The sequence below is a fragment of the Candidatus Thermoplasmatota archaeon genome, assembly GCA_018814355.1.
Classification (GTDB): domain Archaea; phylum Thermoplasmatota; class Thermoplasmata; order UBA10834; family UBA10834; genus COMBO-56-21.
This window is the reverse complement of sequence record JAHIZT010000124.1, coordinates 1-56,350: the sequence shown is the minus strand read 5'-3', so window position 1 is coordinate 56,350 and position 56,350 is coordinate 1. Positions and strand designations below refer to the sequence as shown.

58 protein-coding genes and 1 tRNA gene (1 of these 59 cut by a window edge) are annotated in these 56,350 nt (G+C 56.0%); 25 read left to right on the top strand and 34 right to left on the bottom strand.

From position 1 onward, the window contains the following. Positions 1-441 carry the 3' portion of a heliorhodopsin HeR gene (heR, locus tag KJ653_09500; protein ID MBU0686062.1) on the top strand. The gene continues 351 nt to the left of window position 1, outside the view, so 441 of the gene's 792 nt are visible here — the last part of the coding sequence; its start codon lies beyond the left edge, outside the window; it ends in the stop codon at positions 439-441. Between the two features lie 163 nt (positions 442-604). Further along, the gene (locus KJ653_09495; protein ID MBU0686061.1) at positions 605-1,558 is read left to right on the top strand and encodes a threonine/serine dehydratase; all 954 of its coding nucleotides are present in this window, start codon (positions 605-607) and stop codon (positions 1,556-1,558) included. Between the two features lie 15 nt (positions 1,559-1,573). Here KJ653_09495 and KJ653_09490 read toward each other — a convergent pair whose 3' ends face one another. Further along, complete coding sequence (locus KJ653_09490; GenBank protein MBU0686060.1) at positions 1,574-2,956, bottom strand: monomethylamine:corrinoid methyltransferase; 1,383 nt, start codon at positions 2,954-2,956, stop codon at positions 1,574-1,576. Positions 2,957-3,145: 189 nt separating this feature from the next. Between KJ653_09490 and KJ653_09485 the strand changes: the two genes are divergently transcribed. After that, positions 3,146-3,265 (top strand): zinc-ribbon domain-containing protein, encoded by a 120-nt coding sequence (locus KJ653_09485; protein MBU0686059.1) that lies wholly within the window; start codon positions 3,146-3,148, stop codon positions 3,263-3,265. 63 nt (positions 3,266-3,328) lie between these two features. Here KJ653_09485 and KJ653_09480 read toward each other — a convergent pair whose 3' ends face one another. Further along, the gene (locus KJ653_09480; GenBank protein MBU0686058.1) at positions 3,329-4,087 is read right to left on the bottom strand and encodes an amidinotransferase; all 759 of its coding nucleotides are present in this window, start codon (positions 4,085-4,087) and stop codon (positions 3,329-3,331) included. Between the two features lie 331 nt (positions 4,088-4,418). Between KJ653_09480 and msrA the strand changes: the two genes are divergently transcribed. The 4 genes from msrA to KJ653_09460 all read left to right on the top strand — a co-directional run bounded on the left by msrA (position 4,419) and on the right by KJ653_09460 (position 8,117). Next, on the top strand, positions 4,419-4,898 hold the full coding sequence (msrA, locus tag KJ653_09475; GenBank protein ID MBU0686057.1) for a peptide-methionine (S)-S-oxide reductase MsrA: 480 nt from the start codon (positions 4,419-4,421) through the stop codon (positions 4,896-4,898). A 14-nt stretch (positions 4,899-4,912) separates the two neighbouring features. Continuing rightward, positions 4,913-5,440, top strand: a complete 528-nt coding sequence (locus tag KJ653_09470) for a nitroreductase family protein (GenBank protein MBU0686056.1) — start codon at positions 4,913-4,915, stop codon at positions 5,438-5,440. A gap of 143 nt (positions 5,441-5,583) precedes the next feature. Beyond that, entirely contained in the window at positions 5,584-5,985 is a 402-nt protein-coding gene (msrB, locus tag KJ653_09465; GenBank protein MBU0686055.1) for a peptide-methionine (R)-S-oxide reductase MsrB, read from the top strand. 95 nt (positions 5,986-6,080) lie between these two features. Further along, positions 6,081-8,117, top strand: coding sequence for a DUF4910 domain-containing protein (locus KJ653_09460; GenBank protein ID MBU0686054.1), 2,037 nt, complete (start codon positions 6,081-6,083; stop codon positions 8,115-8,117). 35 nt (positions 8,118-8,152) lie between these two features. Here KJ653_09460 and KJ653_09455 read toward each other — a convergent pair whose 3' ends face one another. Then, complete coding sequence (locus KJ653_09455) at positions 8,153-9,502, bottom strand: MFS transporter (protein MBU0686053.1); 1,350 nt, start codon at positions 9,500-9,502, stop codon at positions 8,153-8,155. Positions 9,503-9,607: 105 nt separating this feature from the next. On the opposite strand from KJ653_09455, the gene KJ653_09450 reads away from it, so the two are divergent. Further along, positions 9,608-9,844 (top strand): hypothetical protein, encoded by a 237-nt coding sequence (locus KJ653_09450; protein ID MBU0686052.1) that lies wholly within the window; start codon positions 9,608-9,610, stop codon positions 9,842-9,844. After that, a complete protein-coding gene (locus tag KJ653_09445; GenBank protein ID MBU0686051.1) occupies positions 9,831-11,909 on the top strand; it encodes a S9 family peptidase in 2,079 nt (692 codons plus the stop codon). The genes KJ653_09450 and KJ653_09445 overlap by 14 nt, the downstream gene beginning before the upstream one ends. 10 nt (positions 11,910-11,919) lie before the next feature. On the opposite strand, the gene KJ653_09440 is transcribed toward KJ653_09445, so the two are convergent. Further along, entirely contained in the window at positions 11,920-12,729 is an 810-nt protein-coding gene (locus tag KJ653_09440; GenBank protein MBU0686050.1) for a sulfite exporter TauE/SafE family protein, read from the bottom strand. A 172-nt stretch (positions 12,730-12,901) separates the two neighbouring features. Here KJ653_09440 and KJ653_09435 point away from each other — a divergent pair, with 172 nt between their 5' ends. Then, positions 12,902-14,692 carry an aldehyde ferredoxin oxidoreductase family protein gene (locus KJ653_09435; GenBank protein MBU0686049.1) on the top strand — a complete coding sequence of 597 codons (1,791 nt, stop codon included), beginning with the start codon at positions 12,902-12,904 and terminating at the stop codon, positions 14,690-14,692. A gap of 263 nt (positions 14,693-14,955) precedes the next feature. On the opposite strand, the gene KJ653_09430 is transcribed toward KJ653_09435, so the two are convergent. Beyond that, a complete protein-coding gene (locus KJ653_09430) occupies positions 14,956-15,744 on the bottom strand; it encodes an AAA family ATPase (protein MBU0686048.1) in 789 nt (262 codons plus the stop codon). Between the two features lie 342 nt (positions 15,745-16,086). Between KJ653_09430 and KJ653_09425 the strand changes: the two genes are divergently transcribed. The 3 genes from KJ653_09425 to KJ653_09415 all read left to right on the top strand — a co-directional run bounded on the left by KJ653_09425 (position 16,087) and on the right by KJ653_09415 (position 19,469). Further along, positions 16,087-16,557, top strand: coding sequence for a GyrI-like domain-containing protein (locus KJ653_09425; GenBank protein ID MBU0686047.1), 471 nt, complete (start codon positions 16,087-16,089; stop codon positions 16,555-16,557). Between the two features lie 114 nt (positions 16,558-16,671). Beyond that, positions 16,672-17,586: an ABC transporter ATP-binding protein gene (locus KJ653_09420; GenBank protein ID MBU0686046.1), complete on the top strand. Its 915-nt coding sequence runs from the start codon at positions 16,672-16,674 to the stop codon at positions 17,584-17,586. Next, on the top strand, positions 17,583-19,469 hold the full coding sequence (locus tag KJ653_09415) for a PKD domain-containing protein (protein ID MBU0686045.1): 1,887 nt from the start codon (positions 17,583-17,585) through the stop codon (positions 19,467-19,469). Before KJ653_09420 ends, KJ653_09415 begins: the two co-directional genes overlap by 4 nt. A gap of 103 nt (positions 19,470-19,572) precedes the next feature. Here the strand turns inward: KJ653_09415 and KJ653_09410 are convergent, their stop codons facing one another. From KJ653_09410 to KJ653_09400, 3 genes are all read right to left on the bottom strand, one after another. Further along, positions 19,573-20,031, bottom strand: coding sequence for a hypothetical protein (locus tag KJ653_09410; protein MBU0686044.1), 459 nt, complete (start codon positions 20,029-20,031; stop codon positions 19,573-19,575). Continuing rightward, positions 20,022-21,503, bottom strand: coding sequence for a CoA-acylating methylmalonate-semialdehyde dehydrogenase (locus KJ653_09405; protein MBU0686043.1), 1,482 nt, complete (start codon positions 21,501-21,503; stop codon positions 20,022-20,024). Before KJ653_09405 ends, KJ653_09410 begins: the two co-directional genes overlap by 10 nt. A 459-nt stretch (positions 21,504-21,962) precedes the next feature. Continuing rightward, positions 21,963-22,508: a hemerythrin domain-containing protein gene (locus tag KJ653_09400; protein ID MBU0686042.1), complete on the bottom strand. Its 546-nt coding sequence runs from the start codon at positions 22,506-22,508 to the stop codon at positions 21,963-21,965. A gap of 199 nt (positions 22,509-22,707) precedes the next feature. Between KJ653_09400 and KJ653_09395 the strand changes: the two genes are divergently transcribed. Continuing rightward, positions 22,708-23,364, top strand: a complete 657-nt coding sequence (locus tag KJ653_09395; protein ID MBU0686041.1) for a hypothetical protein — start codon at positions 22,708-22,710, stop codon at positions 23,362-23,364. Between the two features lie 106 nt (positions 23,365-23,470). Here KJ653_09395 and KJ653_09390 read toward each other — a convergent pair whose 3' ends face one another. From KJ653_09390 to KJ653_09380, 3 genes are all read right to left on the bottom strand, one after another. Continuing rightward, entirely contained in the window at positions 23,471-24,676 is a 1,206-nt protein-coding gene (locus tag KJ653_09390) for an aspartate aminotransferase family protein (protein MBU0686040.1), read from the bottom strand. Between the two features lie 9 nt (positions 24,677-24,685). Further along, complete coding sequence (locus tag KJ653_09385) at positions 24,686-24,829, bottom strand: hypothetical protein (protein MBU0686039.1); 144 nt, start codon at positions 24,827-24,829, stop codon at positions 24,686-24,688. Between the two features lie 73 nt (positions 24,830-24,902). Further along, positions 24,903-26,261 (bottom strand): acetyl ornithine aminotransferase family protein, encoded by a 1,359-nt coding sequence (locus KJ653_09380; protein ID MBU0686038.1) that lies wholly within the window; start codon positions 26,259-26,261, stop codon positions 24,903-24,905. Positions 26,262-26,364: 103 nt separating this feature from the next. Between KJ653_09380 and KJ653_09375 the strand changes: the two genes are divergently transcribed. Further along, positions 26,365-27,234 (top strand): hypothetical protein, encoded by an 870-nt coding sequence (locus KJ653_09375; GenBank protein MBU0686037.1) that lies wholly within the window; start codon positions 26,365-26,367, stop codon positions 27,232-27,234. Here KJ653_09375 and KJ653_09370 read toward each other — a convergent pair. The 3 genes from KJ653_09370 to KJ653_09360 all read right to left on the bottom strand — a co-directional run bounded on the left by KJ653_09370 (position 27,231) and on the right by KJ653_09360 (position 31,665). Then, complete coding sequence (locus KJ653_09370) at positions 27,231-27,812, bottom strand: 50S ribosomal protein L15e (GenBank protein ID MBU0686036.1); 582 nt, start codon at positions 27,810-27,812, stop codon at positions 27,231-27,233. The genes KJ653_09375 and KJ653_09370 overlap by 4 nt on opposite strands. A 248-nt stretch (positions 27,813-28,060) precedes the next feature. Further along, on the bottom strand, positions 28,061-30,472 hold the full coding sequence (locus tag KJ653_09365; GenBank protein ID MBU0686035.1) for a DNA polymerase II: 2,412 nt from the start codon (positions 30,470-30,472) through the stop codon (positions 28,061-28,063). Between the two features lie 5 nt (positions 30,473-30,477). Then, positions 30,478-31,665: a redox-regulated ATPase YchF gene (locus KJ653_09360; GenBank protein MBU0686034.1), complete on the bottom strand. Its 1,188-nt coding sequence runs from the start codon at positions 31,663-31,665 to the stop codon at positions 30,478-30,480. Between the two features lie 123 nt (positions 31,666-31,788). On the opposite strand from KJ653_09360, the gene KJ653_09355 reads away from it, so the two are divergent. Then, positions 31,789-32,865 (top strand): DUF1611 domain-containing protein, encoded by a 1,077-nt coding sequence (locus tag KJ653_09355; protein MBU0686033.1) that lies wholly within the window; start codon positions 31,789-31,791, stop codon positions 32,863-32,865. Here KJ653_09355 and rsmA read toward each other — a convergent pair. The 6 genes from rsmA to KJ653_09325 form a co-directional block, all read right to left on the bottom strand. Then, entirely contained in the window at positions 32,831-33,670 is an 840-nt protein-coding gene (gene rsmA, locus KJ653_09350; GenBank protein ID MBU0686032.1) for a ribosomal RNA small subunit methyltransferase A, read from the bottom strand. The two genes, KJ653_09355 and rsmA, sit on opposite strands and share 35 nt — an antisense overlap. Before the next feature lie 6 nt (positions 33,671-33,676). Then, entirely contained in the window at positions 33,677-34,225 is a 549-nt protein-coding gene (locus tag KJ653_09345; protein MBU0686031.1) for a DUF655 domain-containing protein, read from the bottom strand. A gap of 18 nt (positions 34,226-34,243) precedes the next feature. Then, the gene (locus tag KJ653_09340) at positions 34,244-34,564 is read right to left on the bottom strand and encodes an RNA polymerase Rpb4 family protein (GenBank protein ID MBU0686030.1); all 321 of its coding nucleotides are present in this window, start codon (positions 34,562-34,564) and stop codon (positions 34,244-34,246) included. A 16-nt stretch (positions 34,565-34,580) separates the two neighbouring features. Beyond that, positions 34,581-34,874 carry a 50S ribosomal protein L21e gene (locus tag KJ653_09335; protein ID MBU0686029.1) on the bottom strand — a complete coding sequence of 98 codons (294 nt, stop codon included), beginning with the start codon at positions 34,872-34,874 and terminating at the stop codon, positions 34,581-34,583. Between the two features lie 4 nt (positions 34,875-34,878). After that, on the bottom strand, positions 34,879-36,099 hold the full coding sequence (locus KJ653_09330) for a tRNA pseudouridine(54/55) synthase Pus10 (protein ID MBU0686028.1): 1,221 nt from the start codon (positions 36,097-36,099) through the stop codon (positions 34,879-34,881). Between the two features lie 133 nt (positions 36,100-36,232). Continuing rightward, the gene (locus KJ653_09325; protein ID MBU0686027.1) at positions 36,233-36,778 is read right to left on the bottom strand and encodes a hypothetical protein; all 546 of its coding nucleotides are present in this window, start codon (positions 36,776-36,778) and stop codon (positions 36,233-36,235) included. 169 nt (positions 36,779-36,947) lie between these two features. On the opposite strand from KJ653_09325, the gene KJ653_09320 reads away from it, so the two are divergent. Next, the gene (locus KJ653_09320; GenBank protein ID MBU0686026.1) at positions 36,948-37,271 is read left to right on the top strand and encodes a hypothetical protein; all 324 of its coding nucleotides are present in this window, start codon (positions 36,948-36,950) and stop codon (positions 37,269-37,271) included. 235 nt (positions 37,272-37,506) lie between these two features. After that, entirely contained in the window at positions 37,507-38,154 is a 648-nt protein-coding gene (locus tag KJ653_09315) for a transposase (protein ID MBU0686025.1), read from the top strand. Between the two features lie 61 nt (positions 38,155-38,215). Here the strand turns inward: KJ653_09315 and KJ653_09310 are convergent, their stop codons facing one another. From KJ653_09310 to eif1A, 3 genes are all read right to left on the bottom strand, one after another. Then, complete coding sequence (locus KJ653_09310; protein MBU0686024.1) at positions 38,216-38,755, bottom strand: KH domain-containing protein; 540 nt, start codon at positions 38,753-38,755, stop codon at positions 38,216-38,218. Further along, a complete protein-coding gene (locus KJ653_09305) occupies positions 38,755-39,468 on the bottom strand; it encodes a serine protein kinase RIO (GenBank protein ID MBU0686023.1) in 714 nt (237 codons plus the stop codon). The genes KJ653_09310 and KJ653_09305 overlap by 1 nt, the downstream gene beginning before the upstream one ends. A gap of 74 nt (positions 39,469-39,542) precedes the next feature. After that, complete coding sequence (eif1A, locus tag KJ653_09300; GenBank protein MBU0686022.1) at positions 39,543-39,857, bottom strand: translation initiation factor eIF-1A; 315 nt, start codon at positions 39,855-39,857, stop codon at positions 39,543-39,545. A gap of 253 nt (positions 39,858-40,110) precedes the next feature. Between eif1A and KJ653_09295 the strand changes: the two genes are divergently transcribed. Together KJ653_09295 and argH are read left to right on the top strand one after the other, a co-directional pair. Continuing rightward, a complete protein-coding gene (locus tag KJ653_09295; protein MBU0686021.1) occupies positions 40,111-41,391 on the top strand; it encodes an argininosuccinate synthase in 1,281 nt (426 codons plus the stop codon). Next, positions 41,336-42,784 (top strand): argininosuccinate lyase, encoded by a 1,449-nt coding sequence (gene argH, locus KJ653_09290; GenBank protein MBU0686020.1) that lies wholly within the window; start codon positions 41,336-41,338, stop codon positions 42,782-42,784. The genes KJ653_09295 and argH overlap by 56 nt, the downstream gene beginning before the upstream one ends. Before the next feature lie 3 nt (positions 42,785-42,787). Here the strand turns inward: argH and KJ653_09285 are convergent, their stop codons facing one another. Further along, positions 42,788-43,471 (bottom strand): ACT domain-containing protein, encoded by a 684-nt coding sequence (locus KJ653_09285; protein ID MBU0686019.1) that lies wholly within the window; start codon positions 43,469-43,471, stop codon positions 42,788-42,790. 137 nt (positions 43,472-43,608) lie between these two features. Between KJ653_09285 and KJ653_09280 the strand changes: the two genes are divergently transcribed. Then, a tRNA-Glu gene (locus tag KJ653_09280) sits at positions 43,609-43,683 on the top strand. A gap of 53 nt (positions 43,684-43,736) precedes the next feature. After that, positions 43,737-44,051, top strand: a complete 315-nt coding sequence (locus KJ653_09275; GenBank protein MBU0686018.1) for a DUF3795 domain-containing protein — start codon at positions 43,737-43,739, stop codon at positions 44,049-44,051. Positions 44,052-44,157: 106 nt separating this feature from the next. On the opposite strand, the gene KJ653_09270 is transcribed toward KJ653_09275, so the two are convergent. Beyond that, entirely contained in the window at positions 44,158-44,886 is a 729-nt protein-coding gene (locus tag KJ653_09270) for a DUF835 domain-containing protein (GenBank protein ID MBU0686017.1), read from the bottom strand. Positions 44,887-45,013: 127 nt separating this feature from the next. On the opposite strand from KJ653_09270, the gene KJ653_09265 reads away from it, so the two are divergent. Beyond that, the gene (locus tag KJ653_09265; GenBank protein ID MBU0686016.1) at positions 45,014-46,576 is read left to right on the top strand and encodes a hypothetical protein; all 1,563 of its coding nucleotides are present in this window, start codon (positions 45,014-45,016) and stop codon (positions 46,574-46,576) included. On the opposite strand, the gene KJ653_09260 is transcribed toward KJ653_09265, so the two are convergent. Next, entirely contained in the window at positions 46,563-47,591 is a 1,029-nt protein-coding gene (locus tag KJ653_09260; GenBank protein MBU0686015.1) for a class I SAM-dependent methyltransferase family protein, read from the bottom strand. The genes KJ653_09265 and KJ653_09260 overlap by 14 nt on opposite strands. Before the next feature lie 97 nt (positions 47,592-47,688). Here KJ653_09260 and KJ653_09255 point away from each other — a divergent pair, with 97 nt between their 5' ends. Continuing rightward, positions 47,689-48,498, top strand: coding sequence for a hypothetical protein (locus KJ653_09255; GenBank protein MBU0686014.1), 810 nt, complete (start codon positions 47,689-47,691; stop codon positions 48,496-48,498). Here the strand turns inward: KJ653_09255 and KJ653_09250 are convergent. Continuing rightward, positions 48,430-49,587 carry a geranylgeranyl reductase family protein gene (locus KJ653_09250; GenBank protein ID MBU0686013.1) on the bottom strand — a complete coding sequence of 386 codons (1,158 nt, stop codon included), beginning with the start codon at positions 49,585-49,587 and terminating at the stop codon, positions 48,430-48,432. The two genes, KJ653_09255 and KJ653_09250, sit on opposite strands and share 69 nt — an antisense overlap. A 111-nt stretch (positions 49,588-49,698) precedes the next feature. Here KJ653_09250 and KJ653_09245 point away from each other — a divergent pair, with 111 nt between their 5' ends. Then, on the top strand, positions 49,699-50,211 hold the full coding sequence (locus KJ653_09245) for a hypothetical protein (GenBank protein ID MBU0686012.1): 513 nt from the start codon (positions 49,699-49,701) through the stop codon (positions 50,209-50,211). Between the two features lie 19 nt (positions 50,212-50,230). On the opposite strand, the gene fsa is transcribed toward KJ653_09245, so the two are convergent. The 7 genes from fsa to KJ653_09210 all read right to left on the bottom strand — a co-directional run bounded on the left by fsa (position 50,231) and on the right by KJ653_09210 (position 55,918). Beyond that, a complete protein-coding gene (gene fsa / locus KJ653_09240) occupies positions 50,231-50,881 on the bottom strand; it encodes a fructose-6-phosphate aldolase (GenBank protein MBU0686011.1) in 651 nt (216 codons plus the stop codon). Positions 50,882-50,894: 13 nt separating this feature from the next. Further along, complete coding sequence (locus KJ653_09235; protein MBU0686010.1) at positions 50,895-51,839, bottom strand: transketolase family protein; 945 nt, start codon at positions 51,837-51,839, stop codon at positions 50,895-50,897. Next, positions 51,836-52,675, bottom strand: coding sequence for a transketolase (locus KJ653_09230; GenBank protein ID MBU0686009.1), 840 nt, complete (start codon positions 52,673-52,675; stop codon positions 51,836-51,838). Before KJ653_09230 ends, KJ653_09235 begins: the two co-directional genes overlap by 4 nt. 90 nt (positions 52,676-52,765) lie before the next feature. Beyond that, entirely contained in the window at positions 52,766-53,392 is a 627-nt protein-coding gene (locus KJ653_09225) for a phosphoribosylglycinamide formyltransferase (GenBank protein ID MBU0686008.1), read from the bottom strand. Between the two features lie 86 nt (positions 53,393-53,478). Then, positions 53,479-54,219, bottom strand: a complete 741-nt coding sequence (gene pcn / locus KJ653_09220) for a proliferating cell nuclear antigen (pcna) (protein ID MBU0686007.1) — start codon at positions 54,217-54,219, stop codon at positions 53,479-53,481. 67 nt (positions 54,220-54,286) lie between these two features. Next, complete coding sequence (locus tag KJ653_09215; protein ID MBU0686006.1) at positions 54,287-54,586, bottom strand: transcription factor S; 300 nt, start codon at positions 54,584-54,586, stop codon at positions 54,287-54,289. Between the two features lie 78 nt (positions 54,587-54,664). After that, positions 54,665-55,918, bottom strand: a complete 1,254-nt coding sequence (locus tag KJ653_09210; protein MBU0686005.1) for a hypothetical protein — start codon at positions 55,916-55,918, stop codon at positions 54,665-54,667. Between the last annotated feature and the right edge of the window lie 432 nt (positions 55,919-56,350).

Below are 56,350 nucleotides of genomic sequence, written 5' to 3'. Positions count from 1 at the left end.
ATCAGCTCATCCATCATGATAGTGGTCATCGCGGCCCTGTGCGGCATCTACGAGCTTTCGAGCCTCATACTGATCTTCGCGCTCAACGCCACCATGAACCTGTTCGGACTCATGATGGAACTACACAACCAGACAACGAAAAAGACCAACTGGACGGCTTTTATCTTCGGTTCGTTCGCGGGACTCATATGCTGGATCGTTCTGGGCCTGTACTTCTTTGGGGCGCTTCTGACCGCGTCAGATGCGGTTCCGACATTCGTGTACTTCATCTTCGTGTCCCTCGCGATATTCTTCAACATCTTCGCCATCAACATGATCCTGCAGTACAGAGGAAAGGGCAGATGGAAGGACTACCTGTTCGGCGAGAGAGTGTACATCATCCTAAGCCTCACGGCAAAGAGCGCCCTCGCGTGGCAGGTGTTCGGCGGAACTTTGAGATGAGCGCACGACCGGGATACGCTCCCGGCCAGCAAACCATTTTCGCAAACCTCTTTTGTCCTGTTTCTAGTCACAGGTATTCTTTGGCTTCCATCTCAAAGGTTAATACAACGTGTATCGTTTCAGGCTGCGCTGGATACGAATCGAAGCCGTCCGGAGTTGAGCAATGGTGAGCACAACAGCGGTCGACGTCTTGAAGGCGAGGAGGGTTTTGACTGGCCTAGTCAACAGGACCCCGCTGACTCACTCGAAGGCGCTGAGCGATATCAGCGGAGCCGAGATATATCTGAAGTGGGAGAACCTGCAGATGACAGGATCGTACAAACCCCGCGGAGCGCTCTTTAGGATGAGTCTGCTTACACCCGAGGAGAGGAATGGAGGCGTTGTCACCGCCTCCGCAGGCAACTGGGCGCTAGGAGTCGCACTAGGGGCGAGGAACCTTGGCATCAAGGCAACGATATGCGTTCCTGCAAACACTCCAAGAGTCAAGGTCGAGAGATGCAGGGCGCTCGGAGCCGAGATCGTTCTACACGGCAGATACTTCGATGAGGCGTATACGTATTGTCAGGAGCTGGCCAAGAAGAGCAGCAGGCCGTACTTGTCCGGGACAGATGACTACAACGTGTTCGCCGGCCATGGGACTGTCGGTCACGAGATACTCGAAGACCTGCCTGATGTCGAGACCATCCTGTGTCCCGTAGGGGGAGGGGGTCTCCTTACAGGCACCGCAGTCTGGGCAAAGACCGTCAATCCGAAAATCAGGATCGTGGGGGCGCAGTCGACCGCTGCCCATACTTTGCACGAATGCTTCAGAGCAGGAAAGCTCGTCGAGGTCCCTGTACCTCCGACGATCTGTGAGGGACTGGTAGGCGGCATAACGCAGCTCAATCTAGATCTAGCCCTTAAGTGGTTCGACGACATCGTTCTCGCTGATGAGGAGAAGCTGAAAAGCGCGATTCTGTGGCTGCTGAAGAACGAGCGTCAGGTGGTCGAAGGTTCCGCTGTGGTCGGGCCGGCGGCGATAATGCAAGGGAAGATCAAGCTAGAAAAAGGAGAGAAGGTGGCCGTTGTAATCTCGGGCGGTAACATCGACATGGAGACGCTTGGCCTACCGTCATGAGTCTGACCTATGGACCTATTCCTCAGGCCTCAGCTCCACTCCTAGGTCCAGCATCTCCTTCTTGAACTTCCTCACGACCGCGCTATGCTCCTTGGTGGGCCTCCGCTTCTCAGAATCCCAGCACTCCCAGAGCGTCTTTCCCAGAGGTGGATTCGGGAGCTTCTTCTCGTACTTCTTCAATAGGCTTTTGACAATCTCATTTGCCTCTTGCAGCTTGATCCCCGCAACTGCGTGCGCCACCTCGCCAGAGATTCTTGGCTCGACAGGCGACATCCTGTCCTCGTATTTGTTCTGCGCCGCGCCTACTGACTCGACTGAGAGCCCAGATGCTACTGCCGAAATCGCAGAAGCCGAGGTCTCCTGAAGGACCATGGGCGTGGCCGGACCCGCAGCTGTGTAGTTCAGGCTCAGGCTGAGCAGGTGGGTGTTCCTGCTGATCGCCTGGCCCATCGCGCTTATGATCCAAAGCATGTCCCTGCTGCTGTTCGAGACGTACTTCAGATGTAGCGGGAACGGTATCAGATAGCTCGTCTGAAGGGTCAGTAGGCCCATCATATGGCTCGCGACGGTCGTGACGGCAGTCCCCTCGGGTCCGCCTGAATATCCACCCATGAGAGGGGCGAAATCCATGCCGATTGGAGCACCCATCGACAAGGCCACCGTGACCTTGTTCAGCCTGTCGAAATCTATCTTCATCGGGTCCATGCTCGCAATCATGAAGCCGTCCGATGGCCTCAGGCCGTACTTGGGATGCATCGCAGCCGCAAGAGCGATGGCGGATTCCGCTGTGGAGAGAGTGTTCATGAACGGAATGCCCTGTCTGCCTGCTCTGTTGCACGCTTCCCGGCCCAGCGCTGCGCTCCTCATTGCGCCCAGAACCTCAAGGGGAGACCTCGGCCTGATCCTCATTCCGCCCACGCGCGTCAAGGCTGGCGTCGTGATGGCATCGACCTCGGGTATCTCAGCGTAACCTTCCATTAGAGTCGCGAACGCCTCATCACCGGAGACCGCTCCTCCGGCGGCGCCCAATAGGCACCATGGCTTCGTCCTGTCCCCGATCTTCCTTGGCATGAAGGTCTTCCTATCCTTACCCTCGCCCATCTCGAGTCTGTCAGGAGCGTTCCTGAGAGCGGTCCTTACCTCCGATTCGGTGAACGAGATCACTCTACCGCTGTCTATGCAATAAGCGCCCACATCAACCAACAGCTCCAAACCGGCCTCGAAGAGATCGTCCGCGAGGGAGTTGTCGCTCGGGACCGGGTTCTCTGGGTCGTACCTGATCTTGAATTCCCTGACTTTCTCCTGGACCTTCGGGGCGAACCTCCTGAGCTGGTAGTCGTTTTCGCTCAGAGGCAGACCTGTCAAGGCCTTCTCCATGACATCGAGTATCTGTACCATCGCGCTCACCTCCCACGCCAAAAGCGTTCATCGGGTCCTGTCTACATTCGACAGACTGCTAACTGACTCGATTCCCCACCTCTGGCCGATTGGTGCATAGACCTCGCTCCATATATCCTTTGATGGTTCACTAACTGATAATCGTGCCGAAAACCATATATGACCTCCACAGAGAATCTCATCTCGGAAGTGGTTGCTACGAGATGCCCTCATTGTGGAGCTCACAACGAACACAAGGACAGTTATTGCGCACGTTGCGGTATGGAACTCTACCATCACGAAGAGGCCAACGGCTGGGTGAAGCACTAGCGCAAGCGTGGTCTGATTCTACAGAGAATCGTGGTGCAGCAACCTCTCTATGAATCGCATCTTCTACAGAAGAAGCGACAAGCATGTCAAAGCTCCACCGCATTTCTCGAATTCGCTCATGTCCATTGAGACGACTTTGAACCCAGCTTTGCAGACTAGCTCCAGCGCACGCGGGCGGCCCGCGGGCATGATCACCGTATCTCCGACTGTGAGCGTGTCGGCTGCGTACTCCTCGTCCTCGGGGACTATGATTGCAGACAGATCCCTAAGTGCGACGTGCTTGGCGTATCTCTGTGTCGATATCACCGTGTCCCTGCCCAATGACGTAACGTAGTTCTTCAGGTGCATGATCCCGGGGTCCACAATCGTATCAACTCTGACCTCGAGCCATTTTCTCATCTGTGAAACGCCTTCCTGGTTCGTTCGCTCGCTGACACCGCTAAGCAGCCGATCGTTGAAGTGCACAACATCCCCGCCTTCGACAGTCGCGGGAGTCGTCGCCCGTTTCGTTCTGACATACTGCTTCAGGACCTCCTCGATAGCGCTCTCCTCTCCGCGCCTGCTCTCTGCCCCCATACGGCAGATCAACGACTTCTTGCCGTGGACTACAGCATTGTCCTCCACAAAGCACGCATCCGCGTGCCCGTCGTCCGGCGGGACGGATATGATTTCCAGGCCCAGGTCAGTGAGTGTCTTTCTGTAACGGGCGTGCTGCTCTCTGACAAGAACCATATCTATGGTGTCTCTCAAGCGATGACAGGAAATGCACTGTGTGTAGTTCTTCCCTGGTTCACGGACAATCGCGCGTTTCGGTTCTATCATATGGTCCCCCACCCTGCTAGTCCGACGAAGTGGCCCGGATCATTCCTGGCACGTCAAGGGAGCATGAAACAGATATCATTTGTGTTCCTGCGTGATCTGCCAGCCCATTACCGACAGCGCTACCAACAGATAGCCGATTGCGAACACGAGTAGGAATATCATCGGAAGCATCAGCATAACGAAATCCGCCAGGTCCCCGAGATTTGGGTGTTCGTGTCTTCATCGTGTCAGTCAACATGATAAAGCGGAGATTGGTCGTCTAGGTCAATGTCCTCAGTCACGCGAGTATTGGGGGAAAAGGTAATCCCACAGCCTCTCATAATCCTGAAACATGACTGAGCGAGCCACGTTCGCAGCGGGCTGTTTCTGGAGAGTCGAAGAGGCTTTTCGAAAGGTCAACGGGGTCAGGTCGACGACCGTTGGATACACAGGAGGGACCACAAGGAATCCAACCTACGAGGAAGTGTGCACGGACAAGACGAGCCATGCAGAGGTCGTGCAGGTGGAATACGACCCATCAGTGGTGTCATATGAGGACCTGCTCAAGGTCTTCTGGGAGTCGCACGACCCCACAACACCGAACCGGCAGGGCCCCGACTTCGGCTCGCAGTACAGGTCAGCCATATTCTACCATGACGAAAAGCAGAAGACAGCCGCCATAGCCTCCCGGGACAAACTCCAGAGCTCGGACCGGTTCAATAAGAAGCGCATCGTTACGGAAATCGTGACCGCAAAGGAGTTTTACCGGGCGGAGGATTATCATCAGCAATATCTGCAGAAGCGCGGCCTTGCTCATTGCCGCCTCTGCTGAGGAGTGTGTTAGATTTGGAAGTCTTCGAGGCGATTGAGAGGAGAAGGTCAGTGAGAGCGTATGATTCCCGGCCGGTGCCGGACGATGTCCTGATGAAGGTACTTGAGACGGGAAGGATCGCTCCGTCTGCCTCCAACATACAGCCGTGGCATTTCATCGTGGTCAAAGACCCTGAGAGGCGGAAGGCGCTATCGGACGGGAAATGGGCGAAGTTCCTCACAGAATCACCTGTCGTCATAGTCGGGTGCGGGAACAAGAAGAAATCTCCTGGATGGAATGTGATCGATGTGACGATCGCGATGCAGCAGATGGTCATCGCTGCGACTGCGGAAGGTCTGGGCACATGCTGGATAGGCAGCTTCTACGAGAATAGGGTAAGGAAGGCTCTCAAGGTTCCTGAGGAGCTCAGAATCGTCGCCATGCTCGCGGTCGGATACACTAGAGAGAAGCTGGACCTCACCGCGAAAGTCGCGAGATCGCGCAACAGGAAGAAGATGGACGAGATCCTGAGCTACGAGGAATTCGGGATGAACAAGAACTGAGGGCCGAGCGGCCGACTCAGTCATCATGGCTGGGACCGTACGAATCGGATCGAGCTCGATCTGGCCATCAGGACTACAGTTGTTCCGAGGGCGCAGCCTATCGGGGAAATGATTAAACTACATAGCTCGCTGGCTTGGCAACGATGATCAAGATCAAGAAGACCGACGAGGAATGGAAGAAGACATTGACTCCAGACCAATTCAGAGTCCTAAGGCAGAAGGCGACCGAGAGACCCTTCACTGGTGAGTATGTGGACAACAAGAAGGAAGGGGTCTACAAGTGCGCCGCCTGCGGAAACGAGCTTTTCATATCCGAAACGAAGTTCGATGCAGGCTGCGGCTGGCCTAGCTTCTACGCACCCAAAGACGAAGAGAAGATGGAGTTCAAGCTCGACTTGAGTCTATTCATGAGAAGAACCGAAGTACTGTGCAGCAAATGCGGAAGTCACCTCGGACACCTGTTCGACGACGGGCCAGCTCCGACAGGACAGAGATACTGCATCAACTCTGCAGCGCTCAAGTTCGAAGAGGAAAAGGACAAGTGATCAAGCCCATGTGCGGCCGGTTCACGCTGACCCATATCCACGGATATTGGCAACCTTCTTATGCATAGGAGCCTTTGAGAATCTCAGGTTTGTCGATGGATTTCAGCAAGGCAGTCAAGGAGGAGCTCTCCGGGAGCATCGCGAGATCGTATGTCACCCAGATCTCAAGGTTCCACAGGATCCAGGGGTCGACGATGTATCACGACGCTGCAGAATACGTTCGTAGCGAAGCGAGAGGGCTAGGGCTCAAGGATGCGCGAATTGAACGGTTCGTTGCTGATGGCAAGTGCCGATACTGGACGTATCTTTCTCCGGTCGGATGGACAGTCAGACGCGCAGAGCTAAGGATCCTGGAGCCTGAGAACAGGCTTCTTGCAAGGTACGAGGACATCCCTCAGAGCCTTCACACTTTCAGCAACGGTACTCCGAAGGACGGGATCACAGCCGGGCTCGTCGATGTTGGATCCGGCATGAGATCTGAGGACTACAAAGACAAGAGCGTGAAAGGGAAGATCGTCCTCGCGACCGGCAGAGCAGATAGAGTACATGAGGAAGCGGTTTTCAAACGTGGGGCAGCGGGCGTGATCACCGACTCAATCGCGATCGAACTACCACATGTCAGGGAGACTCTTGACCTCCCGGACGCGCACTCCTACAACGGCATCTGGCCCAAGGGAAAGGAGATCAAGAAGACCAGGTTCGGATTCTCGATATCCAGACGCCAAGGAACCCAGATTCGCAAGTTCCTCTCAAGCGGCAAGAAGGTCAAGCTTCTTGCCAGTGTCGACGCGAAGCTGTTCTCTGGCTGGGAGGAGGTTGTGACCGCGACCATACCCGGAACCGCCAAATCGAAGGATGAGGTGTTCGTCATCGCCCACCTTTGCCATCCAAAACCCAGCGCAAACGACAATGCGTCTGGAAGCGGAACGCTCCTAGAGATTGCGAGGACGATCATGCGTCTTATCGAGTCTGGGAAGATCAACAGGCCCTTGAGAACAATCAGATTCCTCTGGGTCCCGGAAACACTCGGCACCGTAGCCTACCTGGAACGGCATACTGACGCGCATGACAGGTTCGTTGCGGGCGTTAACCTCGACATGGTCGGTCAGGACCAGGAGCTCTGCGGATCGACCCTGAATCTGACCCGTACGCCTGACTCGTTGCCATCGTACCTGAACGATTTCGTTCTCTCGCTGATAGAGCAATCGATCACGGTGTACGACAAGGGGACAGCACACGGCTCAGCTAGCACTTTCCGATACGCTAGCACAACGTTCAGCGCCGGCAGCGACCACGCGGAGTTCGACGATACGACCGTAGCGGTCCCGTGCGTAAGCATGACCCAGTGGCCCGACCTGTTCTACCACACGAGCGAGGACACGATCGACAAGGTGAGCGAAGACAGCCTGAAGAGAGTCGGATGGATAACCACTATGGCTGCGCTCATGCTGGCAAATGCAGACAGGACAACGGCGTACAGGTTCGCGAGCAAGACGGTGGCAAAGGGCCTGAGCAGGATCTCTGAGGAAGGCCACGCTGCTGCAGAGGAGCTTTTCAAGAAGAGCCAAGAACACACGATCAAGAACAAGCCCTCAGAGCTGGCGAGATCCGCAGAGTACCACAGCAACAGGCTGCAGCATGTGATCTGGCGCGAACAGCAGGCTGTCAGATCAGTGAACAGGCTGACCGATGACCCGGAGCTCGATGCTGTTGTGGAACGACATTGCAGGGACATCATGAATCACGGCCGGAAGGAGCTTACGAAACTGGCAGAGGCGGCTGAATTCGTCGCCAGGACCGCGGCAATGAAGATTCCATCGAGACTGAAGAAGACAAAAGCTGACAAAGAGGCGAAGAGACTGGTCCCGAAAAGGATGTTCAAGGGGACTCTGAATCTCGAAATACTCATGGAAACGCTGAGCGAGAAGGAGTATGACTGGTACCGCCATCTTGACGAGGGCGACTACAACTCCGGCAACAAGATGTACGAGCTGCTCAATTTCATGGACGGGAAGAAATCGCTTCATGAGATCGTCAAGGCGGTCTCGTCAGAGTATACACCGATGGACATGGAGATGGCGCTTAGGTTCGTAAGGGACCTGAAGAGCAGCAAGCTCGTGAAGTTCGTCTGAGCGAAGACCCTACATTCCTTATGCCAAGATCTCAGTCAGAGGCCGTTGGGAGAATCCCTTCGCACCTTTCCCCTAGCCAGTGAGGCGAACACTCCGACAAAGCACATGGCAGCGAAGATCGTGAATGAAAGCCGGAAGCTCTTGAGGAACTCTGGCGCCAACTCGTGCGTCAGGTCCGTGCTCCCGATATATAGGGAGATGAAGAGCGTGGCTATTCCCAGGCTGAGTACCTGGCCAACCAACCTCATGGTTCCCACGGTCGACGAAGCCACTCCATAGGATTTCTTCTCGACAGAGCTCATGATCGCGTTCATGTTCGGGGACGAGAAGAGAGCAAAACCGAACCCGAGGACAGCGAGCGAAGCGATGATGACCCAGAGGGAGGTTTCCTCTGCCGTGAAGGAAAGCAGCACTAGGCCGACTGCGCTGATAGCCATGCCGATGGATGAGATGATCTGCGGCTCGACGATGTCGGAGAGCCTTCCCGCCAGCGGTGAGAAAGCAGCCATAACGACCGGCTGGGCAACGAGTATGAGGCCTGCCTCCTCCGGCGTGAGTTCCTTCACATATTGCAGGTACAGGCTCATCAGGAATGTGACCGCAAAGGTCGCGCTATAGTTTATCAGGGCTGCCATGTTGGAGAAAGCGAAAGCCTTGTTGCGCCTGAAGAGGGCCATGTCCAGGACCGGGTTCTGGAACCGAGACTCCCAGTACACAAACACACCCATGCCAGCGACCCCTGCCAAGGAAATGGTCACGCCAAGAAGGTCCGGAAGAAAGGAGAATCCGAGTATCACTCCCGTGAGTGATAACGCGTAAATGACGGACCCTCCAAAATCAAAGGCCTCACCCTTTGCGTCCGCCCACTCCCCTTTCAGTCGCCTGGAGGCCACGATTATCACAGTCGCCGCGAACGGGAGTATGAACACGAATATGCTCCTCCATCCGAGAATGCCAGTCAGGAACCCTCCGAAAGACGGGCCAACAGACAGTCCCACATATGTCACCGCGACGGTGAGCCCCAATACCTTTCCTCTCTCTTGAGGAGGGTAGACCGATGTGAGGAGGGCGATTGAGGTCCCGAAAACCATGGCGCTTCCGAGGCCCTGAAAGATGCGAGCTCCGATGAGAATCCATGAGGACGGCGCGATGGCACATAGGACGCTGGCGATTCCGACAACCCACATCCCGAGAATAAACACCCTCTTTCGACCGTGGATGTCGGCCAGCTTTCCGAAGGGAACCATGAAAACAGCGGCCGAGAGAAGGTACGATGTAGCCACCCAGGTCAGCAGAACGGCGTCCATCTCGAATTCGTCCGCGATCGAAGGCAACGCCACATTGATTGAAGACGCCATGAAGGGTGCGAAGAACGAGCTCAACATGGCCACGACAAGGGCCGATCTCTTCTCGGTCTGACCATCCACCTAGCTCACCGGCTCACATGGACTGATTCTAGACCATGCTCAATTCCGGATATCAATGTTTACATGTATTTCGGAGACCACTGGGTTGGCTTCGACAAGACGGATGCTCATAGGTGGTCCGCGCTTTTCCAGAGGCTTCGTTCGGATGAGGATTTCCCAGGAACGGGAATAGATGATGGCACGGCCATGGGAGCGGAGCTGAAAGCGAACAAGGACCTCAGGAAGTCGCCAAAGAAGGAGACTATCAACGCTTTCTTTATTAGTCGTGCGACAATGTCGATGAGCGATGAGCAGAGATGAGACACTTCGGCCGCCCGTGGCCAGAAAAGTCCCCAAGAAGCTTGAGGCGCACAGCGATGTACGGACAGACGACTACCACTGGATCCGGGACAGGGGCAATCCAGGAGTGATCGAGTACATCGAGGCTGAGAACCGCTACGCACTCGACTTCATGAAGCACACAGAGGCTTTGCAGAAGAAGCTCTTCGAGGAGATGAAGAGCAGGACCAAGGAGACAGACTGTTCGGTTCCTGAGAGGATCGATGATTACTACTATTACACGCGAACGGAAGCCGGCAAGCAGTATCCAATTCACTGCAGGAAGAAAGGATCTCTCGATGCAGACGAGGAGATTATCCTCGACGAGAATCTGGTCGCCAACGGGAACGTTTTCTTCAGAGTCAACCTCGTGAAAATGAGTCCTGATCACAACCTGATGATGTTTCTTGCCGACACGAACGGCTCTGAGAAGAACACGCTCTACGTCAAGGACCTCAGAACGGGACGACTCCTCAAGGATCAGATCGTCGAGACCTCGAGCGCGGAATGGGCCAGCGACGACAGAACCATCTTCTATTCGGTGATGGACAATGAGTACAGGCCGTACAAGGTTTTCAGGCATGTCCTAGGCATGGACCCAAAGCACGATGTGGAGGTCTATCACGAGAAGGATGCAGGATTCTACTACATGGATATCGCGAAGACCAGATCGAGAACCTACATCCTGATCACGGTCGAGAGCGCGACCACCTCCGAGGTACATTATGTCCGTTCTGACAGGCCAACAGACCCGTTCACGCTCATGCGTCCGAGGAAGCACGGGATGGAATACTTCGCCGTGCACCACGACGACCGGTTCTTTATTGTGACCAATGAGAACGCCATCAACTTCAAGATCATGGAAGCACCGACATCGGATCCGACCGCCAAGAACTGGAAGGAGCTGGTACCTCACAGGAAAACGGTCGCTATCGATGTCAGCGACCCGCACCCGTGGGTCGAGGCTTTCAAGGACCACCTTGTCGTGTTCGAGAGGGAGAACGCCCAGGGAAGGATACGAGTCTACGACCTCAAGGACAAGGACTCGCACCTGATCAACTTTCCAGAGTCAGTCTACTTCGTGATGCCGATGGAGAACGCAGACCCGAAATCGAACAGATTCCGGTTCAAATACTGGTCGTTGGTCACTCCCACGAGTGTATATGAATATGATCTCAAGACCAGAACACTCGAGCTGATGAAACAAGATGAAATCAATGGATACGACCCGACTGACTATGTACAGGAAATGGTTTTCGCGACAGCGAAGGACGGCATCAGGATACCGATCTCGCTCGTCCGCCACAAGGAGCTCAAGAAGAACGGGAAGAACCCGGCCTACCTCTATGGATACGGGGCATACGGCACTTTCGAATGGGCCGGTCCAAGGTTCAACACGATGCTGGTGAGCCTGCTCTCACGCGGATTCGTCTGTGCCAACGCGCACATACGCGGGGGCGGGGATATGGGCAGGGGTTGGCACGCTGACGGCCGGATGCTCATGAAGATCAACTCCTTCACGGACTTCATCGCGTGCGCGGAACACCTGATCGTGGACGGGTACACTTCAAGCGACCGACTGGTGGTAAGAGGGAGGAGCGCGGGAGGGCTGCTCATGGGTGCGATCACCAACATGCGCCCGGACCTGTTCAAAGTCGTCGTGGCGGAGGTACCGTTCGTCGATGGCGTGACCACCATGCTCGATCCGACAATACCGATGACTGTCGGCGAATTCGAGGAGTGGGGGAACCCTGCGATCAAGGAACACTACCACAACATTAAGGAATACTCGCCCTACGACAATGTGGCGGCGAAGGCATATCCCAACATGCTGATCACTTCCAGCCTGAACGACACTCGGGTGCCCTACTGGGAGCCTGCTAAATGGGCGGCGAAGCTGAGGGCGCTAAAGACCGACGACAATATCCTGCTGCTCAAGACAGGGATCGTGGAAGGACATGCAGGCGCATCTGGAAGGTACGACTACCTGAAATGGTTCGCGTTCATGTACGCGTTCATACTCGACCGGTTCGGGATGAGAGAGTAGGACCGACCGCTCATTGAAACAATAGGCTGTAAATCATCCACGTAGCCGCGAGGTAAGCGCCGCATGTGAAGATCGTCTTCACCACAGGTGTCTCTAGCTTCTGCAGTCCCCATGTCGACCCTATGATCGCCATTATGAAGACGATGGGAGCAAGAACCAAGGCCAACTGGTATTGGATGACTACCCCCTCCTCGGCACTGATAACATATGCGATGAATGCGGCTGGAGTGAGGATAGCGCCCAGAAGTGCTGATGTCCCAATCGCCTTCCTCGGCTCGAACTTGAAGACATAGATGATGAGCGGGACGCTGACCACTCCGCCTCCGATCCCGAAGCTCCCAATCAAGAATCCTGTGAGGATGCTCACACCTATCCCTGCCAGCTTGCGCCTAAAGGTGAAGCTCGTTGGGCTGATCATGTTATCCTTCTTCGCCATGTATATATCGTAGATCATCTTCGTTGCGACGACGACGAGCAGTGTCGCGAACCCTGCCTTGACGACCCACTCGTCGACTCCCAAGGTGAAGAAGACACCTGCGACCACCCCAATGAGACCAGCAGCCGCAAGCAGCAGTCCCAACCTGAAGTCCACCAGGTGCTTCTTGCTGTGGGCGTATGTCGAACTGAGCATCGTGACGAAAGCGAATGTCAGGGAGAGCGGGACGATCTCCTTCATGGAAAGGCTGACGAAGAACACGAGCATGATCGGCACGTAGAGCTGGCCGCCTCCAAGGCCCAGGTTGGAGTAGAAGAACGCCACGGTGGCGATGAGTATTGCCACGATGATGATGGACTCGACGCTCAGACCGTCAAAGACCATACGCGTGTGAACAAATCCTGCGTATTAAATGAGTGTGTTTGTACAGACGTTCGAACAATCATCACTTTTGATGAATTCGGTGCGAACAATCACCAAACAAAATTGAAATGCCCCAAATCCTTTTATATTCTATAGCAATTCGTTCGACGGCCAAAGATGGGGGCTTTGTATCATGAAGCTACTGAGGGTCGATCTCACAAGTGGGAAGTTCGCGGACCAAGAGGTTTCGGAAGAGGACGCACACAAGTACCTGGGCGGCAGGGGACTGGCCGCAAAGATCCTGTACGAAGAGAACAAACCCAGGATCGACGCGTTCGACCCAGAGAACCGGCTCATATTCATGGCTGGACCTTACACGGGCACATACGGGTCCTTCACGGCATTCTACAATGTCACGACGAAATCTCCGCTGACCGGGGCGATCCTTTCCGCTCACTCGGGTGGTCACTGGGGGCCGATGTTCAGGAAAACTGGCTACGACGGCATCGTGTTCAGGGGGAAGTCGCCCATACCAGTCTATCTCCTTATCACAGACAAGGGAGGTGAGCTCAAGGACGCATCTGACATCTGGGGCAAGGACGTCTTCGAGACCATCGACGACCTGCAGAAAAGGCACGATAAGGCCAGGGCGGCCGTCATCGGTCCCGCGGGAGAGAAGTTCATCAGGTACGCCGCAATAATGAACGACCATCACAGGGCTGCGGGGAGAGGCGGTGTCGGAGCGGTGATGGGCTCCAAGAACCTGAAAGCCGTCGTCGTCCACGGGACGAAAGAGGTCCCTCAGGCGGACGCGGAGAAGCTCAAGGAGACTTTCAAAACCGCGACTGCGACCGTGAAGGAGAAGTCACAGGCGTTCGCGAAGTACGGCACATCCATGGTCGTGGGAATCACTGGCAAGGCCGGAACGATCCCGACTCGCAACTTCCAGACAGGCAACTTCCCCGAGTACGAGAAGATCGGCGGGGATACCCTGGTGAACAACTACAAGACCAAGGATACGGCCTGCGCCAGATGCCCGCTCCACTGTGGGAACATGACCAAGGCCGACAAGGAGTACAAGGTGGAGACGGAAGGTCCTGAGTATGAGACTCTTGCCATGTTCGGCTCCAACCTCGGCAACTCGAACATTGAATCGATCATGATGGCGAACAGCCTCTGCAACAAATATGGCATGGACACCATATCGTGCGCGGACACAATAGCGTGCGCGTACGAACTGTTCGAGATGGGAATCATCACCGAGAAGGACACGGGCGGGCTCAAGCTCAAGTGGGGCGACCACGCGGCCATGGTGAAGCTCGTCGAGATGACCGGCAAGAGGGAGGGCTTTGGCAAGCTCATAGGCGAGGGTTCGAGGCGGCTTGCTGCGAAATACGGTCCTGAGGCCGGGAAGTACGCTATGAATGTGAAGGGAATGGAGTTCCCTGGCTATGACCCGAGAGGGATCCAGGGCATGGCCCTGGCGTTCGCAACATCTACAAGGGGCGCGTGCCACCTTAGAGCGACCATGTACGTCCCCGAGCTGTTCCAGGGGAAGCTCGACAGGTTCACGGTGAAGGGCAAATCACCCGTTCTGAAGGACCTGCAGGAACTGTTCACCTTGTACGACTGCATGATTCTGTGTAAGTTCGGAGCACGGAATGCGTTCGCCAACTCTTGGGACGAGATGGTCACGCTCGTTAACGCAGCCACGGGCTTCGGATACAACGTGGACGAGCTCAGGAAGGTCGGTGCGAGATCGTGGACCATGGAACGTCTTTTCAACCTCAGGGAGGGATTGGGCAAGAAGGACGACACTCTGCCTGAGAGACTGTTCACGCTCCCGATAGACGACGGGCCCTCCAAAGGAGCAGTGGTGAACAAGGCCGACTTCGACAAGGAGCTTGAAGAGTACTACAAGCTCTGGGGCTGGACGAGCGATGGAGTCCCGACCAAGGACGCCCTCGACAAGCTCGGAATGTGACCTTAGGATGGGCACAGATTCGGCTCCCTGCAAACCAGATCGAATGGAGATTCGAACATTGACTCGCGCTCATAAGTCGAAATGTGCGAGGGCCCGGGTGTCGGCCCGGAACTTGCCAGTGATTGAGGGATGGAGCTAGAATCCTCAAATCCAGATGAGCATCAAGATGCCCGAGTTTCGCACCTGCAGAAATGCATTCCGAGGTTTCAATGGGCGAGTCCCGCTAGTTCGGCAGCGCCGCTGAGGTTTGGCTCGGTGCAACATCAGGGTAGACGACCGAAAGACTGCGGTTTGAATGAGGCATGCCAGAAGTCCGTAACTCTATCTGCCTCATCTTCCCGAAACAGGTTTGCGGCCAACATCACTATACTGTTCTCATCAACCTCGTCGTTGTACAAGGTCGAATAGTTGAGAAGGTTGCCCGTAGTTATTGTTGCGGACAACTCACCTTTGGCGTAAGCATCCCTAGTTCTGCTGGCGAACTCCACAAGGGCTCGGGCGAAACCGTAGGCCACACCTGTCCGTTGCATCAACAACGAAATCTCCGTAGCAGGTGCGAGCCATCTTATTCTAATCGTTTCGAACCGACGACGCAAAGCGGTATTCCCGTGGAAAGTGCCCGAGTAACTGTTCTTCTCAGCCGGGTTCATCGAGATCACAAGCAGATGCTTATCAGATCTGAAGTAAACTTTGCCAGTTTCTGGTATCCTCAGCATTCCTCTGAAGTCTGCCAACGACTCGAGCAATGCCGTGATGCTCGGCGCAGCGTAGTTGAAACCGTCGAGGTAGCACATGATTGCCTCGTATGGCCTACCTCGTTCATCCCTAGTCTGCAGAGGATCGGTTTCGAGCCACTGCAGAATTATGCCTGGACTAGAGGAACTCTTGGCGACGAGCTGTAACCTCGATGTGTCGGCTGTCAGACTTGTCTCCAGTAGAAGTACGTCGTTCTTCGCGCAGTAGTCATGCACTAGCTGGGTTTTTCCACAGCCTGACTCGCCGATGAGACACACGTTCCCCACGTTCTTCAGCAACTTGCCAAATATGTTCATGTAGCCATGTTCATCAACGAACGGCAGAGCATCACCCACCATAGTTGCATTGGGATCTATCCAGGAAAGGCGACAAGAAAGAACATGTATAAGAACGTGGTGTGATGCGACTTCGACATCCGACTATCATCGGCAATGGTCGTTCATGCGTCAAGCCTTAGATTCTGCAGTGAAGAGCTCACATCACATTACATATCTGATAAGGTGCGAGCGACGAGATAGTCGGTGTCTCGGTGCAACAATCCTCCGATTGAGATAGAACTTGTCATTCAAGAATGCAGACGGCTTACTGCACAAAGACTTGAAATACGTTAGATTGACGTTCACCGTTCAGGTGCTATGATGGCGAGTGTAAAGCTTGAATCGAGGAAACCGATGACGATAGCATACATCGAGCATGTCGGGAGCTACAGCAACATACCCTTCGATAGGTACTTCGGCCAACTCTACGGCTGGGCAAAAGAGAACAAGGTCATGCCGGGGTTCCATCCGATGGGAATCTATCATAGCATTCCCAAGGAGACCCCTCCAGAGGAATGCAAGGCAAGCATCGCGATCCCGATCTACGGGAAGGGGAAGCCAAGCGGCGACATCAAGATCAAGAAACTGCCGGCGATGAAAGTAGCCAGCTACTCGCACAAGGGGCCTTCAAGCGAGTATCAGAACTCATACAGCAGGTTGGAGGCCTGGATCAATGAGAAAGGATACACTGTTGCGGCCTGCCCTATGGAGGTCTACAGCAAGAAGCCAGAGGTCGTCAAGAGCGAGACGATCATATATGCGAAAATCATGATGCCGGTCAAGAAGAAGTGATCCGGCTGGGGAGCACGGTCTTCCGACACAGCCAGGAAGCATTATCAATCATGATATCCACTTCTCGGGGATATATGAACCCCGGCCAACCTAGTCAAACGCCGGTGCGTTCATTTGATCGAAGCCAATGGACTATTCAAGGACTTCAGTGCGATACGAGCGCTCGATGATGTCACTATCAAGGTAGGCAGAGGAGAGATCTTCGGTTTCTTCGGCCCGAACGGTGCTGGCAAGACTACATGCATTCGGGTCCTGTGCGGCCTCACGCCCGCTACGCAGGGCGACGCGACCGTCCTCGGTATCGATGTGCGCAAGCATCCTGTCCAGGTGAGGGACAATATCGCAATCCTATCGGAGGAGACTCGGTTCTACGAGGAGATGACCCCGAGGAGATACCTCGACATGTTCGGGAAGCTCATGCTGATGCGCAGGTCAGACAGGCTCTCGGCCCTCAACGGTGCTGCGGACCTTGCGGACCTCCGTGGCTTCATAGATCAGAAGATCGCCTTTCTATCGCAGGGACAGCGTCAGAGGGTCTCCTTGGCCAGAGTCCTCATGACCGATGCTCCGCTGGCGTTCCTAGACGAACCCTTCGAGGGTATCGACATCATCCACAGGCGGAAGCTGAGAGAGCATTTCAAGAAGACCGTCAAGGGCGGCAACACGATCTTCTACACATCCCACAACCTGATCGAGGCAGAGTACATAGTCGACAAGTTCGCGTTCATAAACCACGGGAAGCTTACTGCCGTGGGAACCGCAGAAGAGCTGAAGGACAAGTACCTAGCGCCCGCCTACTTGCTGAGGGTCTCGGACCCGCAGAAGGCCAAGGAGATGCTCAACAGGAGCCTCAGGCTGACGTCCATAAAGATAATCGAAGGCGACGTCGCGCTGACTCTCCAGAGACGACAGGATGCCCCCCAAGTCGCCAAGATCCTAGTTCAAGAGGGAATCGACATCTTCGAGATGAAGAGCATGGGAACGATGGAGGAAGTCTTCGAGCGAACTGCAAGGGGTGATGTAGCATGAACGACGACGAAATGGTGCCAGAACCTCCAGCTCCCCCGAGCGACGACGAATTGCCTCCACCTCCGACTGACATCGTCGCGGAATCGAAGGAATTCCCGGAGCTCAAGGTCAAGAAGCCAAAACCCTTGGCTACAATGCGCCGAGCGTTCATCATCTTCGAGAAGGACATCAGGACGATGGCGAAGCACGGACTTGTCAGCGCAGTGATACTGTTCATTTTCCTTGCAGTTGTTTTCTCCATTATGAGCTTCTCGATGAAGCAGGCAATGCAGTTCAGTTTCGATCAAGGTGGTGATGGCAAGAGCGAAGGGATTCCTGGCGCCTCAGGGGTAGACCCGCCTACCGCGAACGCCACCGTCACTCCAAGCAGGTCCATCGTTGTGGGGACGAGCATCACTCTAGATGCGTCTACGTCGACTGACAATGGTAGAATCGTGTACTACGTCTGGAATACAACCGACGGAGCCCGCGATGTGGACCTCTACGGACAGATAATCCATCTCACATTCTACGCAGTGGGTTCCTACGATGTGGGTGTGACAGTTGTGGATGACGAGTGGAACTTCGGCAAGACTTCCGTCAGAATCGAGGTCGCGCATGCAACGGGATCGACCGATACTGAGGACCCAAACATACCTGGCGCTCCACCGTTCGATGCCAACATAGGGGCACCAGTTGATCTCAACGGTTCAATCGCCACTGACAACGTAGGGGTCGTGAACTGGACATGGATCATTGAGGACGTGAGAGAAACGATACTCTACGGTGAGAACCAATCATATTCATTCAACTACGTTAGTTCCTTCGACCACCCCTTCAGCATTAGACTCGTGGTTCGAGACGCCGCGGGAAACACCGCCCAGCAATGGGCATCGGTCAATGTCCTTAGCATGGGCGGGGACACTGAACAGCCTCAGGCTAGGGCGGACATTCCACAGAACGTTCAAATTGGCGACACTATCCAGCTCTCATCTAGAGACTCGACCGACAATCAGGGTATTTCCTCCACCACCTGGTTCGTGAAGCACAACAACACCATGACCACATTCAACGGAGACACTGTCTCGTTCACGGCCAACGAATTCGGGCCGTATGAGGTGACTTTGATTGTCAGGGACGGTTCTGGCAACTACGGCAGGACAGAAGGAACGACGATCGCAACACCTCCCGGCATGAGCTTCAGCATGATCTCCTGGACCAGCACCCCATTTGATGTGGACATCTCGTTCAACCTGCTGACATATTCCTACGGGATTGCGCTACTGGCTTCGGTCATCTTTGTAGGTGGGTTGTTCGCAAAGGGGTTCACGCACGAGATCACAAAGGGAACAGTCAAAGTGCTGTTCTTCGGACCTATCTCGGTCACCACAATGATCTTCTCGAAAATCCTCTACCCGCTGGTAATCGCCCCGCTCTTCATATTCCCAGTGGTGTTTATCGGCCTTTCGCAATTCGAACAGTCGACTGCAGATGTGCTGAAAATCACACTCATCTCATACCTGATGGCAGCGGTCACCATGGTCAGCGCCGCGTACGGTTCGGCCTTGATTTACATCGTTGCGAAGAAGATGGTGCTGAAGCCCAGCGTCATTTCAAGGATGTTCCTCTACTTCTCGCTGCTCGGCACTCTGACCGTCTTCGAATGGCTGTCGTTCGTGCTCGACCAGTGGCAGAAGACAACGAGCTGGGACGCTCTGTACCATGACTACGCTTGGGTAGCGGTCCTCTCCCCGTTCCACCAGGGCGGCATGTTCCTCTCCAATTCGCTCATCGGGACGCACTGGGCTCTAGACCTCTGGGTGTTCATCATACCTGCAGTCCTGATCATCGGCGGCGCACTCGCCTCGAGCAAGCTCTACGGCGACATCTTCACCAGAGAGTGATTAGAGAATCCACCGAAAGGACCATCGATCGGCATGGACAGATTCACGACGCTCGGAAAAACGAAGAAATGGGTTGGAGGAAGAGGTTTTCAAAGGTCCGGTCTCAGAGCGCATCCAGCTTGGCTTTGTTCGCCTGACTCTCCTTTCCTAGCTTGTCCATGACCCTTGCGGCCTCGGCCATGAGCATCTTCGCGATCTTGGCGGCATCGAGGTAGAACCTGGCTGAAGTCTCCTCGATCTTCCCCGCGAACTTCGCCGCGGTCTTGACATCGACGCCCTTCGGTGTCCTTGTATCAATCAGGTAGTCCTTGCCATTCAAGTCCTGGATGGGTTCGAGAATCATCTCGTTGAGCTTCTGCTGCCTCGTGAACTCAAGCAATTCCCCCCGCTTCTTATGGGCTGCTGCAAGGGCGTTGAACATCTCCGCAGCAGGTGCCGCACGAGGTTCCTTGGCCAGGTCCTCGTATACTCCTGAGGCGCCTTTCTCCAGCTCGAGAGCGAACCTAATCACCGAACCGAACGTATTGCACTCCGGGAAATCACACTCAACCATCAGAACCACCGAGTGATGACAACCTTTCTGTCCGTAAAGAACTTTATGGCGTCCTGACCCTGACCGTGAAGGTCCCCATAGAACGAGCCCTTGTACCCCGCGAACGGGAAGTAGGCCATCGCCGCAACTACGCCGACGTTGATGCCGATGTTCCCGCACTGACATCTGTATCGGAACTCGCGGGCCCACTTGCCGCTCTGTGTGTATATCGATGCGGCGTTTCCGAATGGGCTCGAGTGAATGAAGTCGAGTGCCTCGTCCATGTCCTTCATCCTCATGAAGCTCACGACCGGTCCGAAAATCTCTTCCTGGGCAATCTTCATGTCGGGTGCGACATCGTCGATGACCGTCGGGCCGACGAAGTGGCCCTTCTCGTAGCCAGGCACCTTTGCATTTCTGCCGTCCAGCAGGATCTTGGCACCATCTGCCTCTGCTCCGTCGATGTAATCGATGACCTTCTTCTTGGCCTTGGCGGAGATTACCGGCCCCATGTTCACGCTCTCGTCCATACCATAGCCCATCTTCATTTTTTTCGATGTCTCAACCCACTTCTTAAGGAGCGGCTCGGCCACGTCGCCTATTGCCACCAGGTTCGAGCCCGCGAGGCATCTCTGGCCAGCGCATCCGTAGAAGGACGCGAGCATGTTCGAAACAGTCCTGTCGAGGACCGCGTCCGGCATGACCACGAGGGAGTTCTTGGCCCCGCCCTGAGCTTGAACCCTCTTCCCGTTCTCAGCCGACTTCTTGTAGATGTACTTCGCAACCGGCGTGGAGCCAACAAAGGATATCCCCTTCACCTTCGGGTGCTCCATGAGCGTGTCGGATACCTCATGACTGCCATTCACGATGTTGAGCACCCCGGGTGGGAACCCCGCCTGCTCGACCAGCTTTGTCAAGTAGTTCTGGGTCACTGGCACTTGGCTCGAAGGCTTGATGATATAGGTGTTGCCCGTGGCAACAGCGTATGGCCAGAACCAATATGGTATCATTGCGGGGAAGTTGAACGGGCATACTGCTCCGAAGACGCCCAGAGGAGATGTCACGGCTTCCTCGTCGATGCCCTCAGCTCCGCCATCCTCAAGACTGTATCCCATCATGAGCGATGGAATCCCAGCGGCAGTCTCGACGTTTTCGATCGTCCGCCTTGTCTCGCCTCGCGCCTCGTCGATCGTCTTGCCCTGCTCCTGCACCATTATCCGCGCGATGTTCTCGAAATGCTGTTCCATTATTTCCTTGAGCTTGAAGAACACCCTGGCCCTCGTTATCGGAGGGGTCTCTCTCCACGCCCACCATGCCTCGTCAGCCGCGTCGATGGCGGCTTTGGTCTCATCGACGCTGGACATAGGAACCTGGCCTATGATCTCCCCCGTGGTCGGGTTCTCAATGTCAATGAACTTGCCAGAGGTAGAGTCTATCCACTCCCCGTTCACGTAGTTCTTCAGTTTTCCGTAGTCTTTCTTCACTTCAGACAAGAGTGCCATGCTATCCGTTCTCCTCCGCTAATCTACGATGTAACTTGGCCAGAGGACCTGGCATCTGCTCGAAAAGGCTTGCACTTTCCCCATGCTGAACCCGGATGGCAGGCATGTGCAGGGGATGGAATGAAATCATAAGAAATCTCTCCACTGCCCCCATTCCATTCTTCATTCTATCGTTCCATTCGGAAGATGTTCAGCTTTGTTGGCCTAAATCCGCAGATACGTCAGTGAATCGTGGCCTTGTTCGCCCGAATGTGCTTCCTTGTAATATAGATTGTGGTCGGACCTTTGCCGGCTACGATTCAGCTGAGGATAGTGAAGACGCATCTCTGGCTGTCTACTTCTCAGAGGCCGCGAAAAAGAAGACAAGCCTGGCCAATACAAGGTGCGAATCCCGCACGGAAAAATCGAAAAGCTTCCTGAGAACTGTTTCGAGGAGGAGATGGCCGTACTGCCAGACTCTCAATGATACCTCTTCTCCCACTCCTCGATCATGTGGTGGTACTTCTCGTGCACGCCCGGGCCCATGACCTTCTCCTCTACCTCCTCGAATCCGCGCTCAAGCTCCTCCTGGTCCTCCTCAGTGAGTATCTGATTGGCAAGAGGGTAGAGGATATTGTCCTCCTTCTGGATGTGCTTGGACAGAAGGTCGACGTATGACCTGCTTGCTTTGGTCAATTCATCCATTGTCTTCTTTGTCAATTTCTGCCCCGAGAGCTCAGTTATCTTCTTCACATGTGCCCTTCCGCCCTGGTGCTCTCTCAGCATCACCGAGATTGGGCCAACCTCTCCCGACACACCTCTCGCCTGCATCTTCTCAAAAAGCTGCTTCTCCTCCTTGCTGTGATGGCACTTGTCTGCGAAGTTCTTGAAGAAGTCAACCGCACCCACAAACAGCTCACGCTCCAATTCCTGCCCATCCTCCACTCTGTCACAGGCAACTGACACGATCCCAAGCATCCTCTCGATTACTCTGTGTTCGTTCATCAGATCGTCAGTCGGTTTCATTTACGGGTCATCTCGAGGACAGAGCAACGCTGGGGGGGAGAATAGAGATGTTGCCTTCCTTGTTAGGTTGAGCCGTCTACACCGCGACGCATCTCCAGTCGACATAGGTGCAGTCTGCCTTCTGACAAGCTACGACAACAAGTTCAAAATACGGGTCTTCAGATTCACAAGGCAGAGCCCGTTGAAAACGTGATGCACCATGATTCCTGGTAAGAGAGATGCGATTGACCGCAAGCATCGGGCGTTCATCGAGGACAACTACTCCCCTATTCCGAGAGACGCCGATGAGAAGATCATCGACAACATAGTCTCACTGGCCGAGATGGCCATGGACAAGAGGTACTCCCTCAATGCCGTTCTAGAACAGGCGGCGAAGTTGATCTTCAGACACTTCGATTTCAGAGAGGTGGGCGTCGGCCTGAAAAGCAGGACATCCGACATCTACAAGTACGAAATCCTGCTCGGCTACAGGCCGGACATCATCGACGGTTTCAGGAAACTGAGGTATACATATGAGGATATGGTGAACCAGGACAGGTACCCCAACATCAAGACGGGAAGACTGTCAGAGTTGAACCCAGTCGAGGGCCTCCCCGAAGAGGAGAAGACTCTGTTCAACCGTCCATATCAGTTGACGGTCGTGAGGGAATCACTAGATGACTTCCACGAGGGAGATTACCTTGACTTCTGGATGTACGGTCCCAACAAGGAGCTCATTGGCTGGTTCGAACTGTCCAACCCGATTGCCGGGAAGCTCCCCCCGAGGCGAACGATCAGATGGATAGAGCTGATCGTGAGCATCTGCTCATCGATAGTCATCCAGAGATGGGCGGAAGCAGGTCCGCCTACGAGATGACATGTGGCCATTATCGAACTTGACGAGAGAGAATATGCTGGGTTGCAGCGATTCTGACGTAAGAAGAAGTCAAAATGGGATTAAGGGGTTTCAATGATATGCTGTTCTACGTCATACCGGCTTTCTTGGCCTCTTCCTTGATAGCTGACTCGAGTATGTCCAGGCCCTTCTCGAGAAGGTTCTGCTTGATGACCAACGGCGGGTGCAGCCTGATGACATTGCCGAACTGACCGGCCGTCAAGATATACAGGCCCTTCTTGAAGCAGTTCAGCTGGATGTTCCTGGTGAGCTCGGGCACCGGCTCCTTGCCCTTCTTTGTCCTAACGAGTTCAAGACCAATCATTGCGCCGAGGCCGCGGACATCGCCCACGACCTCTATGTCCTGCTTCCACTCCTTGAGGCGCTTCAACTCGACCTTGTTGATCATCTTCGTGTTGGGCATGGCCTTATTGGTCAGCTTGATGGACTCAAGCGCTCCAGCGCAGCAGACCGGGTTGCCGCCGAAGGTTCCGCCAAGGCTCGCGGGTCCGGGTGCGGACATGATCTCATCCTTGCCCGTGACGCCTCCCAGGGGCATGCCCAGTGACAGGCCCTTACCGGATATGAGCATGTCCGGATCGCACTTCCAGTGCTCTATGCCGAACATCTTGCCAGTCCTGCCGAAGCCCGTCTGGACCTCGTCGTCGATGAACACAACACCGTTGTCGTCGAAGATCTTCCTCATCTTCTCCCAGTAGCCCGGCGGTGGGTTGATGAATCCGCCCTCGCCCTGGATGGGTTCTCCGACCAGGCAACACACATCGCCCTGGAGCGGGGACGTCTCCATGACCGTCCTGATGGTGTCGGCACATGCCAGGGTGCAAGATGGGTACTCAAGGCACAACGGGCATCTGTAGCAGTATGCGAAATCCACGTGCTGGATGTACGGAACCAGTGGGCCGAAGCCTTCCCTGTACGGCTTCTCCTTGCCAGTCAGGGAGATGTCCAGGAAAGTCCTTCCGTGGAACGAGGTCTTGTACGACATGATCCACTTCTTCTTCGTGTACGCCCTGGCGATCTTCACTGCGTTCTCAATCGCCTCGGACCCGCTGTTCAGGAATATGCTCTTCTGCAGGTTTCCCGGGCATATCTTCGCCATCTCCTCGGCGAGCCTCAGGTAGCTCTCGTACGGAGAGACCATGAAGCATATGTGTATGAACTTGTCCAACTGGTCTTGGCACGCCTTGACCATCGCCGCAGGCCTGTGCCCGCAGTTGTGGACTCCGATACCGGAGGTGAAGTCTAGGTAGACGTTCCCGTCGACATCTCTCATGAACGGCCCCTAAGCCACGTCCAGCTCGGCCGGCAGGCCAATTCTGATGCCGTTAGTGATGTACTTCTCCTTTCGAGCCAATGCCTTCCTAGACTTGGGTCCTGGCGGCTCCACCACGATCTTGGGACCCTTCAGCTTGTATGATTTCACCATGTTATCTCCCTCCAAACCTCGGAACAAATGACAATGAAAAGGTTTTGCCAGAGCCGTCCCGTGAACGGCCTGATCACTTGGCCTTCATTACCTCCTTGATGGACTCCTCGAGCGCGTCGAGGCCGGCGTCCAAGAGGTCTCTCGTGATGACCAGCGGAGGCGCGATCCTGAAGCAGTTCTCACCAGCGCCTATCGCGACCACGCCCTTCTTCCAGGCGTGGTGTATGATGTCGTGGGCAGCGTCTCCGTCCTTCTCCTTGGACTTCTTATCCTTGATGATCTCAACGCCTATCATGAGGCCTTTGCCTCTGACATCGCCGACGATCTCGTACTTGTCGACCCATTCCCGGAGCCGCTTGAGCACATATTCACCCTGCTTCGTCGCGTTCTCGCGGAGCTTCTCCTTCTCGATCACGCGCATCGTGGCTAGGGAGGCCTCACATGCCACTGGGGTTCCGCCCAGCGTCGTGCAGTGCGAGCCAGCGGACCAATCATAGATCTCCGCGCGCCCTATCGTCGCGCCCAGAGATATGCCTCCTCCGAGCGCCTTGGACATGCAGACTATGTCGGGTATGACTCCGAAGTGCTCAATTGCGCACCACTTGCCGGTCCTGCCCATGCCTGACTGGACCTCGTCCACGGCGTAGAGGATGCCGTACTTGTCCATGAGCTTCTTCAGTCGTCTGTGGTAATCCTTCGGCGGGACGATGTATCCGCCCTCGCCCTGTATGGGTTCGATCAAGGATGCGGCGACCTCCTGAGGCGGCAGGAACTTCTTCAGAACCCAATCATCGATGAAATCCACGCACCAATAGTCGCACTCGGGGAAGGTCATCTTGTATGGGCACCTGTAGCAATACGCATACGGCACATGCTCCACGCCCGGCATAGTCGGGAAGTACCTGGCCTTCTGACCGATGGAGCTTGCCGTGAAGCTCAGAGCGCCCATCGATCTCCCGTGGAACCCGCCCGTAAAGGCGAGGAACATCGGCCTCTTGCTATGCCATCTGGCGACCTTCGCGAACGCCTCGATGCTCTCGGCACCGCTTCCGCTCAGGAAGACCTTCTTCTGGAAGCTGCCGGGCGTGATCTTGTTGAGTTTCTCGCCCAGCTCTACTGCGTACCGGTAGTAGAAATCCGTGTACGAATAGTGCAGCAGACGCTTCGACTGCTCGCATATGGCCTTGACCACCTCCGGGTGGCAGTGCCCTACATTCATCGCCCCGAGCCCGCTGTTGAAGTCGATATACTCGTTCCCGTCCACGTCCTCGACTATGCAGCCGTGGCCCTTCTCGACCACCATCGGGTAGTAGTAGGGCCGGTTGTACGGAGACAGAACCGCGTTGTCGCGCTTCACCCAAGCTTTTGCCTTTGGTCCGGGGGGCTCACACACTCTTTTCAAAGAAACCTTTGTCTTTCGATTTGTGTTCAATTTACCCCTCTTGGGTTTCTAGAATTACCGAATGCCGAACACCTAATTTAGACTTTGCATGACGCTACGCCCTCCTGTGAAACATTTAATGGAGGAGATGGGCATGGCAGAGCCGATGCCAACGCTGCTCGTAAGGTACGGCGAGATCGGTCTCAAGAGCGAGTCTGTGCGGAGGAGGTTCGAACATCAGCTCTTGGACGACATCAGGAAGAGGCATGTGCTCGCCAACACTGCCTGCGTGATCTCTCAGACAAGAGGGAGGCTGTTCGTGGACTCTGACGACTGGAGGAAGTCGTGCGAGATACTCTCCAGGACCTTTGGCATCGTTTCATTCAGCCCGGTCGAGAGGGCTCCAAGCGACATGGAATCACTGACGAAGTCGGTTGTGGAGTTTTCGAGACCTCTGATGTTCAAGGGCGCGGCGTTCGCCATCAGATCGAGAAGGTCTGGCAACCACAGCTACACCAGCCAGTCGCTGGCGGAGCATCTCGGCGAGGCGGTCCTGAGGGAACATGAAGGCCTCGGGATCAAAGTCGGACTGGACGAGCCGGATGTTGAGATCTTCGTCGAGGTCAGGGACAGGAACGCATACTTGTTCAGTTCGGTGCTGCCAGGCCCTGGTGGAATGCCTCTGGGAAGTCAGGGAAGGGTGCTTTCCGCCGTTGATTCTGAGAATGGCCTCGCATCGACTTGGCTGATGATGAAGCGCGGCAGCAGCGCGCTTGTCGCAACAAGGACCGAATCATTGCTGGAGCCGTTGAGGAAGTGGTACCCTCATCTCAAGATCGTGGAACCGGAGGATGACCTGTTCTCCCTCGCAAGGGCAAACGGGTGCATCGGCATCGCGTTCGCTTGGCGATTGGATGATATCGAGAAGCGCGGCGCGCCCAAGGGCGAGCTCCCGGTCTTCTACCCTCTGGTAGGCATGAGTGAAAAGGAAGTAAGTGGTTTGCTGGACAAGATACGCGGCTAGGTGCCCTGTCTGTTGTGAGCCCTCAACGATGGCCTGTTCTTCTCGACGCCCATGCCCCTCGTCCTCACAAGCCCTCTGCCTTTCTTGCCGGCAGGAGTCAGACCCCTGTTGGCCCTGTTCGAGTGCTTGCTCGAGCAGATCCAGTTCAGCTTCGGGTCGGCCTTGATGACCGGGTGGTTCACATCGACAAGTATGATCTCGTACCACTTGTGCCGGCCGTCCTCACCAACCCAATAGGATGACAGGACCTCCAGGTTCGGATACCTCTTCGAGGTCCTTTCCTCTGCGATCCTCTGGATGCTCTTCCTCATGGTGATCTTCAGGATACCCATTCTCTTCGCCCTGCGCCCCTTCTTGATCCTGTGCTTTCTGAGGCCGCCCTTCCGGACCTTTGCCCGAACGACGACGAAGCCCTGCTTCGCCTTGTAGCCAAGAGTGCGAGCGCGGTCGAGCCTAAGTGGCTTGTCGACCCGGACGAAGGTGCCTTCCTTCCTCCAGTCTACGAGCCTCTGCCACATCAGCCGCTTCATCGCATCGCTGGACGGGTCCTTCCAGGCCTCGCCCATGAAATGATACATGTTCCTAGTGCTGCCGCCCTTCTTCGCCTCAGGGGCTTCTGCCTCTGGCGCAGGTGCAACGGGCGCCTCCGGTGCCTTAGTCTTGCGCTCCTTCTTAGACGGAGCCTTTGTCGCCTCTTCTGCCATTCAAGTCACATCCAGCCGTTCACGGGTTCACGCCTAAGCGCACATTCCCTTGCGAGACCAGGCGGATCTCGCCGCTGCGAAGGACTCCAAAAGAGTTGACTTATATAAACCTGTTGGGGCGCTCACATGAAGTTGTTCAGGTTGAGCTTCTTGTCGGTCTTCTTCGGCTGGCTGGTGGCTCTTGCCTCCCGCTTTGTCTCGTAATCATTGTTCAAGAAAGACGACTGCTGAATGCCTGATACGAGCGACTTCTCATCCCACCCGAAGGAATCCGTGACCCTGGAGATCGTAGCTGCCAATCTAGTGGCGTAGTACCTGTGGTCTGGCTTCGCATCGAACGGCCTGCCCTCGATCCACGGTTCGAACTTCTGCGGGGACGCGTGGCTGTCGGTGACGACCCAGGACACCTTCATGCCCGGAACCACCTCGTACCCCAACTCCTTCAGTTTCTTGAAGACCCTCACATTGATCATGCTGTCGCCAGCCTTGTATTGGCTCGCCGCTCTAACGGACCGCGAGATGACCAGCCTCGAAGGGTCGATCTTCCCCTTCATGAGGTCATCGATTACGCCCCGCGTGTATGTGACTGCACCCTGGTTGTCGCCGTCGAGGACCTTTTCGAGGACATTGGAGAGCACCTCACTCTGAAGGTCGAACGAGTCTGTCCTGCGCATCTCGTAGCCCCGGACTATGAGTTCCTGCCTAGGCCAGACCATGCGTCCGACATACCTCTTCTTCATGCCGTGTGAGAAGAAAGGCTCCATGACCTTCTCGAACTCGAGCACCACACCTTCAGACGAGAACCGTTCCGCGATCTGCTGGCCCAGCTTCACGCTCTCATCCAGGTCCGGCTTGGGCGACAGGAAGAACACTGAATCGGTGTCGGAGTAGATGACTTCGAGGCTCTCAGCCTCAAGCTTCTTGATGAGGCCTTTCGTGGCCTCCCTGGCGAATGCGGTTATGCTCGCGCCTATCTTCGGGTCGGTGAACCTGTAGAACGACGATGCGAGGACCCCGTAGAAGGAGTTCATCAGTATCTTGATGGCTTCCTGAAGACCGTTGTAGTAGTCCTTGTCATCAGTCGTCTGGGCATCCTTCATGGCCTTCTTTGTAGCAGCGCGTTCGTCCATCAGCTTCAGGAGGATGCGTGGCAGAAGTCCTTCCCTGACGCTCTTGTCCAGGAACTTCGCACCGGTCGGAGAAACGATCATACCGTTCGGATGCAACGTCGTGAAGCAGATGTTCTTCGAAATGATCATGCTCGGGTACATGCTCCTGAAGTCCAGGGTCAGGACCCAGTGATAGAGTCCCTGCTTCATCTCGTGCACGTACCCGCCCTCGATGGTCTCAACGTCCTCTGAGGAGCGCATGGTCATCGGCACAGCGACCTTTTCCTTGTCAGCCTCCCTGATGAGTATGGAGTCCACGAACTGAGATGTCGTCCCGCTTACCACATCGTCCAGGGGGAGCATCGACACTGTTGCGAGATCCATGCCCCTTTGAAGAACCGCGACCTTCTCGAGCACCCTCAGAGCGAGATCGGAGTCGTGCTCGCAGTATTTCATGACCTTCTCTTTATCGGAGTCCCACTCGTCGTCCATCTTCTTGGGATCGACGTCATGCTTCTCCTCGCCCAGGAGCTGCTTCGAGACGGCGTTCAAAGTCTCCTGCTTCGGCTTCAGTATCTTCTTGATCGCCCACCAAGCATCGACTATGATCCTGCCCTCGGTCCACCAGAATCGGTTGTTGTACTGCGACATCGCGCCTGGATATCTGCCCCAAGAGGGCTCGGGCATCCTGAGCGCCTCCGCGCGCTGCAATATCTGGGGGATGTCGAACCCGTCGATATTGTACCCCGTTATGACATCTGGGTCGACCTCCTCGATGAACTTCGTGAAGTCCTCGATCATCTTCCTCTCGCCGCCAGGTCCATCGCCCGCGAACTGCTTGCCATCGACCTTGTCTCCGTTCTTGACGACGCAGCAGATGCAGAATATCTTCGGCTCCTTGAGGCTGGTCTCGACATCGAAGCTGAGGATGGTCAGCTTCGGCCTGAAGGCCTTGATCGGTTCGAACCTCTCCGCCTTGACGACGATGTCCGTCCTGTAAGTGCTGTCATCGATCGGCTCTCCTATCACGCGAACACAGGAGCCGATGTTCATGTCGTACACGAACCTGAAGTGAAAAGGGATGTCGGCTGCCAGGACCGTCGCCTGAGGCATGATTGTCTTCCTAATGTCGGGAACCAGCCACGGGAACGTGGCGACGACCTTCTTGCACTTCCTCTTCTCGCCCTTGTAGAGGAGCTCGGCGTCCTCGAGCCTCTTGACGCGCGTATCGTTGTTGAGCATCCCGACGATGCCGTCCAGGGCCTCCTTCCTATCTGGCTCCACGAAGAAAAAATACGGTTCGAACCCGACGTACTTGACGGCGACGGACTGGCCATCCTGCGTCTTGCCGTAGAGGTGGATTGCGAGGTCGTTCTCCATCTTCTTGTACGAGGCTCCGATGAGCCTGATATCCCAATATCCCATCAGCATCAAGCTCTTGCGACTATCTTGATCACGTCGTTGTCCTTCAGCACGTGGTCATGACCTATGGTCATGTGGGTCTTTCCATCAATCGCCCTAATAAAGTTATCACCCAGGTCAGTGTGGACCTTGAACGCCAGTTCCTTGGCGTTGGAGCCCCTCCGCATCAGATAGGCATCCGGGAGCACGCGCTCCTGCTTATCCGTCCATTTGTGTTCGTCCTCGACCGGGTAGATGATCATCATGTCCAGAACCTTGAACACCACGTCCTCGAGGACGGCCTGCACGCCTGTGGTCCCGTTCTGCTTGAGCCAATCGCCCATCTTGCTGCACGCCGCCACCTGCTTCTCGTTCAGCTTGGACTTGTCCTTGAACTCGAAGTGGTCATCTCCCGGAACGTAGTTCACGAGCCCTGCCTTAGTCGCGCGCCTTAGGGCGAGCTCATATTCCGCGCTGGTCGGCACGACCGGGTAGCCAGTGGCCCTCAGCTTCTCGATGTTCTCGGCAGGCGCGATGTCCGCCTTATTCGCCGCGATGATCATGGGCTTGGCTATCTTCTGCAGCTCCTGGCAGAACCTCAACAGATTCTGGTCGGTCCACAACGACATGTCAGCATCTGCAGGCGTCTTTCTAAGGGCGATCAGGATCTGGCTCTCGGTGATAGAGAGGCCAGTGAGTTTCTCGTGAAGCGTCTTCTCAATCTTCGTCCCGGCCAACTTAGACTGCTTGGCTATCTTGGCGAAGTTCTTCTCAAGTATGCCGAATATCCAATACGATATCTCCTTCTCGAGGAAGTTGACATCCAAGACAGGGTCGTGGTCTCCCACGCCTACAGGATTCCCCTCGAAGTCCGTCCCGCCGCTCGCATCGACGACATGGACGAAAGCGTCCGCCTGTCTGAGGTCGTCCAGGAACTTGTTCCCAAGACCTCTCCCAGCATGCGCGTCCGGGACAAGGCCCGCGACATCGAGGACCTCGATCGGCACGAATCTCGTGCCGCTTTCGCAGGGCGAATTGTTCGGGGTGCATTGATGGCCGAATGCCACGTGTGGACACTGCCCTCTGACATAGCCGACGCCTCTGTTCGCCTGGATGGTCGTGAATGGATATGCTGCGATCTGCGCCGTCGCCAGCGTGAGCGCTGAGAAGAATGTGGACTTCCCCACGTTAGGTTTGCCTACTATTCCAACTAGCATCTACTCCCCCGAGGGCCAATGACCCTATGGCTAGAAAAACTGCTCGGTGTCATGGCCAGATGAGCTTCCAGATTCCGGCTAACAAGTCAATGGTTTTATAGAGCCACGCGGTTGCGCCAACCAATGGAAACTGCGTTGGTTCTCTGCGAGGCGTCGTTCAACAGGACAGGCGGGAAGACCGCTGCGGGGCTTGTGAGGCACTCATTGCGATTCAAGATACTGGGCATATTGGACAGCACCAAGGCCGGCGAGGATGCTGGCGAAGTCCTGGACGGAAAGAAGACCGGCATACCCATCTTCTCGTCCGTCAAGGACGCGCTCTCGAAGCTGCCGAAGAAACCAGATTACCTCATCGTCGGCGTGGCGACGGTCGGCGGCATGCTCCCCAAGAACTTCAGGCCCGCCTTGAGAGAGGCCATCAAGAACAGGATCAACATCATCTCTGGCCTGCACCAATGGCTCGCTGACGATCCCGAGCTGATTGAGCTCGCAAAGAAGTACAAGGTCACGATCACGGACATCAGGAAAGAGCCCCCGCTCGAGAAGATGCACTATTACAGGAACCTGGCGTCCAAGATGAAGGCTATCAGGATACCGATCCTGGGCACAGACGCCGCTAGCGGGAAGCGCACGACCGCGGTCATCCTAACGAAGGAGCTGAACAAGAGAGGCATCAAGACCAGCTTCGTGGCGACGGGCCAGACAGGTCTGCTCCAGGGGTCCAGGTTCGGGATCCCACTCGATGCCATCAGAGGGGACTATGTGGTCGGTGAGCTCGAGAACGCCATAGACATGGCCTACAAGACCGAGCATCCGCAGGTCATAATCGTCGAGGGACAAGGAGCGCTCAGCCATCCGGCATATGTCACGGGTTCGAGGACCATCGTCACTGCGTCCGCGCCGCAAACTGTCGTGCTGCAACACGCGCCCGCGAGGAAGTGGAGGACATATCACGAGACAGAGCTGCACATCCCGAACGGTTCAATCGACCGCGAGATGGAACTCATCAAGGTTCTTGCCAACTGCGATGTCATCGGGATCACCATCAACCACACAGGCATGACGAGGAAGGACGTCGAGGGGAGGATCGCTGAGTACGAGGCGAAGTACGGCATCCCTGCCTGCGACCCGCTCGTGGACGGTACTGGCAAGATCGCAGATGCGATCATCGAGCGCTATTTCCCCGAGAAGAAGCGCTGAGGTCGAGTAGCGCATCCGCCAGTTCACCGATCATTTCCGGGGAGAGCTCTTCTGCCCTTTTGGAGGCATACGGCAGCTTATCGAGCGAGGATTCGATCCCCGATGTGACCAGAGAGGCCGTTGCGGGATCGACCTTCAGCGAGTTAGAGATCTTCTTCCTTCTGTGCGAGAAGATGGCGCGGGTCACATCGAAGAACACCTGCCGGTCATTGACCTTGAACGGTGGAGGCTTCGGAACGAGCCTGACGACGCACGAGTCAACCTTGGGCTGCGGCCAGAAAGCATGTCTTGGAACATTCAGCATGATCTCGCAATCCGCCCTGTAGTAGACCCCCACGGACAAACGGCCATAATCATCCGTTCCGGGCTTCGCAATCATCCTCTCTGCGAACTCCCGCTGGAGCATCAGGACGGCGACATCGAACCCGATGTCGAGCAATTTGAATGTTATCGGCGAGGATATCTGATAGGGCAGGTTCGAGACGACCTTGTTGAACCCCGGCAGGAAGGCCTTGACAGCGTCCGCCTGCACGATCCGGACCCTCTCGCCGAACCGCCTCTCCAAGAACTTGCAGAAGGCAGGGTCCTGCTCCACGCCTACGACCTTCGCCCCCGACTTGAGTATCTCCTCCGTGAGATTGCCGAGGCCAGGACCAATCTCGAGCACGGTGTCCTTAGAGTCTAGGGCGGCGAATCCGACAGACCTGCTCACTACGGAATCGTCGAGCAGGAAGTTCTGGCCCAGCCTCTTGGTCGGCCGCTTGCCGATCGATTCGAGGACGGCCTTGACCTCCTCAGCTCTCATGGGGGCTCATCTCGCCACGAACAGACGGTACTTCTCGTCCGGGTTGGCGAGCTCCTGCTCTATCCGCTTCGCCACGAGCTTCTCGATCTGATGGGCCAACGGCACCCTCTTGGAGATGTCCGCGAAGTCCTTGAACGGGCCCTTCTTTCTCTCCTCGATGATGCTCCACATGGTCTTCTTGCCTAGGCCTGGCAGAAGTTCGAGCATGTGGAACCTCGTCGTTATGGCCTGGGACTCGTTGAAGAACTGCACGAACCTTGATTCGTGCGCCTTGATGATCTGCAACATGACGAACGGGAGCTCGCTCTGGGACGCGTTGGTTAGCTCGTTGAAGCCTATGCGCTTCTTGACATGGAGGATCTCCTGCCTGAGGTCGAGTTCCTTGCCTATGTAGACCCTGTCGCCCGTCGCCAGGTTCACGCCCTGCTTGGGCACCAGCTCGAACAGCTTGAACTGGTCCTCGCCGACGGCGTACGCTACGGGCTCCCTGTGGAACATCTTCTCATCAGGAAGCCCCTGGGGCAGGTAATCTAGTATTCTTGCGTAGTCCTCCACAGCAATCCCCCGGGCTCGTCAGAGATACTTCTCTACGACACTAAGAACCTTTTCGATGTCCTTTTTCTCTACGCTAGCCCTCTCCTTCGAGAATACTAGCCGGACATCGTCCGCGGTCGATGGCAGGATATCTGCTATCTTTACCGCATTCACTTCCGACACGAACCCAAGCTCGGTGAGCTCCTTGACGAGCTTCTTCGCCTTCTTTGAATCGACACGTGAGAACTTCTGGGCATGGTCGAGGGCGAGCTTCTGCTCAGCCGTAGGCTCACCATTGTTCTGCCTCTCCGAGAGGATGTCCTTTACCTCAGCCAGCGTAACCATCTTCTTGTCTTCCATCAGAATCACCAGCTGGTCACTTGGACTTCCTGAGGTGCTCAGGCCTCACGATAACCTGCTTCATCATGTCGCCCATCCGGACGTCAATGAGATAAGCCTTTCCCTGCATTCGCACGATGGTGCCAGTGTGTCCGTGGAACCTCACATGCGGCATGCCTTTGTGTATGCTGGGGTCCAGGTTGATGTTCGCCTTCTCGCCAACCTCGAACTTCTGGAAGATCCTAGTGATCGGAGAGAGTCCTCTATCCCTCACGCGGTTCTGCATCACATACCGTGTCCGGCGCCTGTAGCCTTTGGATGCTTTTACCATACTTCTACGCCCCCTTGTCTCCGATCGCTATGACGTCCAGCTCGAGCACCTCGCAGGGCACACCGACGATGCCGGCGACATTGGGCTGCGTCCGCCCCTGGTCCCCATGCATCAGTTCCTTGATGTACGTCCCGCTGTCGGCCTCCACGACGAAAACGACCTCGGAGCCGTTCACGGACTCCACCCGGATGCTCCGGACGGTCCTGAGCCTCTCTAGGTTCGCACGCCTGTGGACTACCCTGTTTGGAGTGAGCTGACTTATAGGCTTTCCGGCCAATGATGTCACTACATCATTAAGCTTTCCGTGGTCAAAATCGGTCTGGAACCGCACACTGACCCTGTAGGTCTTGGGATGTGTGGATTCCTTAAGACCCCTCATCTCGGCCCTCGTAGACATCCTGAGCCCCTCTACCTCGACCACATCCACTGCATTCTCGTTGATTTCGCGCTCAATCCCAGGTATGTCTAGGGTCCTCTTTCGGGGCCGCCTGACCTCCAATGCGAACGGCCTGCCGTTTCCGAGCATTCGGGCGTCGATGTCCTCCCTGCCCATGCCGTGGAAGAAATCGTCCTCACCCTGGGCATGACGCATTACAATAGGGCCCGTGTAGTCCTGGACGCTCATATCATACATCCTGCCCTTGCCGTCGCACCTCGGACATCCCTTGCCTCTACACTCCCTGCAGATCCAACGGGTCTGCGGAAGCTCCCTGGAGAACTTCCTATACCTGCCGTAAACGAACAAGGGTGCGACATCGAGCACCACCCTGTCGAACTGAGTATCGACCAGGAACACCATGTCCGGATTGGCGAAATCGACCGTCTTCCCGAGCTTGCCTTCCAGGAGCTTGCCTATCTCCCGGTTCATCTCGGTCTTGATCGTCTCGGTCTCCTTGGCTCCGAGCTCTGTCCAGAAGGTTTCCTCACGCTCCAAGACCTCGGCGTCGACCTTGGTGCCCACCAGGAATGTTGAGAACTCGTAACCTTCTGAAGCTCTTGCTGAAATCTCAGCGAATTTCTGCAGCTCGGAGAATAGCCCTCTGCAGACATGACAATCATTCATGCTGACAGGCTGCTGGGGAGCATCCGGAAGACATGACCTGACAATAGCCCCCCTCTGGTCGTTCGAGAGCCCTCTGGAGACGGATGCAAAAAGCCTTCCCAGGCAGTGGTTGCACAGGGTGCGCTGAAGCGCTCGCCCTGCGATCTCGAGCCTTTCGGACATTGTTGAAGCTCAGCAGGCGGAACGCCTATTTATCCCTTGTCTGAAGAATGGCTCGCTGGTCCATAGGGAAGATCGCACCAGAATCACCTAGGCACCTGTCCATGTTTCACGAAGTCAGAATTCTGCCTACCAACTAGATTCCCACGCACTCCAGCTTCTCCTTACACATGTTCCAGAGCGGCTTGTCGTCGCCAGTGCTCACGCTCTCCAGCCACTGCGGGAAGACCTGCTTGAGGACAGCAACGGCCTTTGACAGGTCGAACTCCTTCAAAGGAACGTCGTAGACTAGGTAGTTCACAAAGACCGGTCTGTTCTTGACCTTCTCCTCCTCGAGCGCGAAGAACCACCTCGCCCTCTCCTCGCCCTTGACGATGTAAGTCTCAGCTATCAACGAGTGATGCCTCCTCGATGTTCCAGCGATGCCGAGCTGCGCGATCCCCTTGTAGTCCACCGTCTCGCTGAGGTTCCATTTCATCTGGCCCTCGTAGGTCCCGAGGACGAACTGAGAGGGGGAAAGGCTCAGCCTCTGGCCCGACTCGAGCGCGATCCTCGTCCAGAGCCTGAGAAAGGCGTGGGCGCATAACCGCATCACGCGATCCCTCCCGCTCTCTCCCTTGGAGATCACAGGGGGGATAGTCGTCAGGTCGGCGTCCAATTGCTTCAGAAGACCTTCAGTCATCCAAGCGATGTATTGTCAGCAGGGCTATTTCAATAGTGGTCCCGTTGCAAGAACTACGCTGGCCGGAGTTCGGGGTCATGGCCAGCTGAACCGTGTCGAGCAACCACTAACCTCCCATCGCTGCATGTAGTCAGAGAGTAGTAATACACTGGTCACAGTAAAAGACGAGATGCTAATCAAGGGAGCCGTCTTCCGACTGGACACGGACCTTCCATCGGAAGCGAAGTCCCTGCTTGAGGATTTCAGATTGGCCGTCAACAATGCGATCCGAGCCGGCCTCCAGGCGAGAGTGACATCGAGAAACGCCTTGTGTAGAATCGCGTACAAGGAATTCCGCCAAGAACATCCGAAGATGTACTCCCAGCATCTTGTATCAGCGTTCGAAGTAGCTGGCGGCATTCTTAGGACCCATCGCAGGCGCATTCGCAAAGGCGTTGCGTGCAAAGTTCCCTATGTCAAACGCCTCATGATGAAAGCAGAGAACCAGGCGTAGAGCTCGATCGTGAGTCCGGAACCATCGACCTTCCCATAAGGGCGGGTTGCCATGTAAAATTGAATCTCGTAGTAAGCCAGTATCATCGGAAGTACCTGGATGACAACACGCACTCCCTCGGATCGCTGACCATACTTCCAGATCGGGTCATAGTAGCCTTCAGGAAGGGTGCCCTGCACCATACATCCCCGAGTCGGTCCTTTCTCTAGATACTAATGAAAGGAGCCTGGATGGCGTGTTCGTCGGCAACCACTCTGAAGCAGCGGTTACGGTCAAGGCGGAATTCCCTGACGTAGCCATCATACAGCAGCGGCACCACGACAGGCGGAGAAGGCTGCAGAAGAAGAAGGCGCATGACAGGCAGACTGCTAGAAACCTGTGTAGGCGGGAAGGCACAAGAGAGCACCACCGGATCGAGCACAGGCTTCATGAGGTGGCAAACGCCGTGCTCTCGTTTGCCGAGAGCAAGAGGTCGGTTGTGGTACTCGAGGACCTTATAGGAATCCGGTACAAAAGGGGCAAGGATATGAATCGTCGCCTCAGCCTGTGGCCGAGGAGGAAGCTACACCAGATCATCGAATACAAGGCCCAGTGGAAGGGTATCCCTGTCGTCAAAGTCGATCCAAGATATAGCAGCAGAAAGTGCCCGGCATGTGGGAGAATACAAGATTCCCGAATGGGCACAGAGTTCGTATGTGATTGCGGCTGGCACCTCGACAGGCACATCAATGCCAGCATCAACCTGCTGCAGATAGCCATCTCCAACGGGATGGCAGGGGGTCTACGGTTCGACCCCGGCGCGTTCCAGCATGACGTGATGATGATCCTATACGAGCCAGCGATGGCCGCACGGTCGGAGCCGAATGGAACGAGTTGCATCTGAGACGTGACCTAAGGGTCATCACCCGATATCGCAACAGAACCAATAGTGCGTGTTCAGAACTTCAGAAGCCCATGCCTTCGACCTTGAGCTGTGCCCGTCTGCCCTCGAGGTAGTGATACACGGCCGCGTGCTCCGAGCCTGATAGCAACATGTCGAGGGCCCTGTGGGCGACATCGATCTGCAGCGCATCCCCTATGACGGCGACCGTGTTCCCATAGACAGACACGAAGGCACCCGTGAGTTCTTCGATGATCGCACGCGTCTTCCCGTGGGTGCCGATGACCCGCGCGCGCATGCGCATTACGTGCTCCTGCTTCTTCCCGACATAGTCCCTGATGTCGAATATCTCGAGGAAGTACTCGTCCTCGAGGAGCTTGATCGCCTTGGAAGGAGCGAACCCTCTTCCGATCGCCTGGACCACGTTCACCACGGCCAGTGCCATGGCCGGGTCCTTGGCGTGAGTGTAATCGATCTCGACATCACCCTCTTCAGAATCGATTGATATCTTGACCCCTGCCCGCCTCTCCAAGAACTCCTTCGTCTCGCCGCTCTTGCCGATGAGCACCCCTACTCTCTCCGTTGGGACCTTGACGGACTGGATCATTGCTTCCTGATCACCTCGAGCTCCTTCTTGACGTCCAGGATTACACCGAGCTTTTTGAAATACCTTACGACGTTGCCCACATCTCGCTCGAGCCATTCCTGGGCGGTCGGATGGTCCAGCAGGACTGCTTGCCCGACATCGATTATGACCGGCTCTTCGCTCGGCATAAGGATGTTGAACTCGCTGATGTCGCTGTGCACAAGCCTGGCCTTCTTGTACGCCAGCCTGAGGTAGTCCAGGATCTTTCTGGCGACAGGTTCCGGGTCCTCGAGCTTGACGTTCCTCAGCTCACGTGCCGGTTCGTTCTCATCGCCAATGTATTCCATGACGACTACGTTCTTCGTCTGAGCTATTGCCTTGGGCACTCGGACGCCTGCCCTTGCGAACGCCTTCAGGTTCAGGAACTCCTTGTTTGCCCAGGCGTAGATCAGCTTCCGTTTGTTGTTTGTGAGACCGCCGAACCTGGGGTCTCCATGGACGTACTTGGCCATGTCCTTGAATGTCGATGTGGCCGTCCTGTATATCTTCACGGCCACTAGCTGGCCATCCTTCGTTGAGGCACGGTAGACATTGCCCTCCTTGCCCGTGGATATTGGGAAGTCGAGCTTATCGAAAACACCATCTGACAGCAGCTTGTAGATGATCATCAGGTTCTGCTGGTCGAACACCTCATCGTACGACTTCCTATCATTTGTGTCCTTGCGGCGCATACGCCACTTGTCAATCTCGCGTTCAAAAGAGTGGTATTCGTCAGCTCGAGGCACAGGCATCCACCGGTTGTCCTTCAGAAGACATCGATCGACTTGGGGATCATCTTCTTCCTGCTTAGGTACATTGCCTGGGTCTTCGTGTACCTATACTGAATGTTCGCCTTCTCGTCCTGGAAATCCCATGGCTGGACGATCACGAGGTCTCCCTCGCGTATCCACATACGCTTCTTTATCTTGCCAGGAATGCGGCCCATACGGTACTTGCCGTCCGCGCACATTATCTTGATTCTAGAGGCTCCCAATAGCTGGTCAGCGATGCCGAACATCTCCCCCTCCTTCTTGTGGGGAAGTCGTACCCTGACGAACTCGGGCTGCCCGTCCGGGCCTATCTGCGGTTCCTCTTCGCGCGGTCGTCTGAAAGGCAAGTGGCTCTCCTGTTGTACTGAATAGTAATATTCTCGGTCTACTTAAGGCTGATGGACTGTCGCAAACTAGCCAGACAATCAGAACGTGGTCCAATCGCAGGTCAGAGATGAGAAGTGTTCTTGTCGCAAATTGGACATCGTTCATCGGACGATGTTCACTCGATGTCACCACGGCCAAATACGCACACTAGTTTCGAATGCTAGGAGGCGGCAGACCATGGAAGGCGCTGCTCAAGGCAAACAGAAGGATAAGATCCTGCTCGCGTACTCAGGCGGCCTGGACACGTCAGTGGCTATCCACTGGCTGAACGAGAAGTACGGCTACGAAGTCGTCGCCGTGACCATAGACGTCGGTCAATCGGACGACCTCAAGGACGCGATGAGGAGGGCCAAGAGCATAGGCGCATCCAAGGCGTGGGTCATCGACGCGAAGAAGGAGTTCGTCGAGAACTACGTTCTACCAGCATTGAAGGCAAACGCCCTCTACGAAGGCAACTACCCGCTCGGGACCGCGATCGCGAGACCTCTCATGGTCGCCAAACTCGTCGAGATGGCCAAGAGACTGGATGCGACTGCCATTGCCCACGGCTGCACGGGCAAGGGCAACGACCAGGTCAGGTTCGAAGTGTCAATCATGGCGCTCGCCCCCAACCTGGACATACTAGCCCCGACAAGGGACTGGAAGATGTCGAGGGAGGAGGAGATAGTCTATGCGAATGAGCACAGCATCCCGATTCCCGTCTCAGTCGAGAAACCGTACAGCATAGATGAAAGCATATGGGGCAGAGCAATCGAATGCGGAGTCCTCGAGGATCCGTGGGTCGAGCCTCCAGAGGACATCTTCGAATGGACCAAGGGGATAGACAAGTCCCCTGACGCCCCTGAGTACGTCGAGATCGGCTTTGTCCAGGGCAACCCAGTGAGCCTGAACGGAGCCAATATCGACCTCCTAGATCTCATAAGGAAATTGAACGAGATCGCGGGCAACAACGGGGTAGGCAGGATAGACCACATCGAGAACCGTCTGATCGGGATCAAATCGAGAGAGGTTTACGAGGCACCTGCGGCGGTCGTGCTCATCAAGGCCCACCAAGACCTCGAGAGCCTGGTCATGACGAAGGACCTGCTGCACTACAAGAAGGGAATCGAGCAGCACTATGCGGAGCTCGTTTACAACGGCCTCTGGTTCTCCCCGCTCAAGGAGGCTCTGGACGCGTTCATCGACAAGACCCAGGAGCTCGTGACCGGGACGGTCAAGCTGAAGCTGTTCAAAGGCAGCGCGGTCGTCGTGGGCAGGGAGTCTCCGTACTCGTTGTACAGCAATTCACTATCGACATACGCCAAAGGGGATGAGTTCGACCACTCCGCTGCGAAGGGGTTCATCTATGTGTGGGGGTTGCCCCTGAAGGTCGCCAGCATGGTGAAGGCGGGAGAGAGCGGCAATGGAACAGCGAACGAGATCGCGGTCAACGAGGAGACGGTCACAGTCTGCAAATGATGCGTTCCTCGATTTCACGGCCTCGGTCCATTTCGACCGAAGGCTCTGGAAGTACGACATAGCTGGCTCCATAGCGCACGCGCACGCCCTGGCGGGCGCGGGCGTGATATCCAAACAAGAGCTGAAGCTGACTGAGAATGGCCTGAAAGGGGTAGCCGACGACATCAGGACGGGGAAGCTGGCCCTTGACCCGAAGCTTGAGGACATTCACATGAATGTGGAGCGCGCGCTCACGGACAGAATCGGCGAAGCCGGCGCGAAGCTGCACACCGGTCGGAGCAGGAACGATCAGGTCGCCCTTGACATGAGGCTGTTCGTCAGAGAAGCGTTGCTCGATTCAGTCTCCGCGGCGCTGGAACTCCAGCAGACCATCGTCTTGCGCGCAAGGGCGGCGGCCGGAGCCATCATGCCCGGATACACGCATGTCCAGCATGCGCAACCGATACTGCTGGCCCATCATCTGCTTGCTCATTATTGGAGGCTCGAGCGAGACATATCACGCATGTTCGACTGCTATTCCAGAACGAACGTATCTCCCCTCGGGTCGGGGGCTCTCGCAGGCGTCTGGCACAAGATCGACCGGAAGTCAGTCGCTGACATGCTCGGCCTGGACGGCATCACGGAGAACTCCATCGATTCCGTCTCCGACAGGGACTTCGTCGCTGAGTCCGCGTTCTCTCTCTCCCTGCTCATGATACATCTCTCGTCGCTCTGCGAGGAGCTGGTCTACTGGTCGTCTCGCGAGTTCGGGTTCTTGAAGCTCCCGAAAGACCTGTCCGGCGGCTCCAGCATGATGCCCCAAAAGTGGAACCCCGACCTACCGGAACTCGTCAGAGGGAAATCCGGCAGAGCAGTCGGTGACCTAGTCGCGATCCTCACCCTGATGAAATCTCTTCCCCTCGCATATAACCGCGACCTGCAGGAAGACAAGGAGAACCTCTTCGATGTTTTCGACACCGTTGAGGCTTCGCTCCATGCCCTCACAGACTTCCTGAGAGAGATCGAGTTCGACAGGGTGAGGATGAGGAGGGCGGCAGAGGTTGGGTTGATGACCGCGACCGACCTCGCCGACCTCCTCACAACCTTGGGGATACCTTTCAGGAGCGCGCACGGCATCGTCAAGGAGCTGGCCATGCATGCGGACGGTGACGATAAGAAGTTCATACGGCTGGCGAACGAGGTCCTGCTGAAGAACAAGAAGGATCTGAGGACCTCGGACCTGAACTTCCTCAAGGTCGAAAGAGCCGTCGAGAGGAGGGGCAGCGAGGGCGGGACATCGAAGGGCGCCGTCTCGAAGCAGATGGCGAAGGCGGTATCCGCGCTCAATGAGAACAAGGCTGTCCTCAAGAGGCTGAGGGAGCAGATCTCGGCAGTCGACAAACTTCTGGATTGAAACTCAACTCGAGTTCTCGGGGACCATCTTGTCCTCGATGCATGATGAGAGTATGTCGAACGCGCGCATCATGTCCTCTCTGCTGACTATGAAGATCGTGTCCGTGTAGCAGCTCACAGCCTCCAGAAGGTTGATGCCCTGCTCTGAGAGCATGCCCATCATATAAACGAAAACGCCGGGAGTCTCCTCTATCGCGGGCGAGCTCTTGACCGTTATCTCTGCCAAGTTCTCCTTGACGCTTATGATATGGTCCTGGCCTATCGCCTTCACAATCGCGGACAGATGCCTGTCCTCCGAGATCACGGTGATTGCGTTCGCGCTCTGGAGAACCTGCATAGTGCTCTTGTCCGCCAAGAGCCTCTTGACGACATCCTCGAGGTTCTTGAGCACGATCCACTCGTTCTTCGCCGCGACGATGCATATCTTCGTCTTGAGCTCGAGCCTGCTGCGCTCCAGGAGGTCCATGATGGCGCCCTCGGAGTCGGTCTTGGCGAGCTTCATGGCGTACCTGCGGCTCGCTGCGAGCACCGCCTCCTCGTTCTTCACCCCGAGCTCCTTCATGATGAGACGCGAGAGGGAAGAGTAGTTCACCAGATCCTTGCTGATGCAGTCCCGTATGCTGGGGTGGCGATCGATATACTTCCTTGTGAGTTCCGCAGCGCTCGACTTACCCTTGGGTGCGTCCATCTAGTGGCAGGAATCCACGGGTCCAGCATTAATGTTTGGTTCGTGTGGCGCTAGGGCTTGAACCGGCCTGCTGGCCTCCGAGAACCATTATATAGAAACATCTCATAGGGCCGAAAAGGCATATGGACTGCCAGGAAGCTCCCGTAGTGTAGTCCGGCCAATCATTCCAGCCTTTCGAGTTGGATACCCGGGTTCAAATCCCGGCGGGAGCACATCGCCACTCCCCAGAGCAACATTCGATATGTCACAACGCATTGCACTAGCCATGAAGAGTGGCTCCCACGCAAGTGCGGGAAAGAGAAAGTCAATCGACGCTAACCTCTTGGGGCCCTGCGGCTTCTTTTGTGGCTTCTGCCTCGCATACAAGAAGGGCATATGCCTTGGCTGCAGGTACCAGGCCGACAAGAGGGCTAGAGATGGGAACTTGAAATGGTGCACCCAGCTGAACTGCGCCGAGAAGCACGGAGTATCCATGTGTTCGGATTGCGAGAAATTTCCTTGCACGGAGTTCGACCCGAAGGTGGGCATGTTCTCCGAAGTCTACATGAAGTACATCAGAGACAAGGTCAAGCCAGCTTAAGGCCCAACAATTGCTGCGGGTGAAGTTCAGAGTGATATCCCGGCGAGGCCACATCTCTCATCTCAGGAATCGTCTGCTCAAACGCTATAGTCGAAACCAGGAGACGCTAGAGCACCTGGCTCATCTCTCGTTCAATCAATGAGAAGTCCTTCGGGTCCATCGTCGCCTCATCGACAGGTACAAACAGATATCCCTTGTCGAGAACGACCTGCTCGTTTATCAGTTGTATGAACTTGAGGACGCTTCTGAAATCGTTCTGAGTCGTAAGGTACTCGAGCCCTTCGATTATGACAGCCCCGTCCGGGCCCTTCGCGAAGAATTCCCTGATCGCAGACGCTAGATGCGCAAGGTTGTTGGGGGAAACGTATTCGACACCTTTGGCGCCGGCCGCTGGCTGGGCGGTCTCTGTCTTCGTGAGCCAGAGCGCCTCAGCCTCGAACTTGTACTTCTGCTTCAGAGTGTCAGGATGGGTCCGCGAGATGCACAGTCCCCTTCCACCTTTGGCGATGAGAGCAGTGAACAGGGCGAAACTCTTCTCAGGCCTCTCCTCCTTGATGACATAGCTCCAGCCAGATATCAACTGGACTGGCTGCGCCGGCTGGGCATGTGAAGCCACATCCGGGACCGACAACTTCCTGCCGAGGGCCCTTTCGAGCTCGTCCACCTTCTGCTGGACCTTCTGGAAGAGCATCGATCTCTTCGTCTTGGCCATGATCTGGAGTTCTCTGGAGGTGTAGCCTTTCGTGGAGAGCTTGATTATCTCGTCCCAAGCCTCCTGGAGGCCCTCCTGAAACCCTTTGACGTAGCCTCTGGCGGAGTCATCTTCGGCGCTCATTATCGCATCCGCTTTTGCTGTTTCTCCTTATGGCATGGCCAGACTAATAACCTTTTCCGGATTGGAGCGGGCGAGGTATGCTCGCAAAAACTATTACCATGACATCTAATTAGAGACCGAAATCGCCATGGCTAAGAAGAAGGGTATTCCCAGACTCAGGGTGAAAGCAAGAATCGCGTCGAAGGTCATGGAGAAGGACCTACTCGCGAAGGCCAAGATGCTCATGGACGACCCTGAGCTGATCATCCCCGAGTGCTCTGAGGACTGTGGCTCGTGTCCGTTCAAGAAGACCCAGGCACGCATTGAGAAGATACAGAAGTACAAGGATGATCAGGGAAAACTCGCCCAGCTTGCCAGACGCGGTGACAAGCTCGCGAGGGCATATGCGGCCACGATAGGCCTCGTGCATGAGGAGAAAACGCCCTACCTCGCGACCGCCACATACTCTGGCGGTACGATCACATACGCCCTCAGGGGAAAGACGGACAAAGAGAAGCTCATGGGGGTTCAGAACTTCGACTCTCCAAAATGGCGCGTTCTGAGCGTGCTCGACCTGGTGCACAAGAAGGGCCTCCACTTCTACTCCTACGGAGACAACTTCATATGCACTGGGAAGGTCGCGAGGCCACCTCAGGAGTATGTCAGGCTGGCGGCCGAATCCATTGGAGCAGGGAGGCTGCAGGGAGACACTTACTCCTGCCCGCACAATCCATCTGCTATCAACCACTTGGAATTCGATTGGGTCAGCGCTGACAGAAAGATACTTCTCTGCGACCAGTGTGTGAGCAAGACAAAGAACACGCTGTCGAAGATCGCAGAGGGAATGGCTGTCCCTAAAGTCCTGAACGAGTTCGAGATCTCGGTCGTGAGACCCCTCAATGTCGTGAATGGCAAGACCGGCTGCGAGGAGTTGCTCAACAGGCCAGTCGCCAAGGACCTGCTCGAGAAGTATTCCTCTGGCGAGCTTGACAACAGGGCTCTGATCGAGAAGCACATGGAGGCCGTTCTCGAGTCCATGACCGATCTCAAGAAGAAGGTCTATGTCAAAGGAGACAAGTGCTTCGGAGAGGATGTGGAGTCGTTCGTCAAAGAGCTGACTGCAGACGAAATGGAGAAGAGAGCGGTCATCGGTCTCCTATCTGGTATAGACCACCCTATCGTCGTGGAACCAGGAAACTCGGTCAACAAACTGCTTTCGGAATACTGGACGACCAACGGAACGGACGCACTGAGAGCGGTAGTGTCCAAAGAGCTCGCGGAGAAGTACTACAAGGACGACGACGAGTCCGAGAAATCCCCGTTGAAGGTCATTCGTTCCGCACTCAGGGACGCAGAGCACGCAGCGATCTCCGCGCGGATACCCAAATATTCCTGCCTGTCACAGTATGGAGAGTTCGCCGACGAGGTAGCCAGGGAGTACAAGACCCGAGGTCAGGCGGGAGCCATATCAGTGCTTGACTCGAACAAGTCCAACGACCACAGGATCAGGTCGATGACCCATGCGTTCTATCTCGCCTTGCGCGTGATGAACAAGGCCTGGAGATTCACAGACGAGGAGAAGGAGTACGGGAAACACCTCCAGACATTCGCAAAGAAGCTCCTCGAGAGCGAGGACCCGGAGGAACACCACGATGCCTTCGCCACCTTCCTGAGAGAGGCCGGGTGCACGGATGAGGTCAAGAAGGCCTAGTTATCTTGGCGTCAACGACGATATGTGAGACGCCCGGTGCGTATGATTTTATCTCCTTCATCCTGAGCACCTCGACCTTGCCCCCCTTCGCACTCTCGGACAGCCTCCGGAGCGGCCGTTCCGGCAGGAGCGCGTTGGGGCAGGTCTCATGGTAGTGGATGATGCCGCCGTCCTTCAAGATAGTCATTGCCTTCGGAAGGAATTCATGCGTGGTCTTAACGTAACCCATGATCACCCTGTCCGCAAAGGCCTCCCCTGGAAGATCTCTGTTGTCACCCTGGAAGGGGTCGACCTTTCCCTGGACTTCGTTGAGCGAGATGTTCTCCACGAGATATCCGCAGGCTAGTGGATTGAGCTCGCATGCGATGACCTTCTTCGGCCTTTGGTACACTGCGAGCGGGAGGGAGAAATAACCGATGCCTGCGAACATGTCCACAATGGTCTCGCCATCGCACTTCAGATCCGCCATCTGCTGTCGTTCCTCTGTGTTGCCGGATGAGAACATGATCTGAGCAGCATCGAACCTGTAGCGGACCCCATTCTCCAGGTGCGTGGCGACCGTGTCCGTTCCGAACAGTCGTCTTATGACCGGCTGTCGCAGGTCTCCCGAGATACCTCCCACGTCCCTTAGAACGGTTTTGAGCTGGAGCACGGCAGCATACGCTTGGGCGATCTCGTGTTCGTAGCCATCCAGCTCAGCCTCGAGCCTTATGACAACGATATCCCCGAACCGCTCCCATTTGCTCGGGAGCAAGGGTTTCAACTCATCAGGTATTTGTGCTGCCTGGCGGACCTTCACGATGGGGTCGATCCTGCAGCTCCTGGAGGGAAAATCCTTCTCCACGATGCTGGTATCGAAGGACGTCAGAAGGGATGCGCTCGGAAGAGCCACGAGAGGAATGACCACGCCGTCCGAATCGTCGATGATCGTCCTGGTCTTGTCCACAAGATGATCCTTGGCAAGCCGTTTCCTGAGGGACTCTGCTTCTGACCGTCTTACCCTTACTGCCAGCACACTGTTCGCAATGGCCGGTCAGATATTAACGCTTCCTGCAAAGCGTCCAGCCGCCTGACCGAAAGTCATATAGTCAGTCTCAGACTTCACAGCAGGGATGAGACTCGTGCTGGCCACATCGACGGCTCTTGTTTCCGCACTGCTGATCTGCACGAGCCTCGCATCGGCCGAATTCCCCACAAACCCCGGCAGCCCGAAGTACGCTAACAGCATCCTGAGCGGATTCATCACGCCTGTGGTGTCCCCGGGGACGACCGTGGACTTCTCGTTCAACTTCACCAACCCCTATTACGATAACGATTCACCGGAGGTGATGATCGATTTCACGCTCGTTGTGGGCATATATCGCTACTCGACCCAGGAGAAGACGGAGAATGTCACATCGACCTTTCCGCATCCTCCGTTGATCAGAGGGGACTCGATCCAACTTTCGATCTTCCTACCAAGAATAGGCGCGAACACGACGACAAGGGTGGATCTCCCGATCGAAACCTCCAGAAAGACGCCACACGGTTCCTACTTTTCACAGAGCACGTACTTCGTGCGGTTCAATCTGACGTTCAGCTCCCCGACCGGTACCCAGGTGGTGCTCAAGTCAAGAGGTTTCTTCACGGACGAACAATGGAACACTGCTGTCTCGTTCTCGTCCGGAGATCCGATTGTGAACACGACCTACCTCAAGTCGATAGGTGTGGACGGGTTGCTTCCGGACTCTTCCTTCGGGATCAAGATCCCCATACCGAGATGGCCCCTGGCCGTGCTCGTGGGAAGCATCGGTGGTCTCTCGTTTGCAGCGCTCTATTTCTACGTCCTAGACAACCCGGGCAGATACCCGAAGCTAGAGCAGAGATTCTATTATCTGAGGGGAAAACTGCGCGAGCTTCGGGACAAGTCTGAGGACAGATGAAGAGATCGAGGTTGGGTAGTCGATGTCTCCCTTCTGCTCTAAGAGCTTCTTCACGCCCGGCTGAGCAAAGATCCTCAGGGCTTTGTCTATCTTCTTGTCCGTGAGGTTCAGGAAGACCTTTCTGATCCTGAACGCCCTTGAGAGCTCCTTCCCGAACTCGTCCTTCCATAGAGAGTCATACTCGGCAAGAGATGTCCTGCCACGGGATTCCAGGAACATGCCCGCAGCATCTGCGCAGAGCTCCGCTCCCCTCACCCCCGTGTAGACCCCTCCGCCAGACAGGGGTTTCGCGTGGCAGGCGGCATCCCCGACAAGCATTATGCCTCCGCTCACGGCTGACCTGCCAGCACCCAAAGGTATCTTCCCAGAAGCCGTCGAGACCTTCTTTGCGTGCCTGAACTGCGGCCTAGCTAAGAGTCTCTTGAGATACATCGCCGGAATGTCCCCCGCATCCCAGGTGCACAGGCCCACCCTTACCAGATCGGCTGCTGGAATCGTCCATGCAAAGAACCCTGGCGCAACATCCCTTCCAAGATAGATCTCGACGAACTCGGGATCCGCCTCCACGCCCTTCAGGTCCACCTGTATGCCTGTGAGCATGTGCCTTGGAGGCGGGAGCCGCGACGCCTTCCTGCAAATCGACTTATAGCCGTCGGCTCCAATCACGATCTTCGAGTTCACCGACTCCGTCATTCCATCGGCCCGCATCTCGGAACGAACCTCATGTCCATGGTCCGCGACGGACCTAATGCATGCGCCCACCTTGGGCACAGCGCCGGCGTCCACTGCCTTGTGAAACATGATCCTGTCGAATAGCGTTCTGTCCAACACATACGCGCGCGAGCTCCTAGCTTCAAGAGTGAGCATGAACCCGAGGGGGGAGTGGATCCTGACGCCCCTGACCTCTCCAAGGACGCTCTCCCTGGAGAACATCGGTACACCCCTCTGAGTCACCAGACCAGCGCACTGGAGCGGTTCGCCTGGAGCGTGGTGTTCCTCAGCTATGACAACATCATGATCTCTTGCCAGGAGTCTCGCAGCAGTCGAGCCTGCGGGACCCCCGCCCACGACCAGCACCTCTGTTCGCACGAGTGCCAAAGAGCCCTGGTCGGTATTTCAGCATTGTCCAAACCTCGCCTTCAATAGGCATCTGTCTGTCAGGCGATGTGTCTATAAGCATCGAACGCCCAATAGTCACCCGTGAAACCAGAGACATCAGTTGATGAGGTACTGAAGTCCGCGAAGGATTTGACGGACATCTTCGAGCTTGTGAAGAGCGTGGTCAGGAGAAGCACTGGAAAGGAGAGGGCGGGGCTGATGCTCGGCCTTGCGAACCTGGGCGGGGGGCCGCAGGGGTTCGTAGGTGCGTTCTACCCGGTCGCCACCAACATAATCGTGATGAACAGCCTCCCCCTGAGACGGATAAAGGAGACAGATCCCGCGCTGTACAAACCTTACGTGTTCCACATACTGCTGCACGAGTATCTTCACACGCTGGGGATAATCGACGAGACGGCCACTAGGGCGAAGGCGTACGAGATAAGCGCCTCCACCTTCGGCAAGGACCACCCGGTCACGCAGTTCGCAGCCGACCTTTCAAGGTTCGTCCCGAAGCTCGTCTACCCGGTCTACGGTTGGCAGCCTCAGGAAGATTACCAGCTGGAACTGGTGAAAGGGTTCGACAGGTCGAGCACGGCCAGCTATATCAACTAGAGAGCATCGGCCCGCGCGGTCACTTCTTCTTCGGGACCTTCTCCCAGTCCTTGAGGAACTTCTGGATGCCCTCATCCGTCAGATTGTGCTTCAGCATCTTCTTCAGGATATCGTAGGGGATAGTGGCGACGTGGGCGCCCGCAAGCGCAGCCTCGGTCACATGGACAGGATGTCGCATGCTCGCTGCGATGACCTGGGTCTTGAATCCGTAGTTCCTGTAGATTGTGACGATGTCTCTCACCAGGTCCATGCCGCTGTGGCTGATATCGTCCAGGCGGCCCACGAACGGTGAAACGTAAGTCGCCCCGGCCTTCGCTGCCAGGAGGGCCTGGTTCGGCGAGAACACGAGCGTCACATTCGTCTTGACGCCCTCCTTCGATAAGACCTTGACCGCCTTGAGCCCCTCGGCAGTCATCGGTATCTTCACGATGACGTTCTTGTGTATCTTCGACAGCTGGCGGGCCTCTTTGATCATGCCCTCCGAGTCCATCGACACTGCCTCGGCGCTGATAGGCCCGTCCACTATCTCGCAGATGTCCTTCACCCTCTTCTCGAACTCGCAGCCTTCTTTAGCAACGAGCGTCGGATTGGTCGTGACGCCGTCCAAGATGCCCCAGCTGTTGGCCTCCTTGATCTGCTCCAGGTTTGCGGTGTCTATGAATATCTTCATGTCGGATCCACCTTCACTTCTTCCTCTTCAGAACGTCGTGGGCGGCCTCCACGATGTTGTCGACCGTCAGACCGTACTTGCCCATCAGCTCGTCACACGCTCCCGATTCCCCGAACACATCGGGTATGCCGACTCTCTTCATCGGCACGTGGAAGTTCTCCACAAGGACCATTGCGACAGCGCTGCCCATGCCCATCATCACGGAGTGCTCCTCGGCGGTGACGACGCCGCCAGTCTCCCTGGCGGCTCTCACGATGGTCTTCTCGTCCAAGGGCTTGATCGTGTGTAGATTGACGACCCTGGCGTCGACGCCGTGCTTAACCAGCTCCTCCGCGGCCTCGAGGCATTTCGAGACCATGATGCCGCACCCTATGAGGGTGATGTCCTTCCCATCCCTCATCACCGGCGCCTTGTCGACCTCGAACGGGCTCGCATGGTCAGTGATCGATGGAATGTCCGACCTGCCTATCCTGACATACACTGGTCCGGGCATGCTGGCTACTGTCTTCACGGCCTTGTAGGTCTCGGGCGAATCGGCAGGGACGATCACCGTCATGTTGGGCAGCACGCGCATGAGTGCAATATCCTCCACTATCTGGTGGGAGGCGCCGTCGCCACCCACGGTGATGCCCGCGTGAGACGCCACAATCTTGATGTTCAGGTTCGGGTAGGCAATGGACTGCCTGATCTGGTCGTAGCACCTTCCCGTTCCAAACACAGCGAACGTGGATACGAAGACGGTCTTGCCAGAGGCCGCGAGCCCAGCCGCGGTGTCCATCATGTTCTGCTCGGCGATGCCGCAGTTGAAGAACCTCTCAGGGAAAACCGCCGCGAAGTCCGCAGTCCTCGTGGAACTCGAGAGGTCAGCGTCAAGCACGACTATGTCGCTCCTCTCCTTTCCGAGCTCCACCAGGGCCTTGCCGTACTGCTTTCTCTGGCTCTCCTCCTTCCACTTCATGCCTTCTCACCCCCGAGCTCCTTGAGCGCCTGCTCGTATTCCTGCTTGTTCGGGGCCTTGCCGTGGAATTGCAGCGAGCCCTCCATGTAGCTGACTCCCTTGCCTTTGATAGTGTGGCAGATGATTATCGTCGGTTTGCCCTTGACGGCCTTCGCCTCGTTCGTCGCGTGGATGATCTCCTTCATGTTGTGACCGTTTATCTCGATCACATGCCAGCCGAAGGCTTTCCACTTGTCCGAGAGCGGCTCGAGAGACATGATCGTCTCTGTTGGTCCGTCAAGCTGGAGTTTGTTCCTGTCGAGGTACACCGTGATGTTGTCGAGCTTGTAGTGAGATGCGAGCATCGCGGCCTCCCATGTCTCGCCCACATCCATCTCACCGTCCCCGACCACAACATACATCCTGTAGAGCTTCCTGTCCAGCTTTGCGGCTAGGGCCATCCCGTTTCCTGCGGCCAGGCCGTGCCCGAGTGAGCCCGTGGACATCTCGACCCCGGGAGTCTTATGCATGCAAGGATGGCCTTGGAGCCTGCTTCCCATCTTTCTGAGCGAGCTCAGCTCGTCCACCGAGAAGTACCCGGCCTCCGCGAGGACCGCGTACAATGCGGGCGCGGCATGACCTTTGCTGAGAACGAATCTGTCTCTGTCGGACCAATCAAGCCTCTTGGGGTCGTGCTTCATCACGTGGAAGTACAGCGCAGTGAGGATATCCGCGCAAGAAAGAGAACCGCCAGGATGGCCGGAGCCGGCATGATAAATCATCTTTATCGAGTGGAGCCTAACCCTCTTAGCGATCGTTTCGAGCTCGTTGATGAACTCTCCGTCGTAGACTTCCAAGTCCGTCCCTCATCTCGTTTCTGGCAGGCGCACGCAGGATATTGACTGACCTGCCTTAAACTATTCGAGCCTCAAAGTGGTTTTCACATGCTAGGTCTCGAGCACATGGCACTTCCGACCATCGATCTTCAGCTTCCCCTGAGCGAACAGCTGGATCGCCCTGGGAAGAAGCCTGTGCTCTTCCTTCAGCACACGTTCCTGCAGGGTCTCCGCGGTGTCGTCCTCTAGGACCGGCAATGCTTTTTGAAGTATGATCTGGCCGCCGTCGACATCGACGGTGACGAAGTGTATCGAGCAGCCTGACACCTTGCAGCCGTAGTCGAGCACTGCCTGATGCACATTCAGGCCATGCATGCCCTCGCCACCGAAGGACGGGAGCAGGGCAGGATGCGTGTTCATCATCCGACCAAGGTACTTGTTGATCATGAAGGGGGTGAGCATTCGCAGATAGCCCGCGAGGACGACCAAGTCCACCTTGTGCTGCTCAAGGCACTCTACGATGTCTGCCTCGTGCTGCTCCCGCGTCACGCCCTTATGTGGGAATGCGAATGCATCTATTCCGTGCTTGCGCGCGCGCTCGAGAGCGTACGCCTCAGGTATGTTGGATATCACCACAACAACATCGCCATCGATCTCGCCTCTCTCGCAAGAGTCGATAATGGCCTGGAGGTTCGTCCCGCCACCCGAAGCCAGAGCCCCGATCCGTATCCTGCGCATATTAGACCAACTAACCGGAACGCTCACGATCTCCTGGATGAATCAGAAGAGAGTTCTGAGGAATTGGTGTGGTTTCGCATCTTAGCTCAGTCACCGCTCTCGATCCTCGGAGCCAGCAAATAGCTGACCCGGCCCTTGCCGCCGGCGATCTTGAACTCCACCTTGACAGGATAGTCGTTGCCCAGGTGCATGGTCACTTCGTTGCCTGCGGAGACGGCCTTCAACATGTTTGCGAAGTACTCGAGCGGGAACAGGCTTCTGACGCTGCTCGGCGCCTCGAGCATGGGCATGTCCTTCTTGGCCTTCTTCCAGTTGACCTGGTCCATGTCGCCCTCGCATGTCATCTCGAAGCTCTCCGGACCCGCGATGAGCGCAATGTGGTCAGACACTGTCTCGCTGGCCCTGATTCCTTGGACGAGGTCGTCGACCTTGACCGAGAGCGTTGCGGGCAGGTTCAGGCTCGGGACCTTAGGATCGCTCATGCCCGTAGTGTCGATGAGGCTCATCCGCCTCGTGATGTCCCCCACTGCTATGCTCAGCCTCCTCTTCTCCTCGTCGTGCTTGAGGTCGATTATGTCATCGGACCTCGCGAGCTTGAGGAATTGGCTGAGCTTGTCGATGTCTATGCCAATCTCCACATCGTCCGCCTTATACTCCTCGAAGGCGTCCTTGCCCAGCGTCAAGTCAACCATCGCGATGTGCGCCGGATCCACTGCCCTGAGGGTCAGCCCATCCGCGTTCATACTGAACTTCGCTTCATCGACGAGGGTCGAGACCACATTCACAACCTCTTTCAAGATGTCAGCTCTGGCTTTAGCCTGAAACATTGACCCCCCTTCCGTGTACCTACCTGTAACCAGTCGGTCTTTTAAAAACTTGCGGATGCATCCAGCATTAGTATTCGCGCCACGAGTGCCCGCACTTCACGCACCTGAAGATCCTGGTCTCGGGCTCATCTGCAGCCCTCGTTTGTCTGAGGACCCAGTATGCTTTATTGTGCCCACATGAAGGGCATTCGGCATCGTCTGTCGGGAGCGTACCCGAGATCTCTCCCATGACGGCCAACTCCCTGTCCTTGCCCTTGTGCTTGATGACCTGCGATTTCGAGTTCGGCTCGTACTCAGCTCCACATTTCCTACACACGAGCTTCCCATCCAGAGGGAACAGAAGGCTCTTGCACTTCTCACAAAACATGAATCGTCCGCTCCACTCTTCCCATTCCTGGGCGAGCGAAGCGGTGGACGCATAAAGAGTTTGGCCTGGGACTCGGGCCTAAATCGAGTCCCACTGACGACTGTTGTGGTGTTCTTTTCTGCGCGGAGCAGCGACTGCCTCAGTTTCTTCTGGAACTCTCGCAGGCTCCTCGCGTTCACCGTCATCTCTGAAGGAGGAGAATTTTCTGTGGCCGCCCCACTCGCTGTCAATCATCTTCTCCGCCCTTCTAATCGACTTCGGATCGGAGGTCAGCGTGAATCTAGGGACGTCCTTGCTCCGCCGTACCATGCCGCCCTTGTAGCCCCCGGTCTCGCGCCTGGGCTCGTGCTCGTACTGCGGGTAGTTGAACCTCGGCTTCGCCGAGTAGTTCGGGGCGCCGCGCCTCTTCTGCTTGTTCTGCCACGGATCCTTGTGGTGAGAGTGGTGGTGATGCGAAGCCGTGCGGGACTTCTGCCTCATGAAGCCCTGGCCCCTGGGTTCGCACATCGGTCCACCCGCCGGGAGGAGATGCTGATCGTCCATCTCTCCGCCCTCATCATCGTACCTCGCCTCGACCGCGTTCGCCCAATCGCCACGACCTCTGGACATGAAGCCGCCACTACTGGAGGCATCACGGTGCCTCGGAAGGTGCAGCAGCGCGCCGATACCGGCAAACGCGCCGCGCGGCTGTCCCTGAGCATCCGCCATCCGCTGAGCGTGGGCGTTGGGCTCGTGAACGAACACGGTCGTGTTGGACATGACCGATCCGGATGTGAACTCGATCTCTCTCCTGTTCTGCTCAGCCAGCACTCCGCCGACATAGGCGAAGGCCACCGTGAGCACGTAGGTGTTTATGCCATATGGGCTGGCTCCAGCGAGCGCTTTGACAAACGACCCGACATAGTCGGACGAGAACTGGAGGTACGGCGATATGAACGGCACGCTGTGAGTGAGGGCGGATCCGATGGCCGCAGGTGCTATTGCGACTCCGAGCATGTGCGACGGCAGGAAACCGCTGTCAAAACCAGTCATCACGGCATATAGACATACGACCGGGAAGATCGATGCCAGGACTCCCTTCCACGGACCGCCTGCCCTTCGGCCACCAACATATCCGGCAATCATCTGCCCGAACATCGGAAGCCACCAGAGCATAAGAGACAGTATCAGCACATACTTCGATGCGCTCCAGAAGCTGAACGCGACGTTGCTTGATTTGAACCTCTTGCCCTCTTGATCGTGTTCATAGGACGCTAGTCTGTATGGGACCCTCCTTCCTTCGGTGGGGTCATCGTTCTCTCGAGCATCCCTTCTGCCTGTGCCAAATACCATGCTCATCCCTTCGGTCCGACATTCGTCAGACGAAATTGCATATGCACCTCGGGCTATTTATTACTTGTGAGATTCTGGTCCGACCGCTCATTTTGGAATTATCTGTCAGACGGGAATGCCTTTGGCATTCCACACTAATCCTGGATGCGTCATCATCCGGGCGCAGGGTGCGACGGGCTAGTTCGAGGCAGTTCGAGAAGAAGTACTAACGGATTGCAGGACATCTTGAGCGGTTCCGACTCAGTTATCGGTTACGATAATAGAAGTGGCGGTTCTGTTGCATTATCAGGTGGCGACGCTCAGGTCACCTCTCCGATGCAACTCGTTCCATTCGGCTCCGACCGTGCGGCCATCGCTGGCTCGTATAGGATCATCATCACGTCATGCTGGAACGCGCCGGGGTCGAACCGTAGATCCCCTGCCATCCCGTTC

What these genes read in the sequence shown, in the direction of transcription:
- KJ653_09495 (MBU0686061.1), top strand. Translation starts at nt 605, where the DNA reads ATGGTGAGCACAACAGCGGTCGACGTCTTGAAGGCGAGGAGGGTTTTG.
- KJ653_09490 (MBU0686060.1), bottom strand. Translation starts at nt 2,956, where the DNA reads ATGGTACAGATACTCGATGTCATGGAGAAGGCCTTGACAGGTCTGCCT.
- KJ653_09480 (MBU0686058.1), bottom strand. Translation starts at nt 4,087, where the DNA reads ATGATAGAACCGAAACGCGCGATTGTCCGTGAACCAGGGAAGAACTAC.
- msrA (MBU0686057.1), top strand. Translation starts at nt 4,419, where the DNA reads ATGACTGAGCGAGCCACGTTCGCAGCGGGCTGTTTCTGGAGAGTCGAA.
- msrB (MBU0686055.1), top strand. Translation starts at nt 5,584, where the DNA reads ATGATCAAGATCAAGAAGACCGACGAGGAATGGAAGAAGACATTGACT.
- KJ653_09460 (MBU0686054.1), top strand. Translation starts at nt 6,081, where the DNA reads ATGGATTTCAGCAAGGCAGTCAAGGAGGAGCTCTCCGGGAGCATCGCG.
- KJ653_09455 (MBU0686053.1), bottom strand. Translation starts at nt 9,502, where the DNA reads ATGTTGAGCTCGTTCTTCGCACCCTTCATGGCGTCTTCAATCAATGTG.
- KJ653_09450 (MBU0686052.1), top strand. Translation starts at nt 9,608, where the DNA reads ATGTATTTCGGAGACCACTGGGTTGGCTTCGACAAGACGGATGCTCAT.
- KJ653_09445 (MBU0686051.1), top strand. Translation starts at nt 9,831, where the DNA reads ATGAGCAGAGATGAGACACTTCGGCCGCCCGTGGCCAGAAAAGTCCCC.
- KJ653_09440 (MBU0686050.1), bottom strand. Translation starts at nt 12,729, where the DNA reads ATGGTCTTTGACGGTCTGAGCGTCGAGTCCATCATCATCGTGGCAATA.
- KJ653_09435 (MBU0686049.1), top strand. Translation starts at nt 12,902, where the DNA reads ATGAAGCTACTGAGGGTCGATCTCACAAGTGGGAAGTTCGCGGACCAA.
- KJ653_09430 (MBU0686048.1), bottom strand. Translation starts at nt 15,744, where the DNA reads ATGAACATATTTGGCAAGTTGCTGAAGAACGTGGGGAACGTGTGTCTC.
- KJ653_09425 (MBU0686047.1), top strand. Translation starts at nt 16,087, where the DNA reads ATGGCGAGTGTAAAGCTTGAATCGAGGAAACCGATGACGATAGCATAC.
- KJ653_09415 (MBU0686045.1), top strand. Translation starts at nt 17,583, where the DNA reads ATGAACGACGACGAAATGGTGCCAGAACCTCCAGCTCCCCCGAGCGAC.
- KJ653_09405 (MBU0686043.1), bottom strand. Translation starts at nt 21,503, where the DNA reads ATGGCACTCTTGTCTGAAGTGAAGAAAGACTACGGAAAACTGAAGAAC.
- KJ653_09400 (MBU0686042.1), bottom strand. Translation starts at nt 22,508, where the DNA reads ATGAAACCGACTGACGATCTGATGAACGAACACAGAGTAATCGAGAGG.
- KJ653_09395 (MBU0686041.1), top strand. Translation starts at nt 22,708, where the DNA reads ATGATTCCTGGTAAGAGAGATGCGATTGACCGCAAGCATCGGGCGTTC.
- KJ653_09390 (MBU0686040.1), bottom strand. Translation starts at nt 24,676, where the DNA reads ATGAGAGATGTCGACGGGAACGTCTACCTAGACTTCACCTCCGGTATC.
- KJ653_09385 (MBU0686039.1), bottom strand. Translation starts at nt 24,829, where the DNA reads ATGGTGAAATCATACAAGCTGAAGGGTCCCAAGATCGTGGTGGAGCCG.
- KJ653_09375 (MBU0686037.1), top strand. Translation starts at nt 26,365, where the DNA reads ATGGCAGAGCCGATGCCAACGCTGCTCGTAAGGTACGGCGAGATCGGT.
- KJ653_09370 (MBU0686036.1), bottom strand. Translation starts at nt 27,812, where the DNA reads ATGTATCATTTCATGGGCGAGGCCTGGAAGGACCCGTCCAGCGATGCG.
- KJ653_09365 (MBU0686035.1), bottom strand. Translation starts at nt 30,472, where the DNA reads ATGGGATATTGGGATATCAGGCTCATCGGAGCCTCGTACAAGAAGATG.
- KJ653_09360 (MBU0686034.1), bottom strand. Translation starts at nt 31,665, where the DNA reads ATGCTAGTTGGAATAGTAGGCAAACCTAACGTGGGGAAGTCCACATTC.
- KJ653_09355 (MBU0686033.1), top strand. Translation starts at nt 31,789, where the DNA reads ATGGAAACTGCGTTGGTTCTCTGCGAGGCGTCGTTCAACAGGACAGGC.
- rsmA (MBU0686032.1), bottom strand. Translation starts at nt 33,670, where the DNA reads ATGAGAGCTGAGGAGGTCAAGGCCGTCCTCGAATCGATCGGCAAGCGG.
- KJ653_09340 (MBU0686030.1), bottom strand. Translation starts at nt 34,564, where the DNA reads ATGGAAGACAAGAAGATGGTTACGCTGGCTGAGGTAAAGGACATCCTC.
- KJ653_09335 (MBU0686029.1), bottom strand. Translation starts at nt 34,874, where the DNA reads ATGGTAAAAGCATCCAAAGGCTACAGGCGCCGGACACGGTATGTGATG.
- KJ653_09330 (MBU0686028.1), bottom strand. Translation starts at nt 36,099, where the DNA reads ATGTCCGAAAGGCTCGAGATCGCAGGGCGAGCGCTTCAGCGCACCCTG.
- KJ653_09325 (MBU0686027.1), bottom strand. Translation starts at nt 36,778, where the DNA reads ATGACTGAAGGTCTTCTGAAGCAATTGGACGCCGACCTGACGACTATC.
- KJ653_09320 (MBU0686026.1), top strand. Translation starts at nt 36,948, where the DNA reads ATGCTAATCAAGGGAGCCGTCTTCCGACTGGACACGGACCTTCCATCG.
- KJ653_09305 (MBU0686023.1), bottom strand. Translation starts at nt 39,468, where the DNA reads ATGCGCCGCAAGGACACAAATGATAGGAAGTCGTACGATGAGGTGTTC.
- KJ653_09295 (MBU0686021.1), top strand. Translation starts at nt 40,111, where the DNA reads ATGGAAGGCGCTGCTCAAGGCAAACAGAAGGATAAGATCCTGCTCGCG.
- argH (MBU0686020.1), top strand. Translation starts at nt 41,336, where the DNA reads ATGGAACAGCGAACGAGATCGCGGTCAACGAGGAGACGGTCACAGTCT.
- KJ653_09285 (MBU0686019.1), bottom strand. Translation starts at nt 43,471, where the DNA reads ATGGACGCACCCAAGGGTAAGTCGAGCGCTGCGGAACTCACAAGGAAG.
- KJ653_09275 (MBU0686018.1), top strand. Translation starts at nt 43,737, where the DNA reads ATGAAGAGTGGCTCCCACGCAAGTGCGGGAAAGAGAAAGTCAATCGAC.
- KJ653_09270 (MBU0686017.1), bottom strand. Translation starts at nt 44,886, where the DNA reads ATGAGCGCCGAAGATGACTCCGCCAGAGGCTACGTCAAAGGGTTTCAG.
- KJ653_09265 (MBU0686016.1), top strand. Translation starts at nt 45,014, where the DNA reads ATGGCTAAGAAGAAGGGTATTCCCAGACTCAGGGTGAAAGCAAGAATC.
- KJ653_09255 (MBU0686014.1), top strand. Translation starts at nt 47,689, where the DNA reads ATGAGACTCGTGCTGGCCACATCGACGGCTCTTGTTTCCGCACTGCTG.
- fsa (MBU0686011.1), bottom strand. Translation starts at nt 50,881, where the DNA reads ATGAAGATATTCATAGACACCGCAAACCTGGAGCAGATCAAGGAGGCC.
- KJ653_09235 (MBU0686010.1), bottom strand. Translation starts at nt 51,839, where the DNA reads ATGAAGTGGAAGGAGGAGAGCCAGAGAAAGCAGTACGGCAAGGCCCTG.
- KJ653_09225 (MBU0686008.1), bottom strand. Translation starts at nt 53,392, where the DNA reads ATGCGCAGGATACGGATCGGGGCTCTGGCTTCGGGTGGCGGGACGAAC.
- pcn (MBU0686007.1), bottom strand. Translation starts at nt 54,219, where the DNA reads ATGTTTCAGGCTAAAGCCAGAGCTGACATCTTGAAAGAGGTTGTGAAT.
- KJ653_09215 (MBU0686006.1), bottom strand. Translation starts at nt 54,586, where the DNA reads ATGTTTTGTGAGAAGTGCAAGAGCCTTCTGTTCCCTCTGGATGGGAAG.
- KJ653_09210 (MBU0686005.1), bottom strand. Translation starts at nt 55,918, where the DNA reads ATGGTATTTGGCACAGGCAGAAGGGATGCTCGAGAGAACGATGACCCC.